The organism is Leisingera sp. ANG-M1 (assembly GCF_000813745.1).
Taxonomy (GTDB): Bacteria; Pseudomonadota; Alphaproteobacteria; order Rhodobacterales; family Rhodobacteraceae; genus Leisingera.
Genome location: NZ_JWLC01000011.1, coordinates 87418 through 145088, shown reverse-complemented (window position 1 = coordinate 145088; position 57671 = coordinate 87418). Strand labels below are relative to the sequence as shown.

General features: G+C 64.0%; 47 protein-coding genes, 1 tRNA gene and 1 pseudogene. 23 read left to right on the top strand and 26 right to left on the bottom strand.

Features of this window, described 5'->3' with window-relative positions:
* Nucleotides 1–16 precede the first annotated feature (16 nt).
* Nucleotides 17–1516: a primase-helicase family protein gene (locus RA19_RS10350; RefSeq protein ID WP_039162216.1), complete on the top strand. Its 1500-nt coding sequence runs from the start codon at nucleotides 17–19 to the stop codon at nucleotides 1514–1516.
* Here the strand turns inward: RA19_RS10350 and RA19_RS26550 are convergent.
* The 7 genes from RA19_RS26550 to RA19_RS10315 form a co-directional block, all read right to left on the bottom strand.
* On the bottom strand, nucleotides 1506–1778 hold the full coding sequence (locus tag RA19_RS26550; RefSeq protein ID WP_152615733.1) for a hypothetical protein: 273 nt from the start codon (nucleotides 1776–1778) through the stop codon (nucleotides 1506–1508). The genes RA19_RS10350 and RA19_RS26550 overlap by 11 nt on opposite strands.
* A 305-nt stretch (nucleotides 1779–2083) precedes the next feature.
* A tRNA-Gln gene (locus tag RA19_RS10340) sits at nucleotides 2084–2158 on the bottom strand.
* Between the two features lie 288 nt (nucleotides 2159–2446).
* Complete coding sequence (locus RA19_RS10335; RefSeq protein ID WP_039162214.1) at nucleotides 2447–4378, bottom strand: acyl CoA:acetate/3-ketoacid CoA transferase; 1932 nt, start codon at nucleotides 4376–4378, stop codon at nucleotides 2447–2449.
* Nucleotides 4379–4609: 231 nt separating this feature from the next.
* The gene (locus tag RA19_RS10330; RefSeq protein WP_039162212.1) at nucleotides 4610–6697 is read right to left on the bottom strand and encodes a peroxidase family protein; all 2088 of its coding nucleotides are present in this window, start codon (nucleotides 6695–6697) and stop codon (nucleotides 4610–4612) included.
* A gap of 233 nt (nucleotides 6698–6930) precedes the next feature.
* A complete protein-coding gene (locus tag RA19_RS10325; RefSeq protein ID WP_039162211.1) occupies nucleotides 6931–9318 on the bottom strand; it encodes a hybrid sensor histidine kinase/response regulator in 2388 nt (795 codons plus the stop codon).
* Nucleotides 9319–9343: 25 nt separating this feature from the next.
* On the bottom strand, nucleotides 9344–10345 hold the full coding sequence (locus RA19_RS10320; RefSeq protein WP_039162210.1) for a cytochrome-c peroxidase: 1002 nt from the start codon (nucleotides 10343–10345) through the stop codon (nucleotides 9344–9346).
* Between the two features lie 74 nt (nucleotides 10346–10419).
* Nucleotides 10420–11655 (bottom strand): NnrS family protein, encoded by a 1236-nt coding sequence (locus tag RA19_RS10315; RefSeq protein WP_039162209.1) that lies wholly within the window; start codon nucleotides 11653–11655, stop codon nucleotides 10420–10422.
* Between the two features lie 215 nt (nucleotides 11656–11870).
* Between RA19_RS10315 and RA19_RS10310 the strand changes: the two genes are divergently transcribed.
* The gene (locus RA19_RS10310; protein WP_039162207.1) at nucleotides 11871–12566 is read left to right on the top strand and encodes a Crp/Fnr family transcriptional regulator; all 696 of its coding nucleotides are present in this window, start codon (nucleotides 11871–11873) and stop codon (nucleotides 12564–12566) included.
* A gap of 56 nt (nucleotides 12567–12622) precedes the next feature.
* Here the strand turns inward: RA19_RS10310 and RA19_RS10305 are convergent, their stop codons facing one another.
* On the bottom strand, nucleotides 12623–13057 hold the full coding sequence (locus RA19_RS10305) for a hypothetical protein (RefSeq protein ID WP_039162206.1): 435 nt from the start codon (nucleotides 13055–13057) through the stop codon (nucleotides 12623–12625).
* 426 nt (nucleotides 13058–13483) lie between these two features.
* Here RA19_RS10305 and RA19_RS10300 point away from each other — a divergent pair, with 426 nt between their 5' ends.
* From RA19_RS10300 to RA19_RS10280, 6 genes are read left to right on the top strand one after another with little or no spacing between them, the layout of a single operon-like run.
* Entirely contained in the window at nucleotides 13484–13936 is a 453-nt protein-coding gene (locus tag RA19_RS10300; RefSeq protein ID WP_039162205.1) for a c-type cytochrome, read from the top strand.
* 12 nt (nucleotides 13937–13948) lie between these two features.
* Nucleotides 13949–15292, top strand: coding sequence for a cbb3-type cytochrome c oxidase subunit I (locus tag RA19_RS10295; RefSeq protein ID WP_039162204.1), 1344 nt, complete (start codon nucleotides 13949–13951; stop codon nucleotides 15290–15292).
* Between the two features lie 3 nt (nucleotides 15293–15295).
* Complete coding sequence (locus RA19_RS10290; protein WP_039162203.1) at nucleotides 15296–16090, top strand: CbbQ/NirQ/NorQ/GpvN family protein; 795 nt, start codon at nucleotides 15296–15298, stop codon at nucleotides 16088–16090.
* Nucleotides 16091–16094: 4 nt separating this feature from the next.
* Complete coding sequence (locus RA19_RS10285; RefSeq protein WP_039162201.1) at nucleotides 16095–17975, top strand: nitric oxide reductase activation protein NorD; 1881 nt, start codon at nucleotides 16095–16097, stop codon at nucleotides 17973–17975.
* 1 nt (nucleotide 17976) lies between these two features.
* Entirely contained in the window at nucleotides 17977–18150 is a 174-nt protein-coding gene (locus tag RA19_RS26980) for a hypothetical protein (RefSeq protein WP_193748254.1), read from the top strand.
* Entirely contained in the window at nucleotides 18147–18371 is a 225-nt protein-coding gene (locus tag RA19_RS10280) for a hypothetical protein (RefSeq protein ID WP_039162199.1), read from the top strand. The genes RA19_RS26980 and RA19_RS10280 overlap by 4 nt, the downstream gene beginning before the upstream one ends.
* Nucleotides 18372–18492: 121 nt before the next feature.
* Here the strand turns inward: RA19_RS10280 and RA19_RS10275 are convergent, their stop codons facing one another.
* On the bottom strand, nucleotides 18493–18741 hold the full coding sequence (locus RA19_RS10275; RefSeq protein ID WP_039162198.1) for a calcium-binding protein: 249 nt from the start codon (nucleotides 18739–18741) through the stop codon (nucleotides 18493–18495).
* A gap of 384 nt (nucleotides 18742–19125) precedes the next feature.
* Between RA19_RS10275 and RA19_RS25765 the strand changes: the two genes are divergently transcribed.
* Nucleotides 19126–20256, top strand: coding sequence for a GNAT family N-acetyltransferase (locus tag RA19_RS25765; protein ID WP_152615732.1), 1131 nt, complete (start codon nucleotides 19126–19128; stop codon nucleotides 20254–20256).
* 21 nt (nucleotides 20257–20277) lie between these two features.
* Complete coding sequence (locus RA19_RS10260; protein ID WP_082020513.1) at nucleotides 20278–21507, top strand: polysaccharide biosynthesis/export family protein; 1230 nt, start codon at nucleotides 20278–20280, stop codon at nucleotides 21505–21507.
* Between the two features lie 52 nt (nucleotides 21508–21559).
* Here the strand turns inward: RA19_RS10260 and RA19_RS10255 are convergent, their stop codons facing one another.
* A complete protein-coding gene (locus RA19_RS10255; protein ID WP_039162192.1) occupies nucleotides 21560–22711 on the bottom strand; it encodes a glycosyltransferase in 1152 nt (383 codons plus the stop codon).
* 108 nt (nucleotides 22712–22819) lie between these two features.
* Here RA19_RS10255 and RA19_RS10250 point away from each other — a divergent pair, with 108 nt between their 5' ends.
* Nucleotides 22820–23593 carry a hypothetical protein gene (locus RA19_RS10250; RefSeq protein ID WP_039162191.1) on the top strand — a complete coding sequence of 258 codons (774 nt, stop codon included), beginning with the start codon at nucleotides 22820–22822 and terminating at the stop codon, nucleotides 23591–23593.
* Between the two features lie 12 nt (nucleotides 23594–23605).
* On the opposite strand, the gene RA19_RS10245 is transcribed toward RA19_RS10250, so the two are convergent.
* Both RA19_RS10245 and murJ read right to left on the bottom strand, forming a co-directional pair.
* Complete coding sequence (locus tag RA19_RS10245) at nucleotides 23606–24703, bottom strand: DegT/DnrJ/EryC1/StrS family aminotransferase (protein ID WP_039162190.1); 1098 nt, start codon at nucleotides 24701–24703, stop codon at nucleotides 23606–23608.
* Entirely contained in the window at nucleotides 24700–26274 is a 1575-nt protein-coding gene (gene murJ, locus RA19_RS10240; protein ID WP_082020512.1) for a murein biosynthesis integral membrane protein MurJ, read from the bottom strand. Before murJ ends, RA19_RS10245 begins: the two co-directional genes overlap by 4 nt.
* Nucleotides 26275–26754: 480 nt before the next feature.
* Here murJ and RA19_RS25760 point away from each other — a divergent pair, with 480 nt between their 5' ends.
* The 10 genes from RA19_RS25760 to RA19_RS10190 all read left to right on the top strand — a co-directional run bounded on the left by RA19_RS25760 (nucleotide 26755) and on the right by RA19_RS10190 (nucleotide 38825).
* A complete protein-coding gene (locus RA19_RS25760; protein ID WP_052261745.1) occupies nucleotides 26755–27810 on the top strand; it encodes a sugar transferase in 1056 nt (351 codons plus the stop codon).
* Between the two features lie 112 nt (nucleotides 27811–27922).
* Entirely contained in the window at nucleotides 27923–29368 is a 1446-nt protein-coding gene (locus RA19_RS10230) for a hypothetical protein (RefSeq protein WP_193748253.1), read from the top strand.
* Between the two features lie 17 nt (nucleotides 29369–29385).
* Entirely contained in the window at nucleotides 29386–30687 is a 1302-nt protein-coding gene (locus tag RA19_RS25755; RefSeq protein WP_052261744.1) for a polysaccharide deacetylase family protein, read from the top strand.
* Nucleotides 30684–32132: an O-antigen ligase family protein gene (locus tag RA19_RS10220; RefSeq protein ID WP_039162187.1), complete on the top strand. Its 1449-nt coding sequence runs from the start codon at nucleotides 30684–30686 to the stop codon at nucleotides 32130–32132. The genes RA19_RS25755 and RA19_RS10220 overlap by 4 nt, the downstream gene beginning before the upstream one ends.
* Nucleotides 32119–33357, top strand: a complete 1239-nt coding sequence (locus tag RA19_RS10215; protein ID WP_241479051.1) for a glycosyltransferase — start codon at nucleotides 32119–32121, stop codon at nucleotides 33355–33357. The genes RA19_RS10220 and RA19_RS10215 overlap by 14 nt, the downstream gene beginning before the upstream one ends.
* Nucleotides 33354–34517, top strand: a complete 1164-nt coding sequence (locus tag RA19_RS10210) for a glycosyltransferase (protein WP_039162184.1) — start codon at nucleotides 33354–33356, stop codon at nucleotides 34515–34517. The genes RA19_RS10215 and RA19_RS10210 overlap by 4 nt, the downstream gene beginning before the upstream one ends.
* A complete protein-coding gene (locus RA19_RS10205) occupies nucleotides 34510–35688 on the top strand; it encodes a GNAT family N-acetyltransferase (protein ID WP_039162183.1) in 1179 nt (392 codons plus the stop codon). The genes RA19_RS10210 and RA19_RS10205 overlap by 8 nt, the downstream gene beginning before the upstream one ends.
* Complete coding sequence (locus RA19_RS10200; RefSeq protein WP_039162181.1) at nucleotides 35685–36785, top strand: lipid II:glycine glycyltransferase FemX; 1101 nt, start codon at nucleotides 35685–35687, stop codon at nucleotides 36783–36785. The genes RA19_RS10205 and RA19_RS10200 overlap by 4 nt, the downstream gene beginning before the upstream one ends.
* Nucleotides 36782–37714, top strand: coding sequence for a sulfotransferase (locus tag RA19_RS10195; RefSeq protein ID WP_039162180.1), 933 nt, complete (start codon nucleotides 36782–36784; stop codon nucleotides 37712–37714). The genes RA19_RS10200 and RA19_RS10195 overlap by 4 nt, the downstream gene beginning before the upstream one ends.
* 10 nt (nucleotides 37715–37724) lie before the next feature.
* Complete coding sequence (locus tag RA19_RS10190; protein ID WP_082020509.1) at nucleotides 37725–38825, top strand: GNAT family N-acetyltransferase; 1101 nt, start codon at nucleotides 37725–37727, stop codon at nucleotides 38823–38825.
* 42 nt (nucleotides 38826–38867) lie between these two features.
* On the opposite strand, the gene RA19_RS25750 is transcribed toward RA19_RS10190, so the two are convergent.
* The 9 genes from RA19_RS25750 to RA19_RS10145 all read right to left on the bottom strand — a co-directional run bounded on the left by RA19_RS25750 (nucleotide 38868) and on the right by RA19_RS10145 (nucleotide 48547).
* Complete coding sequence (locus RA19_RS25750; RefSeq protein ID WP_052261743.1) at nucleotides 38868–40238, bottom strand: heparin lyase I family protein; 1371 nt, start codon at nucleotides 40236–40238, stop codon at nucleotides 38868–38870.
* A 390-nt stretch (nucleotides 40239–40628) separates the two neighbouring features.
* Nucleotides 40629–41771 (bottom strand): M56 family metallopeptidase, encoded by a 1143-nt coding sequence (locus RA19_RS10180; RefSeq protein WP_039162178.1) that lies wholly within the window; start codon nucleotides 41769–41771, stop codon nucleotides 40629–40631.
* Complete coding sequence (locus RA19_RS10175; RefSeq protein WP_039162177.1) at nucleotides 41761–42156, bottom strand: BlaI/MecI/CopY family transcriptional regulator; 396 nt, start codon at nucleotides 42154–42156, stop codon at nucleotides 41761–41763. The genes RA19_RS10180 and RA19_RS10175 overlap by 11 nt, the downstream gene beginning before the upstream one ends.
* A 340-nt stretch (nucleotides 42157–42496) precedes the next feature.
* Nucleotides 42497–42775: a DUF2160 domain-containing protein gene (locus RA19_RS10170; RefSeq protein WP_039162176.1), complete on the bottom strand. Its 279-nt coding sequence runs from the start codon at nucleotides 42773–42775 to the stop codon at nucleotides 42497–42499.
* Entirely contained in the window at nucleotides 42776–43573 is a 798-nt protein-coding gene (locus tag RA19_RS10165) for a carbohydrate ABC transporter permease (protein ID WP_039162175.1), read from the bottom strand. It abuts the gene before it with no gap.
* 12 nt (nucleotides 43574–43585) lie between these two features.
* Nucleotides 43586–44449, bottom strand: a complete 864-nt coding sequence (locus RA19_RS10160; RefSeq protein WP_039162173.1) for a carbohydrate ABC transporter permease — start codon at nucleotides 44447–44449, stop codon at nucleotides 43586–43588.
* Nucleotides 44449–45585, bottom strand: coding sequence for an ABC transporter ATP-binding protein (locus RA19_RS10155; RefSeq protein ID WP_052261742.1), 1137 nt, complete (start codon nucleotides 45583–45585; stop codon nucleotides 44449–44451). Before RA19_RS10155 ends, RA19_RS10160 begins: the two co-directional genes overlap by 1 nt.
* Nucleotides 45586–45592: 7 nt before the next feature.
* On the bottom strand, nucleotides 45593–46657 hold the full coding sequence (locus tag RA19_RS10150; RefSeq protein ID WP_039162172.1) for an ABC transporter ATP-binding protein: 1065 nt from the start codon (nucleotides 46655–46657) through the stop codon (nucleotides 45593–45595).
* A 156-nt stretch (nucleotides 46658–46813) separates the two neighbouring features.
* Nucleotides 46814–48547, bottom strand: a complete 1734-nt coding sequence (locus RA19_RS10145) for an ABC transporter substrate-binding protein (protein WP_039162171.1) — start codon at nucleotides 48545–48547, stop codon at nucleotides 46814–46816.
* Between the two features lie 265 nt (nucleotides 48548–48812).
* On the opposite strand from RA19_RS10145, the gene RA19_RS10140 reads away from it, so the two are divergent.
* Nucleotides 48813–49931, top strand: a complete 1119-nt coding sequence (locus RA19_RS10140; protein ID WP_039162170.1) for a THUMP domain-containing class I SAM-dependent RNA methyltransferase — start codon at nucleotides 48813–48815, stop codon at nucleotides 49929–49931.
* Nucleotides 49932–49947: 16 nt separating this feature from the next.
* Here the strand turns inward: RA19_RS10140 and RA19_RS10135 are convergent, their stop codons facing one another.
* The 4 genes from RA19_RS10135 to RA19_RS10120 form a co-directional block, all read right to left on the bottom strand.
* Nucleotides 49948–51981, bottom strand: coding sequence for a dipeptide ABC transporter ATP-binding protein (locus RA19_RS10135; RefSeq protein WP_039162169.1), 2034 nt, complete (start codon nucleotides 51979–51981; stop codon nucleotides 49948–49950).
* Between the two features lie 22 nt (nucleotides 51982–52003).
* A complete protein-coding gene (locus RA19_RS10130; protein WP_039162168.1) occupies nucleotides 52004–52846 on the bottom strand; it encodes an ABC transporter permease in 843 nt (280 codons plus the stop codon).
* A gap of 1 nt (nucleotide 52847) precedes the next feature.
* A complete protein-coding gene (locus tag RA19_RS10125; protein WP_039162167.1) occupies nucleotides 52848–53798 on the bottom strand; it encodes an ABC transporter permease in 951 nt (316 codons plus the stop codon).
* Nucleotides 53799–53896: 98 nt separating this feature from the next.
* Complete coding sequence (locus tag RA19_RS10120; RefSeq protein WP_039162166.1) at nucleotides 53897–55393, bottom strand: ABC transporter substrate-binding protein; 1497 nt, start codon at nucleotides 55391–55393, stop codon at nucleotides 53897–53899.
* A gap of 268 nt (nucleotides 55394–55661) precedes the next feature.
* Here RA19_RS10120 and RA19_RS10115 point away from each other — a divergent pair, with 268 nt between their 5' ends.
* Nucleotides 55662–56576: a LysR family transcriptional regulator gene (locus RA19_RS10115; protein ID WP_039162165.1), complete on the top strand. Its 915-nt coding sequence runs from the start codon at nucleotides 55662–55664 to the stop codon at nucleotides 56574–56576.
* Between the two features lie 53 nt (nucleotides 56577–56629).
* Here the strand turns inward: RA19_RS10115 and RA19_RS26975 are convergent.
* Nucleotides 56630–57671, bottom strand: a pseudogene (locus RA19_RS26975) (hypothetical protein); the annotation flags it as partial.

Here is a 57671-nt window from a genome sequence, read left to right as displayed (position 1 = left end):
CTTGTGAGGAGACTATATGATAAGAAATACAGAACTGATCATGCATGGCGCAGAATACGTACCAGAAATGCTATCGGCGGAGTGGCTGGAAGCGCGCACCAGACGCCAGGGTAAGAACAAGGAAGAAGCAGAGAGTGCGAACGAGGTAGTTGAGGAGGCAACACCAAAGGTAGAGCCTGATAACGTGGCGGCTCTGTGCGAGTACCTGTCAAAGTGCTTCGTGCGAAACCGCAACCAACTCCATGACGTTGATGACCTCAATGTCCCGCTTAGCCAGGCGGACCTGAAGAAGCTTGCTCTTCAGAAGTTCAAACGGGCGTTCCCGGAGATTGAGCTGACCTCGGAGCTTCTGAGAGATGTCTTTCAGCGGGCCATGATCGAAACCCATGACGATGTGAGCCAGCAAATTCCACTCTGGAATGGAACCACCCAATGCGCACCGGGCAATGATGACCGGGTTTTCCCTGTACGGGACATGGTCGCTATCAACACTTGGCGCAAGCCTGCCTATCGCAATCTGACCTCTGCTCAGCCAAACATGGCAATGCTTGAAGCACTCCTTCAGCGGATCTTCCAGCATGCGGTAGATCGTCGTGTATTCATCGATTGGCTTGCTTGGTGCTTGAAGAATGAAGCGGATAAGCCAAACTGGGCTATCTTCTTGTATTCGCGTCAGAAAGGAACGGGTAAAAGCACACTCTGCCAGCTAGCCACCCGTCTGTTTGGCGAAGAAAACTCAGTTGCCCAGAACAGCATCGCCAAGCTGACCGGCAAGTTCAACAAGCCGCTGTTGGATAGCAAGCTGATCGTATCTGAGGAGCTCCAACTCAAGCCTGACTCCCCTCACGGCAATACGCTCAAGACGTACATTACGGAAAGAGTGACCGTGTCAGAAGCTAAGGGGAAGGAGGTCGAGAAGGTACAACAGTCTTGCTGTTTTCTGTTCACTTCCAACCACTTGCCGCTTTGGATCGAGGCGGATGAGCGCAGATACTATGTTATCAACGTGGATCACTCCGGTCATGCCTCTGGCCCGGATGCTGAGGAGTTCGGCAGTTTCATCGCTGAGTTCAATGCATGGATGGAGCGTGATGAGAACATAGCAGGTCTGTATCGCGGGCTGCTGGAGCATCAGCTATCGAATGACTTCAATCCTCGTTCGCTGAACCTCTCCCTGATCGAAACACCGGTTATGCAACAGATCATGGGGGCATCCCGTGAGGTACTGCTTGTTCGCCTGGAGGAGATTCTAGCTGGTCTCGGTGTGTTTGCTGTTCCGTTGGAAGTCATTGCCAAGCTGTTCATTGAGAAGCTGAAGACCAACCAGAACCGGATCCGCCACATGATGCCCGAGCTGGGCTGGCGTTCTGAGACTGCCAAATGGGGCGGTGTTGATCATAGCCGAGCAATCTGGGTTCACCGGGACTATCAGGTGTCTGGTGGACGGGTTCGCGGGCCAAACGGCTACGATGAGCCAATCTGGCCGGATGACGGGGAGGTGGAAATCATTGAGTAAGGACGAGCTGTTCGTCGCCATGGACCGTAGCCAGGAATGGTACAGCGACATATTTGCCTATCACTACGAAGAAGCCCACCAGCGAGTAGAGGAATTGCTGAATGAAACAGAAGAAGACGAGAATGGCTGCATGGTCACGCCAACATCCGGCCCGCGGAAAGTTCGCTTTCAAGGCCATCAGGATCGTGCGTACAGGTTTATTTACTGCATTCTCCACCAGCTTGCCGCCACCCGCGACCAAGTGATCCGTCATCGGTGTCATAACCGGCGCTGCGTGAATCCTCGGCATCTCGATATCGGTGATCGGGGAGATAACTTCAGAGATGAGCTTGAGAGACGGGGCAACGGGGTGGACTTCAATCTGCTATAGCCCTGAGGCCATGCCAAAATCTCGAAGCTAGAATTGCTAACCCGCCTCTCCCGTAATTCGGGAGGGGCAACCCGCACCACCCGCATAACGAGCTAACGGGTGCTTCGGGGGTGCTCAAACCAACTGGGGCAGAAAGTGGGGCACTTTAGAGCCTCTGAGGCATCCAAGCTTCTTGTTTTGCTATGTCAGGAGGCCGATGGCTGGGGTGGTAGGATTCGAACCTACGGTACACGGTACCAAAAACCGCTGCCTTACCACTTGGCTACACCCCATCGGTGAGGCGCTGTCTAAAGTTTGTTGCGGGGGGGTGCAAGAGGGTTTCTGCAAAAAAGAAGAACTTTTTTGGCCATCCAGAAAAAAAGCGGCAAAGGCAGGGAAGCGCCTCGGCGGATGGCATGTTGTCGGCTGGGAAATGGCCGAAATTCTATAGGGTTAGATGGGAGACCAAGCGAGAGCCGGTGTCATCTCAAAGAGGGAGTCACTTGCGGCGCAGCCGGTTTGAACTGGCTGCGCCGCTTGCACAATCTGCTCCCTGGAAGCCAGGGCCGGGGACTGCCGGATCAGGAGCCCCAGATGGCCTGATGCGCTTCCTCGCCGCTTTCGAAGATATGAGGCTGGACGCTGCGGCTGGACAGCTCTCCCTGCATCTTCAGGCGCATGAAGGCACTGGTGGTGTAATGCGCGATCGACTCGCTGCTGGCCTCCAGAAGCTGCCCGGCGGTGGCCGCGTAGTCGTCCTGCAGATCCTCGGCAATGCGGAAGCCGTTCTGGTTCACCACCGTGTTCACGCCTGTGCCGCTCTTGGCAAAGGCCTCCTTCAGCACCCGGGTCAGATCCTCGATGTCGCGCTTCTTCTTGACGCTCCAGCCTTCCAGGTTGAGGAACATGGTATGGCGGGCGGCGTCATAGGTGACGCGTTCCGACAGGTTCAGGTTCAGCAGGTCATCGAGCAGCCCCATTGGCTCGTCGCGGAAGATGCGCGGGTCCATCTGGGTGACGTTTTCGATGATCGGCTTGAACTCCATCTGGTCGAGAATATCACGCTGCAGGTCGATACCCGGGGCAATCTCGATCAGCTCCAAACCTTTGGGGGTCAGCTGCAGCACGCAGCGCTCGGTCACGTAAAGCACCGGCTGCGAGCGTTTTGAGGCATAGGGCCCGGAAAAAGTGATCTGTTCGATCAGGCGCACGAATTTCTTGTTGCGGCCCTCTTGCACAATGCGCAGCTGGCCGTCTTCGACAGCAACCTTCAGCCCGCCCGCGGTGAAGGTGCCGGCAAAGACCACAGCACGGGAGTTTTGCGAAATGTTGATGAAGCCGCCGCAGCCGTTCAAACGGCCGCCGAAGCGGGAGGCGTTGACACTGCCTTCAGCATCGCACTCGGCCATACCAAGACAGGTGAGGTCGAGGCCGCCGCCGTCGTAGAAGTCGAACATCTGGTTCTGGTCGATCACCGCGTCGGCATTGGCCGACGAGCCGAAGCTGGAGCCGCCCGCCAGAACGCCGCCCACCGCGCCGGCCTCGGTAGTGAGGGTGATATAGGGGGTGGCCTTCTCTTCGTTGGCCACGGCTGCAACGCCGTCCGGTGCACCGACGCCAAGATTCACGGCGCCGTTGGGCGGCAGCTCAAAAGCGGCGCGGCGGGCAATGATCTTGCGCTGGTCCAGCGGCATCTTGGCGATGCCTTCGACCGGCACCCGGATTTCGCCCGAGAGCGCTGGGTTGTGCTGCACGCCGTAGTTCATCCGGTGCATCTCCGGATCGTCGGCGACACAGACACAGTCCACCAGCAGGCCGGGGATTTTCACATCCTTGGGCTTGATCGAGCCGTCTTCGACGATGCGTTCTACCTGGGCGATCACGATGCCGCCATTGTTGTGCGCGGCCATCGCCTGGGCCAGGCAGTCCAGCGTCAGCGCCTCGCGCTCCATGCTGATGTTGCCCGAGCGATCGGCGCTGGTGCCGCGGATCAGGGCGACGTCGATCTTGGTGGCCTTGTAGAACAGCCATTCCTCGCCCTCGACCTCGTGGAAGCGGACGATGTCCTCCTGCGTTTTCTTGTTGACCTTGCCGCCGCCGTGGCGCGGGTCGACATAGGTGTGCAGGCCGACCTTGGAGAACAGGCCAGGCTGGCCCGCGGCACAGGCGCGGTAAAGCTGCGAAATCACGCCCTGGGGCAGGTTGTAGCCGCAGATTTTTTCCTCCTGCGCCGCCTGCGCCACCTTGGGCATGCGGCCGAAGTTGCCAGCGATCACCCGGCGCAGCAGCCCGTCGTGATGCAGCCGCCCGGTGCCCAGGCCTTTGCTGTCGCCTGCGCCTGCGCACATGATCAGGGTCAGATCGCGCGGGGAGCCTTCCTCCAGGAACCGTTTTTCCAGCGCTGCATGCAGCAGCTCCGGAATGCAGCTCTGCACAAAGCCGGTGGTTGTTACGACATCCCCGTCGCGGATCAGGGCCATCGCCTGCTCTGTGGTGGTGGTTTTGTCTTTCATGGCGGCGCGTCCTCCCCGATGCCTGTCGCCTTCCGTCCCGGCCCTGCTGCCTCACGGAAATCTGATCGGGCATTCTAGGGTGCGTCCGCGCAGCAGCCGCTCCCGGATTGCGTCAACGGAAGGAGGAGTTACGACATCCGGTCCAGGCAGAGGCGGCGAAGTTTCCGATCGGCGCCTGCGTGTGGCCAATGGTGCGAGGGACGGCAGCCCGGCCACCTGCCGGGCATGCGGTCAGAGCACCTGATCGCCGGAAAGCTCCCAATCTTCCAAACTGATGTTCTCCAGCAATACTGACCAGTCATCGCCGTCGGAGATCCTGAGACCGCCTTCCAAGTCTTCGAATTGAAGGGAGTGGCGCATTGGGCCTGTCACCTTGATCCAATCCGCGCCAAGTTCGAAATCTGTGATCGTATCGTCCCCTTGGTGGCGGGACTTGAACTTGAAGCAATCGCTTCCTGCGCCGCCGGTCAGCACGTCATCTCCGGTGCCGCCCGTAAGGGTGTCGTAGTTCGCTCCGCCGTCCAAAGTGTCATTGCCGCTGTTGCCGCTGAGGTAGTCCTGGCCCATGCCGCCATAAAGCTCATCATTGCCGTGCCGGCCGGTCAGATGGTCCCGGTTGGCGCCACCAAAAATAAAGTCGTCCTCCATGCCGCCATTCAGGTAGTCATTGCCGGCACCGCCGTAGAGGCAATCGCTGCCGCGGTTTCCTTCCAGGGTATCGTTGCCATCACCGCCTTGCAGGTCGTCGCAGGCCGCGCGGCCCTTCAGCACGTCGTCGCCTGCACGCCCATGCAGGAAATCACGCATCGCACCGCCTGTAAGAACATCGTCTGCAGTAGTGCCGATGATCCGGTCCATTCCGGCAAACACATCCTTCTGAAGCAGATTGATATCGGTGTTTCTCTTGATGATCTCGGATAGTTTCGTGTCCCAGAGCTCTTGCAGGTCCTCGGCAGGCAGGCCCTCCCGTGCTTCGCTCCAGAACGGATCGCCATCGCGCAAGCGGGTGAACTGGTCCACCATCACGGTGGTGAAGGTTTCCCCCAGCATCCCGTGGCCATAGGCGTCTTCGGCCAGGCCGCCGATCCAAGCGTCGACCAAATCGGTCTCGCCGTAAACCTCTGCCAGCTTGTCCGCCAGCCCGGTGTCGGAGGTGATGTCGGCAAAGGTTTCAGCCCGCTCCAGCCCCAGCGCTTCGCGCAGATCGTTATAGCTGGCAACGCCCAGATCGCGGCCGCGCTGAATGTTGATCGCCGCCAGATCGAACCCGCCGGCCCCTGGCGGACCGAACAGGAAGGAGCGCACATCTTCAACAACCTTGGTGTCGATCGCCTCGGCGGTTTGGCTGGCAGCGCCGCGGATGACGTCCTCCATCAGCCCTGGCTTCTCAAGCAGTTCGGGTTTGAAAAAGGCATCCCGCAGTGCCAGCGGATCGTAACTGGTCCCGTCTTCGGCAACCAGCTGCAGATTTGCCGACAGTAGTGTGTGGCCCAGCCGGAAGACCACCGTCGAAAACTCGATAGCGATCCCCGGGTTCACTTGCGCGTCATAGCCCTGGTATGCCTCCAGCGCGTCTTCGCAGATCAAATACGGCAGAAACTCTTTGTACGTCACCGCCTGCACGAGCGCCTCGACCCGGGCGCGGGCGGCTTCAAACAGCTGGTCATCCGTGAGCGAGGGATCCCGTTCTGCCAGTTCATCCACCAGCCGGTTGTGCTCGCGGGTGAAAATCGTGTGCATCGAGGTGAGCGCGACATTCTCCGCAGCCCGCACATCGCCGGTCAGCAGTTCTTTGCCATAGCGGTACAGATAGCCGTCTTCAGTCAATTGCAGCTTGCCGCCCTCGGCACGCAAGTCTTCCAAGGTCTTCGCATCCGAGCCGTAAATCATCGAAGCGTCGATAAAGGCGGTGATCTCGTTGATGTATTTGCCGTCCTGCTGATCGACCCGAGTAAAGGGGATGACTTCTTCACCGGTGCCATAGGGGTCGAAATAGGGATCGCCTTCCGGGACCGGAATGTCCGCGCTGGTGTATTCCCCGGCGCTGGTCAGCGACAGATCGTGGTCCAGGAACTGGCCCCAGATCCACAGGAAATCCGAAGCGCATTCCGCGTTGTGGGTTTTTCCGTCCTGAACAGACAGGGCGTTGGAAATTTCGCGCGTGCCGGGGCGGTCGTCACCTGACATTCCGCCGCCGGGCCCCAGATCGCTTGGCGCCAGGTTCAGCAGCCCGGTGCCGGTTGCGCCCCAGTCAGGATTTTCAGGGTTTGTGGAATAGCCATCGGCGGGGCGCGCGGCCCCGATCTGCAAATTGGACATGTGATCCCCCAATCACTCATTACTTTCACCGAAAATGCCAACGTGCACGGTCTGCAGGTCCCTTCTGCGGGCGTGCCCGGCAAACGCCTGCAGCTTCCCGAAAATGCAATCCTGCCGGGACTCAGGCATGCTGCCAGTATATCACGTTTTTGTGTCGGATTGTGTTGTTTCGTGAGAAAATGCGGCTTTGCGGCCGACTGGCCGCCGCCTCAGAGCCGCCCGCCTGCGACTGATCAGGCCTGGCGCGCCTGCGCGCCGGTGCTTGGTGCAGGTACGCTGCCGGTCCATTTCGCGATCTGTTCCAGCAACTGCTGCTTGCGCACTGGTTTGGACAGGAAACCGACCATGCCCGCAGCGCGGCAGGCGGCCTCATCAGTGCTTAGCACATTGGCGGTCAGCGCCAGGATCGGGCAGGGGGGGCAGCCGGTTTCCTGCTCCCGGATGCGCAGCTGCCGCGTGGCTTCCAGCCCGTCCATCACCGGCATCGACATATCCATCAGCACCAGGTCGAACGGCTGGGCAGAAAAGGCCTCGACTGCTTCCTGACCATTGCTGCAAAAAGTGATCTGGATGCCCGATGGAGCCAGCATTTTCTTCAGGACAAGCTGATTGGTGCGGTTGTCCTCGGCCACCAGCAGGCGCACATGGCTCAATTCTGGCTCTGCCTGTTCCGCGCCAGGCAGCGCTGCCGCAGGAGCAGCGGTCTGGGGTTCTGCGCTGGCGTTCAGAGCCTCCTGCAGCGTGCGCAGCAGAACCTTGTTGCGGGCGGGCTTCATCAGAACATGCACCGTTTCGCAGTCCTTGAGCCCCTGGTAGCGCGTGATCACCTGGCTGCCGGCACAGAACACGATCGGCAGCCTCCGGCAACTGGTCAGGCTGTGAATGCAGCGGCACAGGTCGCTGGCCTGCTGCGGTGGCAGGCTGTCCTCGATCAGAACCAGATCGGGCTGACCGCCGACGGCGGCCATTGCCTCCAGTTGTTCCAGCAGCTGCGCCGGGGTAGACACGTACGCGGTATCCGCGCCCCAGTATGCCAGCTGGCGCTGCCGGACGGCACGGGAAAAGGCCAGATCGGCCATCACGGCCACCCGTTTTCCGGCCAGCGGCCGGGTCGCGGGCGGCGCAGGGGCGGCCACCGGCAGTGTCAGGCAGATTGTGAAGCAAGAGCCCTTTCCGGGTTCGGACACCGCATCGATCCGCCCGCCCATGGCTTCGGCCAGCCTGGACGAAATGGCAAGCCCCAGCCCGGTGCCCTCGAACCGCCGGGCGGTGCTGCTTTCAACCTGTTCGAAAGCGTGGAAAATCTGGCCGATGCTGTCCTCGGGGATGCCGACGCCGGTGTCGCGCACATCGATGCACAACGGGATCTTGTGACTGGCATCGTAATTCAGCGTGATGCTGACATGGCCCTGCAGGGTGAATTTGACTGCGTTGCCAACCAGATTCATCAGAACCTGCCGCACCCGGCCGCTATCGCCGGTGTAAACAGCCGGAGTTCCTTCGGGGATGTCGATGCAGATCTCCACCCCTTTGGCGGTGGCGCTGGGCGACATCAGCGTCGCGACGTCATAGATCACGTCGCGCAGGTTAAAGGGCTGCTCCAGCATCTGCGCCTTGCCGGCCTCCAGCTTGGAGAAGTCGAGAATGTCGTTGACGATCCGCAGCAGCGCCTCGGAAGAGGCCAGGATGGTGCCGGTGCAGGCTTGCTGCTCCGCCGTGAGGCCGCTTTCGCTCAGCACCTCTGCCATCCCAAGCACCCCGTTGATCGGCGTGCGGATTTCATGGCTCATGGTGGCCAGGAAGCGGGACTTGGTTTCGGTGGCAGCCTCAGCCCTTGTTTTTTCCTGCTGCAGCCGCTCTGCGATGCGCTTCTTCTCCTTGAGGCTTGCCTCCAGCGTGTCAAGCGCGGCAAACACCGCGGCAATCTCGCTGCCGTCCTGGGCCGCGCCATCCTGCTCCTGGCTGGCCAGCCGCCGCAGCTTGGAAGCGGCGGACTGCATTGCGGCCGAAATCCCATGCGCCTTGCGCATGGCAAAGATCAGTGCGGCCGCCATGATCAGCGCAGTGCCGCTGAGCCCCAGCACAAAAATCCGGGACAATGTCTGGTTTGCAGCCTCGACAGCCTGTCCGGCATACACGGCAGCCAAAGAGCTCACCATGGAGGCCTGTTTGGTGACCGCCTCGCTGCTCATGATCAGTGCGCTGAGAGTGGGGATGTCCTGCGCCGGCTTAATGCCCAGCAACACAACGGCCATCGCGCACCATTCCGCCAGCGCATCGTTCAACGCCTCGGCCTCGGCCCGCAACGGTTCCGGCAGCGGCAGCGCGAGCAGGGCACCCAGGTCGCGGTTAATGTCGCGCAGATAGGCTTGAAACTGGCTGGCGACCTCCTCCTGCGGGATCAGCCGGGTCATGGCGATCACGTCCTGGGCATAGGTTTCCGCGGCGGTGATGCCGGTGGCGACGCTGCTGGTGCGGCGGGTGACCTCCAGCGAGGCTTCCAGCACCGCATCTTTCCGGCTGGAGGCGTACATTGCCATGCTGCCCACCAGAAGCGTTGCAAACAGCGCAGCAACCGCGATGACCAGAACCGGCAGGACGATGGAGCGTTTGATGTTCATGAGGGGAAGCTTTCACACACACGCATCAGTTGGCCGGAAGAATAGGAGTGGGCACATTGGATTCATTGTCCGTCAGCGTATCGAGAAAGGCAATCAGATCCGATATTTCGGCCTCGGTGACAGAGAACCCTTCGATATCCGCCTGCCGCGCGGCGCCTTCTACGCCGCCCTGAGCGTAGTGGCGGATGACCGCGCGAAGCGACTGCTGGGATCCATCGTGCATGTACGGCGCCCGCAAGGCGATATTGCGCAGCCCCGGCGTTTTGAAGCGGAAGTTTTGCGCCGGGTCCTGCGGCGCCACACCGCCGCGTCCCAGATCGCTTGTCAGAAGCCCGATGTCGTGCAGCTCATTGTCTGTGAACATCCATCCGGAGTGGCAGGCCGCACAGGCTGCCCGCCCGGTAAACAGCGCAAACCCGCGCTTGGCGGCTTCCGGCACGGCGTCGGCATCACCCGCGACCCAGCGGTCAAAGGCCGCCACGCCGCTGACGATTGTGCGCTGGTATGTGGCCAGCGCGGTCAGGATGGTTTCCTTGCTGATGCCGCGATCGGGGAACAGCCGCTCGAACCAGGTTTTGTATTCGCTGACGGCCGACAGCCGCGCCACAATGCCGTCAAAGGTAGCATTCATCTCGTCCGGAGCGGTGATCGGACCGATTGCCTGCTCCTCCAGGCTGGCGGCGCGCCCGTCCCAGAAAAGCGGCGTGATCCAGGCCGCGTTGATGATCGTCGGCGCATGGCGGCGCACAGGCGCATTGCCGGCGCCGATCGCCTTGGGGACCGGGGTCTCCCAGCCGAAAGAAGGGTTGTGGCAGCTGGAACAGCTGATGTTCTGGCCACCCGACAGGCGGGGGTCGAAGAACAGCATTTTGCCCAGCGTCGCAATCTCGCGGTTGTAGGGGGCCGAGGCCGGGAAAGGGATGGTTGCCGGGCGGCGGAACGAGTCAAGCCCGGCGGTTTCCGCCAGGCTCTGGACGGCCCACAGCAGCAGTGCCGCAAATGCGGCAGCAGCAGCTCTCCACTGCATCCAGGACCTCCTTTTACCATCCAGTCTCTAGTTACCTGGAATGGCATTCTCTGAGAAGGCCGTTAAGATTTCGACTACGCGGGCGGAGCTTCCTGTGCGGCTGGTCCGTTCTTGGTTTCGGGCCGCCCGGATACCTTCTTGGGGCCAAGGCGCGGCGCGGCCAGCCAAGGGCCGAGCTTTGCCGCTGCAAGGGCAAATCCCGCGGTCCACAAGGCCGCTGACAGGGTGATGCCGTCCCAGCCCGCAAGTGCCGCTCCGGCCCCGGCCATGCGCAATACTGCAGCGCCCAGAACCAGTGCAAAGGCTGCCGTCAGCGCTCTGCCGGCTATCAGCGGCCGGCCGCTGTGGCCCATGGCGGCGCGCATCATCACCGCAAGGGTCATGCCGCCAATGGCACCGATGCCCAGAAGGTGGGCCGCCGCGGCAGGCTCCAGCAGTCCAAAGGGTACCGCGGCAGCTGCGGCCAGCCCCGCTGGCACCATCGCATATGCGGCATGCAGCATGAACAGGAGCGGGTCTGCCAGGCAGGCAAGCCCGCGCCAGCGCGCCAGCCGCATAACATGCAGCAGCCCGGCCGCCAGCAGGAGAGCACCGCTGATTTCCGACCAGGGTGCCAGCACCCAAGCCGACAGCGCTGCCAAGCCGCCGGCCAGGCACACTGCATCGAACCTGCCAAAGGGCACCGGCATCGCCGCACCGCCTTTCCTGGCCAGCCAGTTGCGGGTGAAACTGGGCACGATCCGCCCGCCGATCAGCATGATCAGAAAAATCAGCACCGCAATGCCAAGGCGGCGCGAGACATCCGCCGACCCAGCGGTAATCGCCTCGAAATGAAACAGCCCGTTGGCCAGCCCCAGCAGGGTAACCGGCACCAGCACTTTCAGGTTGCGCCAGTTTTCACCGGCAATGATCTCCCGCGCGATCAAGGCAATGACGGCAGCCAGAAAAGCGCAATCCGCGGCCATGACGCCAAGCGCGGGCAGCCCCAGCCATCCCGCCGCCGCCGCCCGGCCCAGGATCCACAGGCCAAACAGCAGCGCCAACGGCCGGCCGCGAACCGGCATCCGGCCGGTCCAGTTGGGCACTGCGGTGAACAGGAACCCGGCGACCACCGCGGCACCATAGCCGAAAACCATCTCGTGAATATGCCAGTCCGAGGGCAGGAACGGGCCGCCAAGCGTCAGCTCGCCCTGCCAGATCAGAAGCCACAGCGGCACAGCCAGCACGGCAAACAGGCAGGCTGCCAGGAAAAACGGCCGGAATCCGAATGAGAAAAGGGCAGGGCCGGTGTATTCTGTTCGCGCACTCATTTCAGTCTCCGTCAGGCACGGGTTTGCGGGCGGCCCGTATCCGGTGCCGCCCGTAGGCGAGGGGCAGGGACGCGGTCTGCCGCCGCACCCGTTATGATCGCCGCGCCGGGCTTGCTGCTGCTCCTTCCGGGACCGGTGCGGTTGTTTCCATGAGCCCCAATATGCGATAACCGCAGCGACCGGACTTTGTCCTTCCTCAAACTTGCGGTGCCTTTTTGCCAAAGCTCGATGAAAGCCTCCTGACCGGCTTGCCCCCCTTCAGCCTGCTGTCCCGCGTGCAGATCCGCGAAATCCTCGATCAGGCGCTGCCCAAACGCTACGACGAGGGCAGCGAGATCTTCCGTGAAGGTCACGACGCAGATCGGTTCCACCTGCTGCTGGACGGCCATATCCGGGTGGTGAAAACGACGCTTGAAGGAGAGCAGATCATCGCGCTGCATATCTCTCCTGGTCAGCTGTTCGGCATTGCACCGGCCCTGAACCGGGACACCTACCCGGCCACTGCGGTGGCGGCATCGGAAGTGCTGGCACTGTCATGGCCGGTACGGCTGTGGGCGGAGTTCACCGCCAAATACCAGGGCTTTGCCACCGAAAGCTATAAGACCCTGGGAGCCCGGCTGGGCGAGATGCAGACCCGTATCGCCGAGCTTGCCACCCAAGCAGTGGAGCAGCGGGTGGCAGCGGCGCTGCTGCGGATGACGCAGCAGTCGGGCCGCCCGGTGGCAGAGGGGATCGAGATCGCCTTCCCGGTTACCCGCCGCAATATTTCTGAGATGACCGGCACCACGCTGCACACAGTCAGCCGCCTGCTGTCGGCGTGGGAGAAAGACGGCATCGTGCACTCCACCCGTAAGCACATCGTTGTCACGGACGTGCAGAGGCTGGAGGCCTTGACCGGGGCGCAGGCGTAACCAGGCTTTTAAAGCAGTTCGCCGCGCATGCAGGCTGGAACCTCTAAAGAGTCTGCTTAGGTTTTTGGCAAGTCGTACACTCCGCCACCGACGGACATTTGCGGATCGTCCCGAAAGTCGTCCAAATAGAATTCGTGATCACGAAGCATGTCTAGAAGAACCTCATCGCGTTCAGCAACTTCTGCTTGGGTCGTCACCGATGACACTGACATGTGTCGCACAAGTGTACTGACGGGTTCCCAATCGAATTCATCTTCGATCTTGCCCGCCTGAATCGCAGCTGCCATGAGGGATTCATCCAGTTTCTCATCGGAAACCCTCAAATTCTCGATTGCCATTTCTTGGCTCTGCGCAACCACAGCTTCGAAGACTCTAAACGATGTTTTCGAGGCGAGGTTAAACCGCTCGCTTTCGATGACCCACCATTTCAAGTGACCCTCAAGGGCGGGCATAGCCTTTGAACGCCGGCTAAATCCAAACATGTCAATCATCACCTCGTGTCATTGCTGCGGTCTGAAAGCAGACATTGAGAGTATGTGCAGAATTTGTCACTTGGGCTCGCAGCGGTCATTCCTGCCAGCAAGCGGTCTGCACGCAGCTGCACCCGCTCGGCTGCACCCGAAGCTCCTTCTCTTCCAGCCTGAGTCCCGGCAAGCATTGATAAGCCTGTGGAGCAGGGCGGCCGGGCAGGCGCTGTAAAGTATCTGACGCCGCAGGCCCCACCCGCGCAGCTGGCAAATGGTGGATCAACTCAGAGCGCGGCAGGCCGGAGCTGTCGGAACCGGCGCGCGCAGGGATATCGGCTTTTCCAGCATTTTGCGTGCAGCAGAAACGTGCGCTCTTTGCGTTCAAACAACATCCGCGGCCCGGTGCGGGGGTAGGCATAGCACATCCGCAACTGCTTTCAGGATGGCGATATGTCAGAGATCCTTACCAAGTCGCGGGCCAGAAACGTGTTTTACGGGGGCTCCCTGTTCTTCGTCGTCGTGTTTCTGGCCATGACCGTTCACAGCCACCGCTACATCGTGAACACCTCCACAGCCGGCATGGAGCTGACCAATGCGGTGCGCCAGGGCAAGCACGTGTGGGAGCGGCACTCCTGCATCAACTGCCACACGCTGCATGGCGAGGGCGCCTATTTCGCCCCCGAGGTTGGCAACGTGATGACCCGCTGGGGCGTGCTGGACGACCCCGAAGGCGCCTATGAGATGCTCGACGGCTGGATGAAGTCGCAGCCCTCCGGCGTCGAGGGCCGCCGCCAGATGCCGTTCTTTGAACTCACCGAGGAAGAGACCAAGGCCTTGTCCGAATTCCTGCGCTGGGCAGATCAGACCGATACCCAGAACTGGCCGCCGAATGACGCGGGCTGAGGGAGAAAAGCTATGAAATACCAATCACAAAAAGTGGCCTACGCCTATTTCATGGTGGCGATGGCCCTGTTTGCCGTTCAGGTTCTGGGCGGGCTGCTGGCCGGCTGGATCTATGTCTGGCCCAACACGCTGAGCGAGCTTCTGCCATTCAACATTGTGCGGATGCTGCACACCAACGCGCTGGTAGTCTGGCTGCTGCTGGGCTTCTTCGGCGCTGCCTACTATCTAATCCCCGAGGAATCCGAGCGTGAGATCTTTTCGGTCAAGCTGGCCTATATCCAGCTGGCTATTCTGGTCGTCGGCACGCTGGGCGCGGTGGTCTCCTACCTGGCCGGCATCCACGGCGGGCGGGAGTTCCTGGAGCAGCCCCTGTGGGTCAAGTTCGGCATCCTGGTTGCGGCGGTGATCTTCCTCGTGAACATCTCGCTCACCGTGCTGGCGGGCCGCAAGACCGCGATCACCAACATCTTGCTGATGGGCCTGTGGCTGCTGTCGCTCCTGTGGATCTTTGCCTTTATCAACCCCGACAACCTGTCGCTCGACAAGATGTACTGGTGGTTCGTCGTCCACCTGTGGGTGGAAGCGACCTGGGAGCTGGTGATGGCCGCGATCCTCGGCTACCTGATGCTGAAACTGACCGGCGTCGACCGCGAAGTTGTGGAGAAATGGCTCTATGTCATCGTTGCCCTGGCGCTGTTCTCCGGCATCCTCGGCACCGGCCACCACTTCTTCTGGATCGGCACCCCTGGCTACTGGCAGTGGATCGGCTCGATCTTCTCGACCCTTGAGGTGATACCGTTCTTCGCAATGATGAGCTTTGCCTTCGTCATGGTGTGGAAAGGCCGCAAGAATCACCCGAACAAGGCCGCATTGCTGTGGTCGCTCGGCGCCTCCACCGTGGCCTTCTTCGGGGCCGGCGTCTGGGGTTTCCTGCACACGCTGCACGGGGTGAACTATTATACCCACGGCACCCAGATCACCGCCGCCCACGGCCACCTGGCCTTCTATGGCGCCTATGTGGCGATGAACCTGGCGATGTTCACCTATGCGATGCCGCAACTGCGCAACCGCGACCCCTATAACCAGGTGCTGAACATGGCCTCCTTCTGGCTGATGACCGGCGGCATGGCCTTCATGACCTTCGTGCTGACCTTTGCCGGCACCATCCAGACCCACATGCAGCGCATCATCGGCGACTACTACATGGATGTGCAGGACCAGCTCGGCATCTTCTACCTGATGCGTCTCGGCTCTGGCGTTGCCGTGGTCCTCGGCGCATTGCTGTTCATCTATGCAACCGTCGTGGTCCGCCGCGAGATAATCAAACCCGGCCCCGCGGCCGTACCGGGAGAGTAAGCCATGAACGCGATGAACATGCCCTCCGTCCCCTTCTACCGTCCCGCAGGCGATGAATTCACCGTCTTCGAGATGGCCCAAGCCAACGGTCTGCCCCTTCTTCTGAAGGGGCCCACCGGCTGCGGCAAAACCCGGTTCGTGGAACATATGGCAGCCCGGCTCGGGCTGCCCCTCCACACCGTTGCCTGCCACGACGACCTGTCGGCCGCTGACCTGATCGGGCGTTACCTCTTGAAGGGCGGCGAGACGGTCTGGACCGACGGCCCGCTGACCCGTGCGGTGCGCGAGGGCGGCATCTGCTACCTCGATGAGGTGGTCGAGGCCAGGAAGGACGTGGCGGTGGTGCTGCACCCGCTGACCGACGACCGCCGCCGCCTGGTCATCGACCGCACCGGCGAGGAACTGGCCGCGCCCAAACCCTTCATGCTGGTCGCGAGCTACAACCCCGGCTACCAGAACATCCTGAAAAAGCTGAAGCCCTCGACCCGGCAGCGGTTCCTGTCGGTCAGCTTCGGCTTCCCGGAAGCCTCTGCCGAGACCGCGGTGGTTGCCTCTGAGAGCGGGCTGGACGAGGACCGCTCCGCCGCGCTGGTACGGCTGGCAGGCCATATCCGCAGGCTCTCAGGCATGGACCTGGAGGAAGGTGTCTCCACCCGCTTGCTGATCTACGCCGCGACGCTGATCGCCAAGGGCATGCGCGTCGAGCGTGCGGTCGAAGCCGCCATCATCGAACCTCTCAGCGACGAGGAGGACGTCTGCCAAGCGCTGCGCGATCTCGCCGCCAGCGTCTACGGGTGATGCCATGATCCATGCGCGCGACCTGCTGGAACCCGAGGAGACGGTTGGCAATCTGTGGCACGGCATGGCCACACGGATCGGCGCCGCTGATGACGGGGCCGGACACACTATCCGGTTCGAGGACATGCGCGCCAGCGTGGCGGCGTTGTTCCGGGCAGTGGGCGGCGGCGGAGGCGTGGAGATCCAAGCGGCGCCGGCGGTGCTGTCGGACCACCGTCCGGACCGGCTGCGCCGCATCGGAACCCCGCGGGAAATGGTACATGTGGCCAGCTTCGACGGTGAACGTCTGCGCCTGCCGCCGGAGATTGCAGCCTTTCCCAGCCGGGAACTGAACCGCCAGGCCTATCTGTGGCTGGCTGCAATGGCCGCCTCGGTCGAATTGCCTGAGCGGAATGAAGACCGCTATCAGGCTGATCAGCTCGAAGTCGCAGCCAATGCCCGTGCCGCGGACAAGGTATTTGCCGCCTGTCCAGGGCTGCGGTCTGCCCATGCTGGGTTCTGTGCCCATATCGCCGAAACCCGCAAACGCAGCGGCCTGCCGAGGTTCGAAGCCCGGATCGAGCGGATGGTGCTGGATCAGATCGGTTCTGACTGCCGGATCGCCGAGCCCTGCACCTGCACCGCGCCGCGCGGCTACCGGACTTATCAGCCGGTGCCCTTCTGGCTGCGTTTGACCGCACCGCAGGCGGGCAGGGGGGCGGCCCCCGCAGCGGATGAGGAGATGAAAACCCCTGGCCTCGCCATCTCCAGCCGCAAAACGGCCAAGCGCCAGGATCAGGACCAGACCCGGCGCAAGGACAGCTTTATCGTCCACCGGTTTGAATCCATCCTGTCCTGGGCCGAAAGTCTGAACATCAACCGCATGGTCGATGACGACGACAACGAGAATGCGCAGAAAGCGGCGGAGGATCAGGACAACCTTACCCTCTCGCAGCATATGAAGCGGGCGGCCTCGCGGCTGCGCGTCTCGCTGGACCTGTCGCCGCTGGATGCTGAGCATGAGCGGCTGGCGGGGCAGTTCACCTATCCCGAATGGAACCACCGGCTGGGCAAGCACATGCCCGCGCACACTTGCGTCCTGGAAGCCGAAGGCAAATCCGCCGACAGCTTCCATCCCGATCCGCGGCTGGTGTCCCGCGTGCGCCGTCAGTTTGCGCCGCTGCACCCGCGCCGGGTGATGCTGCCTCGGCAGCTGGACGGCGACGAGCTGGATCTGGAAGCGGTGGTGAAATCCCATGTCGATCTGGCCTGCGGCCAGCAGGGCAGCGACCGGGTCTGGCAGGCCAGCCGCCCGATGGCCCGCGATTTGAGCGTGGCGGTGCTGATGGATTGCTCCCGCTCCACCGAGGCCACGGTTGGCGACCGCCCGGTCATCGAAACTGCCCGCGAATCTCTTGCGGCTCTGGCAGGCGGCATCGCCACCGCGGGCGACCGGCTGGGCATCTGGGGGTTCTCTTCCCTGCGCCGCGACCGCGTGTTCCTGACCCGCGCCAAGGCGTTCGCGGAACCGATGTCTGACATCGTCACCGCCCGGATCGGCGGCTTCAAACCCGGCCATTACACCAGGCTTGGGGCTGCTATCCGCCATGCCTCCGCCCAGCTGGCCGAGGAAGGTGCCGAACGCCGCCTTCTCTTGGTGCTGACTGACGGCAAACCCAACGATCTGGATCACTATGAGGGCGTGCACGGCATCGAGGACAGCCGTATGGCGGTGCGCGAAGCCCGCGCTTTGGGGCAATCCGTGCATGGCGTGGTGATTGACGCCGACGGACAGGACTGGTTTGCCCGCATCTTCGGGCGCGCCGGGTTCACGCTGCTGCCTGATCCGGCCCGGCTGCCGCGCGCGCTGCCGGAGATCTATCAATCCCTAACCATGGAGCACTGAGATGAAACATTTCCTCGCTCTGGCCCTGCTGGCCCCCTACAGCGCCTTTGCCGCCACCTTTGAACGCCCCATCCCGCAGCCGCAGACCGAAACCGCAGAGATCTGGTTCCTGGCAGCCTCGATTGCCCTGATCATCAGCCTTGGCCTGGTGCAATACCTGGTGAGCCGGCGATGACCCCGCAGCCCTCCTGGCGGCTGCTGGCGGCGCTCTACCCGTTCGGGGCGGGTGCGGCAGCGGTCAACATCTTCTTTGCTTCGCTGATCGCCAGCTGGATCGGGGGGCGGGTGCTGACGCCGCATGAATCTGTTGCCTGGGGGCTGCTGCTGGGCGTGCCGGTCACCTCCGCCTTTGCCCGCCACATCGAGCTTCTGAAGCAGCAGGCCGGCGGCAGCTGAACACGGCTGAAACGGAAAAAAGGCCCTGCAAAAAGCAGAGCCTGGACACCATTTACCATCGGGCGGGACAAGAGGTGGCAAGGCGGCCCGGGGTATTGGGGGGAGCCGCCTTGCCGCGGCATCAGCCGGCAGTTGCCAGAAGGCCGGCTTCTGCCGCTGCCTGAACCTCGGCCAGGTCGGCTTCGCCATCAGCATTGGCGTCGATGGTGGCAAAGGTTTCTGCGGTCAGATCCGGAAAGGCCGCCTGCAGCTCTTCCAGCGAATAGGTGCCGTTGCCATCAGCATCGGCTTCGGTGATGGCTTCCATCGCTGCCAGCGGCGAGGCGGCGAGAACAGCAAGGGCGGCGGCGGTCAGCGCGAATTTTTTCATGTGAGACACTCCATTCATGTTTTAGTTTTCTTCCTGAGGCCGCGGTGTTCCGCGTGCCGTGGCCTAGAGCTAGGGCCTGCCTGCTGCCACCGCTATCCCCTTGTGCCCAATCGGCAAATTCCGGCGCTGCCCTGCCGGAACCAGGGTTTGGCTTCGGCATTTTGCCGCTCCGCCTGAACGCTGGTCCTTTCTCCGCTCAAGCGCCAGACCCGGTTTCGCAAGTTTCTGCCTGCGCCCGGCAAATGAGCTGCAGCAGCCCTTGCAAACTGTGCCCTGACTGCGGTGCGCAGCAGCGGCGGCTGCGTTTTCTGGCGCCTGCGCGTGGACAAGGGGCAATTGCCCTCTAGGTTGCTAAGGGGTGTGTATAGGTGTGCGGCGGGTGTTGTGGCTGCGAGGACGGAAATCATAACGGATCTTGGCGCGCTGGAGGCGCTGCAGCCTGCATGGGATGAGCTGCACCAGGCGTCAGGCGGGGGACCGTTTTCTTCGATGGACTGGATCCTGGCCTGGAGCACCGCCTTCGGCAGGGGCGCACAGCCGAGGTTCGGCTGCAGCTGGCGGGACGGGCAGCTTACGGCTGCACTGCCGCTGGGGATAAAGCGCGCGCCGTTGTGGAACGGCGGCCCCCACCTGCGCAGACTGTCAATGCTCTGCAGCGACCGGGCCGGATTTCACGACGTGCTGGCCGCGCCGGGTCAGGAGGCGGATGCCGCTGCGCTGATGGAGGACCTCCTCGCCGCCCGCGACTGGGACGTCTCCGATCTGACGCCGATGCGGACGGCGGGCGGTTACGGGTGGATCCGGGCCAGCCTTTCCGGTGGCCGGCTCCGCAGCCGCCAGCGCGGCGAGATCCGCGCGGGTGTCTGCCGTCACGACGATGGCTGGGAAGCCTGCCTTGCCCGCCGCAGCCGGGATTTCCGCAAATCTCTGCGCGCCTGCAAGCGCGCTCTGCAGAAACAGGAGCACAGCATTCTGATGGCTGCCGCTCCGGGCGCCGAACAGAAACGCATCTTGGAGGCCGCGCTGGATTTGTCGGCGCGGACCTGGAAGGCCAGGATGGGCACCGACATAGGCACCGACGCCCGCACCCGGCAGTTTTTTCAAGAGCTTTGGCGGCGGATGTCGCCCCGCGGCACGATGGTTGTGCAGCTGCTGGTGATAGATGGCCAGGAAGCGGGGAGCTGCATCTGCCTGGATGCGGGCAACACTACCTATGGGCTGATCCTCGATTTCGACGAGCGTTTCCGCAAATTGTCGCCGGGGCGGATCATGTCCTGGCAGGGTGTGACGGCCGCGGCTGACCGGGGCATTCACTATTCCAACCTGCTGCGTTCGACGCCGTTCCTGGACCGGCTGGCGGATGAGTTTGAAAGCTTTCAGCGCCTGCGCATCTGCCGCCGCTACGGTTATGCCGATCTGCTGCTCGCCGCGCAGGAACTGTTGCGCCCGGTAGGGGCCAAAGCACGCAAACTGAAACAGCTGCGCACGCGCAAGCGGTCGGCCTTTGTCAACTGACCAGCGCGAAAAGGGGGTACCATGATCCGGACAAGGAACTGGCCACGCAAAGCCGCCGGGCTAAGCGCCGTTGCCGCTATTCTGTGGAGCGCTGCTTTGCCGGTGAATGGGAGCGAACTGCTCCTCGGGCCAGGCGATGAGATCAGCGTTTCGGTGCTGAACCGCGAAGACCTGACCCAGACCTACAAGCTGCGCCAGGACGGCCATGTATCGCTTCATCTGGCGGGCAGCGTCCGTGCCGAGGGCCTGACTGCGGCGGAGCTGGAGCTCTGGCTGGAGCAGCAGCTGACGGAGCGCACCGGCCTGCCGGCCTCGGTGGCGATCAGCGTTGCCTCCTGGCGACCGGTCTATGCACTGGGCGATGTTGTCATCCCGGGTGAGATCGCCTTTCGTGACGGGCTGACCGTTGGCCGCATCCTGGCGGTTTCCGGCGGTCTCTATCCCCGGGAAAGCGAAAGCGCTTCCAGCCAGCTGGATATCCGTATCGCCGACGAGCAGGCCCGTATCACTGTCCGACGCTCTACCCTGGTGGAACTGCATTCTCAGCGCTTGCGGCTGCTGGCAGAATCTTCCGGCGCGCTTGATATTGCGCCTGACGCGCAGTTCTCGGCCCTGGCTGGTCCGGAAGCCGATCAGCTGATGGCCGAGCAACTGGAGATCCTGCACAGCCGCCATGACCGGGCCCGTGTCCGCGCAGCCGCTGCCCAGGCACAGGCGGAGCTGGCCGATCAGGAGGCCCAGGCGCTGGCCCGGCAGCAGCAGATCCTGCGTGAGCAGATCGAAACCAGCGCCAAGGCACTGGCCGATCTCGAAGGGCTGCTGGACCGCGGGCTGACCAGCACCGAGCGGGTGCGGCAGCTGCGCACTATCTACAACGACGAGAACATCGAAATGATGCTGGCCGCCAGCTATGAAGCCCGCGCCCGCCAAAGCGAGGTCAATCTGCTGTCCTCGATTGAAGATGCCTACCGGGTCCGCCGCGAGGAAATCGCTTCGGAGCTTTCCTCGGTCATGTCCGGCATCCGGGCCGAAGAGGCCGAGATCGAAGCCTCCCGCGAGCTGATCCGGGCACTGTCAGCAGCACTGGGGGCGGTGCCGGCCACCGGGCCGCTGCTGCCCGCCGAATACCGCATCCGCCGCAACACCCGCTCAGGCGAGGTGATCCTGCCGGCCGCATTGGAGACACGGGTGCTGCCCGGCGATCTAGTGGAGGTCCGCCGCGGCGGCTTTGCCGAGCTGGAACCCGGCTAGACCGCAGCGCTTCCGTCGGGGTCTCAGCTTAATTAGGGAAGACAGGTGCGCACTAACGGGCGGCTTCGGGTGTCAGGCGCGATGCGCGGACCGGGGCCAGCATCCCGCTGGCAAAGCTGTCGAAACACTGTACAGCAGTTTGGGCAAGATAGTGCTGCGCTGCGACCTGGGCTTCTTCCAAAACACGCGCGTCTTTCGGCTGTGTAAGCGCACGGGTTACTGCGGCGGCCAGCGCCGGCGCATCGCCCGGAGGCACCAGAATGCCGAGCTTGCCGCCCTGCAGGATTGCCTCCGGCCCCAGGCAGCGGCTGGCAACCAGCGGTGTTCCTGCCGCCAAAGCCTCCACTGCCACATTGCCGAATCCTTCGCGCAACGAAGGCAGCACCGCCAGCTCGGCCCGGGCAAAGTCCCGCAGCAGATCCTTGGAGTAGCCCATCAGATGCACCCGGTCCGCGATCCCCAGCGCTTGCGCCTGCGCTTCCAGTGCGGCTTGCCCGGACCCTGAGCCGTAGATCAGCAGCTCCGCATGCCGGTGTGCCTTCAGAACTTCGGCAAAGGCGCTTATCAGCACACCGTGCCCCTTGTCCTCAATCAGCCGCCCGGCGGCTACGATGCGGCCCGGCACCCGCTTTGGCGGCTCTGCCTGCAGGCGGGCCAGGGCGGCTTCCTCCAGCACCGGGTTTGGCAGGCAGGCCAGAGGCGGCCCCGGCAGGCGCAGCGCTTGCTGCCAGCCTTTGCCGATGCCTTCCAGCGGCACCGCCAGGCAGTCCGCCTGCGGGTACAGCATCCGGATCAGCAGCCGCCGCAAGCGCGGCTGCCGTGCCTTGGCCAGATAGCTCTCCGCCGTGGTATGCTCCGAGATCACCAGCCGCGGCCGGAACCGCCGCCGCATGAGCGCAACCGCCAGCACCGCCGACAGGTTTATTGCATTGGTGCCGGAATAGAGCAGCTCGACCCGCTGCCGGCGCAGCAGTCCAGCGAGCGCCCGGGCCCGCGGTAGCATCCCCTGGCCGCCGCAGCTCAGAACCGGGACATCCGCCGGGACACTGTCCAGCAACTCCCCTTCGCAGCGGTTCAGGATCAGCATCGGCGCCCAGCGGCTGCGCTCCAGACCGCCCAGCAGCGACCGAACCACCACCTCGATCCCGCCGGCTTTCAGATGCGGCAAGGCAAAGGCAATCCGGCGGGGGTGATTTGATGTCATCTTTGCCGTCCTCGGTTCCTTCAAGTTGCGCGCCGGCTGCAAAATCCCGGGCCGGGCGCCAATCGGGCGCTATATCGTTCAGAGTGTTGAGTTGAGAGTAGGTCTGCCATGAACATGCTCAAGGGCATCCCGCCGCTGCCGGGGATTTTCACACTTGCCGCGCTGGCCGGCCTGGTGCTGACGCCTGCTGCTGCGGATGCAGAAGAGGCCTGCGGCCAGGATAACCGCCACTGGCTGTTCGAGGAAGCGCAAGAAAACGCGGGCTTTGCCTTTGTGCAGCTGCAGCGGGGCGAAGCGGACCAGGTGCAGGACCCGGCCGGGCCCGGCAACCGGGTGGCGCATCTTACGGCAGGCCCCAAGAAACGGGGCAAGGTGGGCAAGGCTGACTATGTGCACCGGTTCGAGCCATTGCAGGCGGGCACAGTGATCTCGATGCAGGCGCGGTTTTTCTTCCCGCCGGACACGCCGCTCAACAGCATTATTCTGATGGATCTGGAATGCGCCTCCTGCGGCATGGACACCAATCCGGGAATCCGCCTCTACCTGCGCAAGGGGCTTCTAAGGGTGGACCGCTCCAAGATCGGTATCCGCCAGCCGTTCCTCTCCACCGTGCCGCGGCTGCTGCAGCCGGGCATCTGGCACCATATCACCTGGCAGGTGACCCTCGGCAAAGGCACTGAAGGCCATTCTCTGGTAACGCTGGACGGAGAAGTGGTCAGCGACGCCCGCGGCACCACGATCCTGTCGCAGGAGATTGTGTCGCAGCACGCAGATATCAGGGTGCAGGAGCAAGTCGACCGGTTTCAGGTCGGGCTTACAGCCAACTCCAACAAGCAGGCCGTGGGGATGTTCCTGGACGATGTCCGTTTCTGCCGGCTGTGATCTGGAGCGGGATCAGTTCAGAGCCCGGCCAAGCGCATCGCAGATCCGCCGCATTTCGGCAGGTTGCAGACCGGCATGCACGGGCAGCCGCAATACGCAGCGTTTGAGCTTCTGGGCTTCGAGGTGGGCAGACAGATCCACCGCCGGGTGGAACTGCCGCCAGAAGCGCACCGTCTGAATGCCCGCCGCCTGCAGGTGCTGATGCACATGGTCCGCATCCGGTGTGAACAGCGGAAAGAAAGCAGGGCAGGCGCCGGCGGGCAGATCCGGCAATAGCGGCCGCATTCCCGCCCGCCGCGGCACATTTGCCTGCAGCAACTGGTAATTCCGCCGGTGCGCGGCGGCTACGGCCCCTGCGTCTGCCGTACGCAGCAGCAGCCGGGTCACCGCGGACATCCGCCCTTTCATGTCGCCGGGCGCAATGCCGGCGCGGTCCTGCCAGGCCTCCAACTGTCTGTTATCCAAGGCGGCGGCCTGGGTTGGGCGGCCGGCCCCAAAACTGCGCCGCAGCATACCCTTGACCCCGGCCAGCACCGGCCGCAGCGGGGGCGGCCCGAGCCGGGACAAGGCACTGGGCTGCGGCTCACGCAGCCACAGGGCGCCGCCGTCAGGCAGCGGCAGAGTCTTGACCAGGCTGAACACCGACATATCGCCCCGGCTGCCCAGCGGCCTGCCGTCCTGGGAAACGGAAAACAGCCCCAGTGCCACATCCTCAATAAGTGCAGCCCCTTGTGCGCGGGCAAGCTCCCGAAGCGCTGCAACCGGCTGGCCGTATCCGAAGTAATGGATGGCGTAGACAGCGCTGACACCGCCCGCTGCCAATTGCCGCTCGACGTCTTCCAGATCAGCGCTCAGGTCCGGGCGCAGCCGGTAGAGGGCGACCTGAAGCCCGGCTGCCAGCACCGCATCGGCTTCGGAGCCACAGTGCCAGGCGGGCAGCAGCACCTTGCTCGCTTTTGCCAGTCCCAGCGCCCGCAGCCCCTCGCGGATAGCAAAACGGCCGTTGCTGGTCAGATGGGTGGCGGAACTGCCAAACGGAAAGGGCAAAGCGGTCCGCGGCAGCCGCAGTTGCAGTGGCGGTGATTTCTGGATCAAGGCTGCGGCGCTCATGCGGTGCCCCGGCCGACGGCCTTGCGCAAAACGCCGCGGACCCGCGCCATCTCGGGCACTTTCAGCGCAGTGGCTACAGCCGCAAAGGCCAGCCCGCCGCATAGCGCCGACAGCGCCGCAACCGACAGCATCTCGAGCCGCCCGGCCAACTCGCGGGCAGCTGCGGCCTGTACCAGCCATATGGCTGCTGCGGCAGCCGCAGACGCCAGGGCCATGGCCGCAAAGGGCCCGGCTTCGCGCAGCCGTACCGGCGTGCCAAAGGCTTGGACCAGCCGCAGGTAGAAGATCAGCAGCATCACCGTCAGCGCGCTCAGCGATGCAATCGGCACCGCCAGCACGCCGTAGACCGGCAGCAGCAGCCAGTTCAGCCCGATCCGCACGATCAGCGCCGCTGCGATGCTGGTGGTGACGATCTTCAGATGCGGCACGCCCGGGTCGGCAAACAGAGCCGAAGCCAGGGTGCCGACCAGGGCATTCACCACCAGCAGCGGCGCCAGCAGCGCGATGATGCTGGCGGTCTGCTGCACCGCCCAGGGTTCAAACGCGCCATGGCCCAGCAATACCGAGACCGCTGGCCGGTTCAGCATGAACAGCACGACGGCCGCTGGCATGACAAACAGCAGCGTGGCCCGCATCGCGTCCTGGACGCTCTTCCGGAAGGCTTCCTGGCGGCCGCGGGCCAAGTGGCTGGAAAACTCGGTGTAGTAGACAGTGATGACGCTGCTGGTCACAACCCCCGGCGCCATATTGGTCATCCGCTGGGCAAACTCGAGCGTTGCGACACTGCCAGCCCCGGTCAGCGAGGCCATCGCCATGTCGATCCAGCCGGCGCCGAACAAGTGGAACTGCGCCAGCAGCATTGCCCAGATCCGGCTGCGGGAGTAGGGCAGCCGGCTGCTGCTGACTGTGCCGCCTGGCTCCGGCTGCCAGTCCTGCGCCAGCGCACGGCGGATACAGATCCCGAAAAACACCGCCATCACCACGGTGCCGGCGGCAATTGCGAGTGCCACCGCGCCCAGCCCGTAGGCAAAGACCGGCACCAGGGCCAGCGCCACGGCTGCGCAGGCCCGCGGCAGCAGCCGCGCGATCACTGGCAGGCGGAACATCCGCAGCGCATTCAGCACCGCCCCTGACAGCGCAGTGGCCGCTGACAGCGGCAGCACCGCCAGCAGGATCCGCAGATAGACTGTGGCACTGGCCTGCTGTTCCGGGCTGAACCCCGGCGCCAAAAACCGGGCAAGGGCGGGTGCAAAAACAAAAGCGGCGGCGCAGAGCACCGCCGCTGCCAGCAGGATCTGCCAGCTGCGTTTGCGCAAGTGCCGGGACAGAACCTCCAGCCCCTGGGTCTCGGCCATCCGGACCAGCGGCGGCACCTGCAGAAACTGGAAAGTGCGCTCCACCCCGGCGGCGATGTTGGACACCACCCGCCGGGCAAGGAAGAACGCATCCGAGGCCGCACCCGCACCAAAAAGATTGGCAATTGCCAGCGCAATGGCCAGGCTCAGCCCCATTCCGACTGATTTCCAGAACGTCACCGAAATGATATTGCGCAATGTCCCGTTTTGTTTCATGCGCAGCGCTTTCCGGACGTCCCCAAATTTCCGTACCAGCGATTCAAATTAGCGCCCTTCAAGGGCTTGGCCATTAAAATAATTCTTTTTGCCCGTCGGGGCAGGAGATGCGGCGGACCTTCCGAGGGAAAACTTTTTGTTTTGTTATATTTCAATACCTTGTGTGGGGGTAAGTCCTTTGGCGTATGCCGCTTGGCCAATTGACACGAATCACCCCGTTTCGTTCCATTGAGGGTGGGGGATTGCGCAAGCCGCACCGCGCCGAATTAATCGCGCGGCGCAGCTAATTGCGTGAAATTACCGAAAATACTGGGAATTGTACAGGGGGATGCAATGAACCGGGTTATTGTGCGCGGTTCGGCCGGGGGGGCTGGCGGCGCGAAATCAATCAATGGCGAACAATCAATGCCAGCCGGGCCAGTCAGATCAGGGGACAGGCCGACAGACACATCCGGGCGCAGCCGCAGGCCGGGCGGCCGGATGCAGGGCGGGCCTTTCAAAACCAGGCCCGTTGCGGCTGCACCCAGAGGGCTGCTGAGCGGCGCCGAACTGCGCACCGGCTATGCCCCGGCGAACCCCTGGCTGGATGCCTGCGTCAACCGCGGCCTGGCTTTGCTCCTGCTGCCGCTGGTCAGCCCGCTGCTGCTGCTGATCGTCCTGCTGCAAAAGATGCTGGTGCGTGGCCCGGTGTTCTATGCCGGCCGGCGCCTCGGCAAAGACCGCAAGGAGTTCAACATTCTCAAGTTCCGCACGCTCAGCTTCAAGGCCGGCACTGTGACCCGCGACCAGACTTTGCCGCGCCGCTCAATGACGGAAACCCGTATCGGCATCTACCTGCGCCGCTCGCGCCTCGACGAGCTGCCGCAGCTTTTCAATATCCTGCGCGGCGACATGGTGTTTTTCGGACCGCGCCCGATCCGGCCGGAAATCGAGGACCTCTACCGCAAGGAAGTGCCCGGCTACGAAGAGCGGTTCCGCATCCGTCCCGGGCTGGTCGGCTTTGCCCAGGCGCTGATGACCCATGAAACACCCAAGGCCTTGCGCGCCCGTTTCAACCGGATGTGCTGCCGCACTCCGATCCGCTATGGCGCTGCCTTCGGCTTCCTCGCCTATGTCGGGATCTGCGTGCTCAGCAAATCCATCCGGCTTGCCGTCTCCGGTCTGGCGGGCCAGTTCCGGCCATTGGCCGAGCACAGGTGGCTGCGCACCGGTTTCAATTGCCCGCCCGACAGCCGGGTGGAGCTTGACGAGGGCAACAGCACCCATGTCGGCGCAATCTGCGGCATTTCGGACGAAGTGCTGCAGTTTGTCTCGACCCGCCCGTTTCCGCAGGGCGAGCATTTCGTGATGCTGACCCGCAAGCGCAAATCGGGCCGGGTCTGCCGCCTGAAAGTGCGGGCCAAAATCGAGCACAGCGAACCGGTCGGCATCGGCCAGAGCGGCTTTGCCAATTTTGCCACCTATTCCACAACCTCCATGGCCGCGAGGCATTTCATCGAGAGGTACCTGCTGCAGTCTTCGGTGATTTCCTCATGACCTGGCGCGGGCGGCAGCGGGGGGCAGCCGCCCGCAGTGATCCAGCAAGGCAAAGCCCCGCATGTCAAACGCCGCCGGGCGGGCAGGGCCGCAACTTGGGGAGGGCCCGGCCATGACAGCGCATTACCGGCAGTTGCTGATCTACTACCGCGGGCTTATCGCCTTCACCTTCCTGGTCCTGGTCGGCGGCACCGCCGCGCTCAGCACCTTTTTCTTGTTTGTTTCGCCGCTTTACACCAGCGCGGCCAAAGTCTCGCTGCTGCCGACCCAGACCGAGCTCGCCTACAGCCAGACCTTTGTGCGCTCGACTACCATCAATCCGGCAAACCTGCTGACCCAGACCCATGTGGAATACCTGCTAAGCCGGGAAATTGCTGCAAAAACAGTGGACCGGCTGAGTCGAGAACTGCCGCCCAGCCAGCCGCCGGCCGACCCGGCTGGGCCATCTGAGGCGCCTGGGCTGAAAGATCAGGTCGCCCAGTATTTCACCAGCTTCCGGCGCAACTTCCGGCGCATCTACAACACGCTGAATTCCGGCAAGCACGTGATCCGGGACCCGCTCACAGATGCGGTTCTGACGCTGCAGGATGCCATTGGCGTCGAGATGATCGAAGGCACCTATATCATGGAGATCAAGGTGACCTGGGACCGGCCGGAGGTGGCGGCGCTGGCAGCCAATCTGCTGGCCGAGGAATATGTCGCCCATCTGCGCGCCCAGGCGGATGCCGCCTCGCTCCGGCTTGAGGCCGTGTTGCGCCAGGAAATCGCCAAGGGGGATGGGAATTTCACCGAGCTTGAGGACCAGATCAACACACTCCGGCTGGCGCGGGCCAACAACTTTGCCATGCTGCGGGTGATCGATCCGGCGGTGGAGCCGGTTTATCCCAGCTTTCCGAAAGTGATCGTCTTTACAGTTTTTGCAATTGCCGGCTGGATCATGGCCTCGGCCTTCCTGGTGATCAGCGCCGATACCTTTTCCAGCACCATAAAGACGGAAAGCGATCTGCAAAGGCTGTTTGGGCCGCGGACGCTGGGCACGATGCCGCTGCGGCGGCCCAAACGGGCCAAGCTGGCTGAGATGGCCAAGACAATGAACCTGCAATGCAATGCCATGCCCTGCCAGGGCGCGGTGACCGTTGTCGGCAGTGACGAGGAAAGCCGTCGCCTCACCGCGGTGGTCGAAGTTGCCTTGCGGCGCCTGAAAGGCTGGCAGCGGGTCAATGTCCGGCGCTTGCAGGACGCGGCAGCCGAGGCCGCCGGGCAGGCGCAGGAGCAAGCTGCCGCCACCGGGCTGCAGGCGGTGCCAGGCAACCGCCCGGTCATTCCGCTCAGCCGTCCGCTGGCCGGGCGCCGCGGCCCTGTGCCGACCAACGGTGTCAAGGTGGCCGACCTCGGCGGCTCGGATGAGAGCTTTTCCATGACCAAGGCGGAAGGCTTCAACTGGGTGGTGATCGGCATCCGCCCCGGCACCGTGTCCGAAGAGACGCTGCAGGGCACTGCTGCCCGGCTGCACGCGCAGGGCGTGGAGAATATTTTTGGCGTATTTCTGAAAGGCTGACAGGAGGGGAGCGGGGCGTGCAGCAGCACTACACATCGTTTGCCGCCAGCCGGCCGGGCCTGCGCGGACGCAAGGCGGAGCGGCGCTGGGCGCTGATGCTGTGGGCGGCGGGGCTGGCGGTTATTATGCTGTTTTGGGGGCTGGCGGAATGGTACGCGGTGCCGGCGGCGGTCGCACCCGGCTGGTGCGTGCTTCCGGCTCTGGCAGGCTGGCTGTGGATTGCCGACGGCTGGATGCGGCGGCCTGGCGGGGTGCCCTGCCTGACATGGCACAGCGTCAGCGAGGATGCCTCCTGGCTGCCCTGGGCCGCCGAGACTTCGGTGCGCCCGGCAACCCTGGACCGCCAGCTGACGCTGCTGCGGCAGATGGGCTGCCAGGTGATGGACACCGCCGAATTCATCCGCCGCCGCTGCGCCTGCCAGCCGGTGCCTGAAGGCACCGTGCTGCTGCATTTCGACGATGGCTACCTGGATAACTGGGTGGCGGCAGCACCAATCCTGCGCCGCCATGGCATGCGCGCTACGCTGTTTGTGTCACTGGAATTCGCCGCGCCCGAGCGTCCCGCCCCGCAAAGCCTGGACGACACCAGCCGACCCTCGCGCTGGGACGGCTACCTCAGCTGGGGCGAGATCCGGGCATTGGACCAGGCCGGCGCAGAAAAGGTCTTTGACGTGCAGCCGCATGGCGTGGACCACATCCGGGTGGCGGCCGGCCCGCGCTCGGCCGGGCGGCTGACGCGCGAGAACTGGAAGCGTCACGCCTGGATGCAATGGGCCGCGATGCGCGGCAGCAAGCATGATTGGTACCTGGCGGAACACCCGCCTGCTGTGCCTGCGGGGACAAGCATCCCGGAAAGCGAGGCCGCCCTGGCCGCACCGGCCTATGCTGGCGGCCGCTACGAAACCGAAGCGGAGTACAGCACCCGCGTCCGCGCCGAACTCGCCCGCTGCCGGACCGAGTTCAAGGCCCGTCTGGGCAAGGCGCCGGCCTTGTTCTGCTGGCCGCAGAACCGGACCTCGGCCCTGGCCCGCAGTATTGCCGCCGAGGAAGGCTATTTAGCCACAACAGCCGGGCCGGGCAGCAACCGCGCGGGCGAGGACCCGGCGGTGGTGAGCCGGGTGCACGCCGGCGAAAACGCCGCCGGTTTCCAAAGCGCCCGGATAGACTCCTGGCACTTCCGCGCCACCGTGCGCTGCTTCCAGGGCAATTACTACTGGTACCTCCTGATCCTTGCTGCCGGCCTGTGCAAGGCCATTTGCAAACGCCTGAAGCCGCGCCGGCAGCAGGCGCAGCAGCGCCAGGGGGCGCGGGTGGCATGATTTTGCGGCTGGCCGGATATCTGCTCCTGGCCGGTGTTCTTGGCTTTCTGGCGCTGATGCTGATTGCCTTTTCTTCGGTCTCGCCGAAGATGGGGGCCGTGCTGGTGCCGGGACTGGCAGCCGGAGGTCTGGTCACCCTCAACCCGTTTGCAGCGCTGCTGCTGCTGGTCGCCTTCTCGCATCTCGATGCGCTTGCCAGCATCCTGTCCAAGGCGCTGCCGCTTTCGGCCTTCAAACTGCTCTCAGTGGCAGCTGTCGGCGGCATGATGCTGAAAAGCTACCGCAAGCCGCGGCGTTTGCGGCTGGGCCCTCCCAGCCGGACCAAATCGCTGGTGCTGCTGTTCCTGATCTGGCTGGGGATCTCCTTCCTCACCTGCAAGTATCCAGGCGCGGGCAAGGATCACGTGATCGGCTTTGCCAGTGTCATCGTGCTGTTCTTCCTGATCGTGGCGCTGGCCGACACGCCGCGCCGGCTGCGCTGCCTGGTCTGGATCCTGGTTGGCACCGGGCTGGTCTCGGGCTTGTTTGTGCTGGCTGAAAGCGTCCTTGGCGTCCGGCTGGTTGCGACCGAAGCCGCGGCTACGACCGCCCAATTCGAGGGCCAGGCCCGCAGCGCCGGCGCCTCCAATTACAACCCGACGACAGCGGCGCATATGCTGCTGTGCACGGTGGTGGTTGCCGCCGTTTTGTTCTTTGAGCATAAATCTCTGCGCTGGTTCAGCGGCGCCGTGGTGCTGATTGGCATGGCCGGGCTGGTGCTGACCCTGGCGCGCTCGGCGGCAATTGCTCTGATGCTGACTGCGCTGATCTACATGTGGCAGCACCGCCAGCACCGCCTGTTCCCGCTGATGCTCTTCGGTCTGGCCGCCGCCGCTGCGGCCGCGCTGCCCTTCGTGCCCGAAGTCTACTGGGAGCGGATGGGCACGATGTTCGAACAGGGGTCGGACCGGACGCTGCTGCGGCGGTTTTCCTACAATCTGATCGGGCTCCAGCTGCTGTGGGAAAACCCGGTGTTCGGCGTTGGCCCCGGCAATTACCCGAATTTCTATGCCGGTGATGAATTCCGCTGGTACCCGGGCCGCGAGCCGGCGCCGCGGCAGCTGCACAACAGCTATCTGGAGGTTGCCGCCGAGCTGGGACTGATCGGCCTGGCATTGTTTCTGGGTGTGATGTTCAGCGCCATGAAAGCCGCAGTCCAGGCCGCCCGCGCAGAGGTTGCCGGGCTGTCGGTCTTTGCCAGGGCGCTGGCCTACGGCTTTGGCGCTTTTTTGATCGCGTCGCTGTTCATGCCTAACGAGGACACTAAATTTATGTGGATCCTGCCCGCGCTGTGCGTGGCGGCACGGCATCTCAGCCTTGGGAAAGGCTCCGGCACCGGCGCTGGCACAGCGGACACAGGCCCAAAGGGACTGGGCCAAGCGGGCAGCGGGGATGGGGGGATCTGACATGCGGCTGGCGGTCATCGTCACAGAATATCCGAAATTCACCGAAACCTTCATCCTGCGGGATGTGATGAAGTTTCTCGAGTTCGGCGCCGAAGTGAGGCTGTACCACTTGTCGCCCTACAACACCGGGGAAGTGCTGCATGACTTCGCCAAGCCGACCCGCGCCATTGCGCGTCATGTCGGGCTGGTCAGCCCGCGCACCCTGGCCAGTTTCGGTGCCCGCCTCGGCAGGATGGCCGGGCCTTTGGCATTGATCGGCGCGCAGCAGGGCGGCAAGCCGGTGCTGGCAGGCAAGTCCGCGGTGGTCTCGGTTGCGGCCAGCGCCATCGCCCGCGAATTGGCGGCCTGGGGTGCCGATCACGTGCATGCGGAATTTGCCGGCCACCCGGCCACCGCGGCCTGGGTGATCCACCGGCTCACCGGCATCCCCTATTCGGTGAGCTGCCGGGCGCATGACATTTTCCGCACCCAGCGCCTCTTGGCCGAAAAGCTGGGTGAGGCGTCCTTTGTGCGCACCATCAGCAACTACGGCCGGGAGTTCCTGGCCAATCACGTCCGCGGCCTGCGTTCTGAAGAAATCCAGGTGATCCACTCCAGCGTCGATGTGGAGGCCATCCCGCAGCTGGGTCCGCCGCCGCAGAAAGGCCCGTTCCATGTGGTCTATGTGGGTTCCCTGCAGGTGCGCAAAGGCGTTGATCTGCTCTTGCGGGCGCTGGCGGCTTTGGAGATCCCGGACTGGCGCTGCTCGCTGGCAGGCGACGGGCCCGAACGCGAAACGCTGGAGGGCCTGGCAGCCGATCTGGGCCTGGGCGGCCGGGTGTCCTTCCTGGGCAAGCAGGATTTTGCCGCGGTCAGCAAGCTTTACGAAAGCGCCAATGTGATTGCGGCGCCCTCGGTGATCGGCCCGTCCGGGCGCACGGAAGGCATTCCCAATGTGGCTATTGAGGGCCTGGCGTTTCAGCGGCCGGTTATCTCGACAAATGTGTCGGGCATCCCCGAGCTGATCCGCCCCGGCCAGACTGGTTTCCTGATCGAGCCGGGCTCGGTGGCCGAGCTGCTCTATGCGCTGGAGGGGGTGCATGCGGACCCGGGCGGCGCTTATGCCATTGCCCGGCAGGGGCGGGCGCTGGTCGAGCAGGAGTTCTCGCTGTCGGTCAATGCGCAGCGGCAGTTCAACCTGTTCCGCGCTCACTCGGCTGCGGCGATGGGGAGGGCGGCGGAATGATCCTGTTGTTCTGGATATGCGCCGGGCTGATCCTGTTTTCGCTGGCCGGATACGGGCTGCTGTGGTGCCTGCTGGCCGCTGTTGCCGGGCGCCGGGCGCCGCTGCCGCCCGAGCAGCCGGTGCGGGCAACGGTGCTGATTGCTGCCCGCAACGAGGAAGCGGCCATCCGCGCCAAGCTGGAAACCATCCTGGCGCAGGACTGCGGCCCGCATTGGGTCGACGTGCTGGTGGTCTCGGACGGGTCCGAGGACGCAACGCTGGAGCAGGCGCTGTCGCTGAACAGCCCGCGCATCCGCGCCTTCCAGACACCGGAGCACGGTGGCAAGGCGCAGGCGCTGACAGCCGGGCTGGCGCGGATCGAGGCGGACACGGTGATTTTTTCGGACGCCAACAGCATGCTGGCGCCGGGCGCTTTGCGGTATCTTCTGGCGCCGTTTGCCGTCGAGGATACCGGGGGCGTGTGCGGGCGGCTGCAGCCGCAGCAGCGCAAGGGCCGCGGCGGCTGGCTTGCGCGGGCAGAGCGTATGTTCTGGGCCTATGACTCGGGCCTCAAGGCGGCTGAAAACCGTCTCGGCGGCGCGGTTTCGGCGCAGGGCACGCTGTACGCGATGCGGCGGCAGCTGGTTCCGGACCGGGTGCCCGGCGATGTGGCGGATGATTTCTACATCTCGGTGCAGGCGCCGGCGCATCACTGCCGCCTGGTGTTCGAGCCGCGCGCGGTGGCTCAAGAGGCGGTCACCAGCCGCACGGGCGACGAATTCATGCGCCGGGTGCGCTCCACCGAACGCGGCTGGCGCGGCCTGATGCGGATGCGGCAGCTGATGAACCCCGGCCGCCACGGGCTCTATGCGCTGCAGCTGCTGTGCCACAAAGGGCTGCGGCGGCTGGTGGCTTTTTTGCTGCCGGTGCTTTTGCTGCTCAGCCTGGCGGCAGCCGCAGAACAGGGCGGCATCTATACCGCAGTGCTGCTGGCGCAAGTGCTGGTCTACAGCATCGGCGCGGGCTCCTTGCTGCTGGCGCCTTTGGCGCGGCTGCCGGGATCCGGGCTCTGCCGCTTTTTTGTGATCGGCCATGCCGCAATGGGAATTGGCATTCTGCGGGCAATGGCCGGGGTGCGCAGCGTGCGCTGGTCCCCGGCACGGAGGATGGCGGATGAATGACTGTGCGGCCATCTGCGGCGCGTCAGGCACCGCGCTGGAGTCCCGGGTGCTGAGCAGCTGGGAGGCTGTCGCCGGGCTCGAAGCCGAATGGCGGAGCATGCACAGACGCTGCCGCGGCCGGCTCTATTCTTCTTTCGATTGGCTGGCTGCGCAGCACGCGGGGTTCGGCGTGCCAGGGGAATTGCGGTTTGTCACCATCTGGCAAGGTGCCGACATGGTGGCGGCGGCGCCAATGTGCCTGGTCCGCAGACGGATCAGCAAGCTGCTGCCCTTCTACTGCCCGCGGGTTTTGGCCGGATGGACCTGCAACTACACAGGATTCTTCGAATTCCTGGCCACCAGCCGGGACACCCTGCGGGCGCTTTTGAAGGCTGTTGCGGCGGCGGCGCCGCAGGCAGGGTTGGAGCTGGAAATCTTCCGCATCTGCACCCGAGACGCCTTTATCACCCGCAGCCTGCGGATGGAGGGCTTCCGCCTGTGGCAGGACAGGACTTTGGGCTGCGCCATTGCCGAGAATGTCAGCTGCTGGGACGGCTATCTCGAAACCCGCAGCACGTCCTTCCGCAGGAAGCTGCGCCGGGGCCGCAGCCGGGCGGAGCACGCCGGTGCCGGGCTGTCCGTGCTGGACAGCTCCAGCCAGGAAGACGCACCGCGCCGCATGCTTGCACTGGCACGCCGGTCCTGGAAGCAGCGGACAGGCACCGGTCTGGCGGCTTTGCCCGGAGCCGGGCCGTTCCTTGAGGGCCTTTGGGCACGTTATTCCGCCCGCGGCGACGCCTGCATTGTGATGCTGCAATGCCGCGCGCAGGATATCGCTTCATTCTTTGCCTTGCGCCAGGACAGCACCTGGTACTGCCTGTTTTCCGATTTCGACGAAGCCTTTGCCACGCTGTCACCGGGGCGGCTGACTGTTTGCGGCGGCTTGCAGACGCTGGTTGCGAAAGGGACGCAGGAGCGGATCGAACTGATGCGCTGGACGCATTTTCTCAAAGATTTCGCCACGAGTGCATATCAGGTGCGCCGCCTGCGGGCGGTGCCGCGGGGCAGCTTCGCCCATTGGCTGCTGAAGGCAACGGCGGTCCTGCACAAGGCTTCCGGCGGCCGCAGCCTGCCGGGACGCCGGAAGCTGCGCCGCGCCGATGTGCTTGGGGCCGGAGGCGGGGAGGCATGACCATGCTGCACAGGCTGCATTGCAATTCCTCGGGCCTGCGTGTCCGGATGGAGCGCAGCCTGACGCCCAAGGCAAAGCGGCGGCTGCAGGAATTTCTGGCGGCCTGCCCGCCGGCCAGCTGGCTGCAATGCCCCGAGTTCACCCGCCGCTGCCCGCCGTCGGCGCGCCACCGCTATGTGATGCTGAGCGCGCTGGAACGGCACGGCCAGCTGGCCGGATTTGGTCTGGCCCGGCTGTCGAGGCTGGTTCCTGGCCGCTACCTGGCCAGCTTCCGCCGCGGCCCGGTGACACGCTCGCCTGAGGATTTGGCCCGTATCCTGCCCGGGTTCGCGGCCCGGCTGCGCCAGATGGGCTGCTGCTCGATGCAGCTGAATCCGCGCTGGAGCGGCGCCGGAGAAGTGGCGAAGGTTGCCCGGATCCTGCGCCAGGCCGGGGCTATCGAACTGCCGGCGCCCGCGCAATCTTTGCATGCGGCCACCGCGCTGGTGGATCTCAGCGGCCGCCCCGAGGATCTGATGGGGCGCCTGAAACAGCGTTGCCGGCGGCAGATCCGCAAGGCGGCCAAGGCTGGGCTGGATGTACGCCCGGCGCAAACGGAGGCGCAGGCGCAGGCCTTTGGCGCCTTGATGCAGAGCTTCTTTCAGGCCCGCGGGCTGGGGCTGGACTCGGTGCCGCCAGTGGAACGGCAATGGGCGATGACCCGGGAGCGCGGCGCCTTTCTGCTGGCCTGGCAGCAGGACCGCCTGATCGGCGGCCATGTGATGATCAGTGACGGCGACCGGGCGTTCTGGCTGGTTCTGGCCCGGGCCGAGGGAGACAAGGCAGCAGCAGCGGCAGGTTACCCGCTGATCTGGGAAGCGCTGAAGCTGGCCCAGGCGCAGGGTTTTGCCGCCTACGATATGGCTGGCGTGCCGTCCGTTTCCGGTGTTGCGGATACCGCCGCCCGCAATCGGGATCAGTTCAAATCGGCCTTCAACCCGGATGTGACACCGCTGGTGCCCGCCCATGTGCTGCCGCTGCGCCAGCCGGATCATGCGCTGCTATTCGGCTTGCGGCAGCAAGTCCGCGGCCTGCGCGCAGCCTGGAGGCACCAATGAGCGGGCAACGGGCGATCCCGGTGTTTGTGCTGGGCCTGCAGCGCAGCGGCACCACGCTGGCGGCCAATCTTCTGGCTGCTCAGCCGGGCATCGCCGCGGTGACCGCGAAACAGCACCAGGGCGTGCATGAGAGCGTCTTCTTCTCGCATTTTGCCAGGTCCATGGAGCCCTGGCCCGCCGCGGGCCGCCGCGCGGCTGCCGCCCGCGGCTTTCTGGCCAGCGAGTACTACCGGCTGAGCGGCCTTGCAGCAGGCTGGGGGCAAGCTGCAGCCGAGGCCAGCGTCAGCCCGGCGGAGCTGTTCAGCCGGGTGATGGAGGAACTGGCCTGGCGACGGGGGGCGTCTGCCTGGGTCGAAAAATCACCGCATCACACTTTGCTGGCCGCTGAAATCGCCGCCAGCCTGCCTGAGGCGCGTTTTCTCTGCGTTATGCGCGAAACACCAGGCTTCCTGCGCTCCCGGCTGTGGTCCTACGGGCGGCAGCCGCCGGCTTATCCGCGCCGGGCGGCACTGATTGCCCGGGCCTGTGCCTCAAATGTCTTCCACCGCCGCTACATGCGCTGCCTGCCCGGGATCCTGGGCCGCCACCGGGTGTTTCTGACAAGTTTCGAAACTCTGCGCACGGCACCGGGCACAGCGCTTGCACCGCTGCTCGCAGAGATCGGCCTGAAACCGGGCCGGTTGCAGCCGCCGCAATTCGCCGCGAATTCCAGCTTCGCGAGCCCGGGCCAGCGGCGGCGGGCCCTGGCCCGGGCCGATGTGCCGCTGGCCCGGGCCGCAGAAAGACTGGCCGAGGCGGTACCGCAGGCGGTGTTGGAAATGCTGCAGCGCCATTTGTCCCGCCGCCGCCCGCGCGCCTTTCCGCAGTGGGTCTGGGCAGAAGGCGCGGCGCCGGCCGGCGTCCGGCGCCAGTTGAACCAGCAGGAGTGAGAAACCGCAGATGAAACCCGCGTTGAGACTGGAGATAATCGAAAGCCCTGCAAAGCTGGACGGGCTGCACCGGCAATTGGAGCTGCTTGCCAAATCCTGCGGTGCCGGCGTGTTCGACCGGCCCGGGTTCTTTCTGCCCTGGATGCGGGCCGCTGTCGCAAGCGGCCAGCTGCCCGCCTGCCTGTGCCTGTTCCGCGGCACGGACCTGAAAGGTTTCCTGCCGCTGTTCTTCCGGCGCGACCGCAAAGCGTTGCTGGCACGCAGAGGCGGGTTTCCGGTGTTCGGCTCTTCCCCGGCCTTTGACTTGCTCTTGTCGCCCTCGGAAGAGGAAACAGAAGCCTGCGTGCTGCTGGCCCAAGCGCTTGAGCGGAGGCGGTGGCTTGATCTGACCTTTGCCAACTTGCCGGATCACAACCGGCTGGGACACTGCCTGGGCCGGGTGTTCCGGCGGCAGGGCTGCCAGATAAGCCGCCCTCCCGGACTAAGCTACATGATGGTTGAAGGCTTCAAGGACAATGCCGAGTACCTGGCGCATCTGAAGGGCCGCCACCGGCGCAATTGGAAGCGGAAGGAACGCCACGTGCGGGAAAGCTGCCGGATCGACCTGTTCACGCATCAGGACGATTACGAGGCTTGCCTGCCAATGATGCGGGACGTGCTGAAGCATAGCTGGAAGTTTGATTCCCGCATGCAGCACATCGGCATGCGGCTTTATGAGGAGCAGGTGCTGGGCACGGCCCGGGACGGAACCTTGGGAGTCTGGTTCGCCAGCAGGGAGGGCAGGCCGCTGGCGTTCACCATTGAGCTTGCTGACGAAACCGGCCACCACCACGGTTATTTTACCGCCTACCGGCCGGAGCATTTACGGCTTGGCGCCGGGGCGGCCCTGGTCTTCATGGCGGTGCAGAATGCTCTGGAGAGGGGGAACTGCGTCTATGATCTGTGGGCAACTCGCGGTCATCTGAACCAATTGGCAACCGGCACCCGTGAAACAGCTTCTCTCTCGATTTGCCGCAAGGGGGCCGTGCCACGGCTGCGCCTGGCAATGGCAGAGCGGCTGAAGGGCATCCGGCAGGTGCTGCGCACGGCAAAACCCCGCCCGCGGACCTGAACCGCGGACGGGGCATTTTCTGCAGCCTGACAGGCGTAGGGATCAGGCCAGGATGAAGTCGCTGGACGACAGTTCGTTGTAGTTGACCCCTTGCAGCAGCAGCGAGTCGTCGCCGTAGGAGATCAGCACACCGCCTTCTTCGCCGCTCTGCTGCTGAACCCGCACCGAGTTCAGCTCGTTCGCGTCGAAGTCCATGAACACCTTGTCGTCGCCAACGGTGAAATCAAGCACCACATCATCGCCGCTGCCGGCGCCGAACACAAAGGTGTCGTTGCCCTTGCCGCCCTTCAGAGTGTCATTGCCGGAGCCGCCGTCCAGATTGTCATTGCCGTTGCCGCCCCAAAGCTTGTCGTCGCCGGACCGGCCAAAAAGCTCGTCGCCGCGGTTGCCTCCATAGACTTTGTCGTCGCCGGCACCGCCATAGACGGTATCGTGGCCGCCGCCGCCGCGGACAATGTCGTTGCCGTTCAGGCCGCGCAGCACGTCGCTGCCCTTATAGCCCTGGATGGCGTCGTTTTGGGACGTGCCGCTCAGAACATCCGCCTGACGGGTGCCAGCGATGTCATTGTATTCGGTCTCACCCGCAGGCGGAGTGGGATCCACCGGCTCGGGATCCACCGGAGCAGGGTCGACCGGGGCGGGATCAACCGGCTCGGGCTCGATCGGGTCCGGGTTGGCCGGCGGCTGGTTCGGGTTGATCTCGTTGACGTAAACCGGGTTGGCCTCGGTGCCGGTGCGGTAGATCTCCTCGGCAAACTGCAGCGAGTCCATTGGATCCACGCGGTAAAAGCTGTCGTTGGCAGTGCCCGGCTCGTCAGTGCTGATTTCGATGTTGCGCACGGCCAGGGCGGCGTCATAGTCGTTGACGTTGGCGGTCAGGCCAACCTGAACGCGGTCGATCCAGGAGTTCGACGAAGTGGTGTCGACGGTCTGGCCATTCTCGTCAACAACCTTCTCGCCGTCCAGATACAGCCGGACTTCGCCGTCGTCGCCGCGGCCCGGGCGCAGTTCCACTTTCAGCGAATACCAGCGGCCGGTCTCCAGTTCCTCCATGTCGGCCGGCCAAAGTTCCTTGATGCCGATCTTGCCGCGCTCGACGCGGATGATGCCGTCACGGACCTGGATACGGACGCCGGGGTTGTAGCCGCTGCTGGCGGAGGCGCTTTCGATGTCGGCCAGGTAGATGTGGCTGGTAGGCATCCCGTCGGGGATCATGAAATCGAACTCGGCCGTGATCAGGCCGGAATTGTCGGTGGAGTCGATGGCGGTGCTGTAGGTCGATTTGCCAACCTTGGAGCCCGCGGAACCCGCCCGCATCAGGGTGACGTTGCCGTCGTCGGAGATGTCGATCCGGCCGTCCTGCAGCTGGATGATGGTCTCTGCGTCGATGCGTTTGTAGTCCGTCTGGTACATGCCTGTTACCTCATACTTTGCACATTGCACTGTTGCGCTTCTTGTGGCCTTGAGGGCTATCAGATTGGAAGCCGCCGAAGCGGGCGGTTCCGGCGCCACAGCGGGAACCCGCCAAGCGGCACAGGCAGAGTTGGTGAAAACTTGCTGAAAATTCCCCGCAAACCAGGAGTTGAAGCCAATTAGCGTCAGGTTTCTGGCGGTCAGGGTTGAGTTGCGGCGTGTTGCGCACTGCTTTTACGTGCGTACTGGCTCGGCGGTTTCCGGCCTGCTGCAAAACGCCCCCCTGCAGAGGGTGGGAACAAAACAGGAAAAGAAGCTTCTACTGTTCCCGACTCAGTGTTTCGGGCGGAAGAAGCGCGCGGGAATCGCAGCTGCGGATGCAGGGCCGGGTTATTGGCTGGGGACTGTAAAGCCGCCGCTCAGGGCGCTCACGGCCAGCTCTGAGGCGCTGTTGCGGCTGGCCATCCGTTCCAGGTTGACGATGGTCGACAGCATGATGCGGTCATGGCTCCAGTCGCCAGGCCGCTGCAGCAGCATCGCCATGGACAGCACCAGCCCGGCCATGCCGGTGGCGACCAATGTCCAGCCCAGCGGGTTCTGCGCGCCCGGCTGCGGTGCGGTCACGGCCAGGATGCGCCGCTGCAGTGCGGCGCCGCGGCGGGTCTCACGGCGGTCGACCAGTGCCACCGCGGGGCTGCGGCGCATGAACAGGGCGGGCCCGCGCGCCGCATGGGCGCAGGCGCGGATCAGGCATTCGCAATAGGCCCGCACATCGAACTGCGGCCGCGCCATCAGCGCCTGATCGCAGGCAAACTCGCGCAGCAGCCGCACTTCGCGGCGCCACAGGTAAAAAGCGGGGTTCCAGAACAGGAGAGGGCGCAGCATCTCCAGCAGGAACTCGCATTCGATGTCGCGCTGGCGGAAGTGCTGCAATTCATGGGCCACGGTCAGGCGCAGGTCGCGCGGATCATTCAGAAGGGCGGCAGGCAGCACCACATAGCGGCGGAACAGCCCGCGGGTGGAATAGGCGACACGGATGGTGTCGGAAACCATCAACTGAACCCGGCCAATCCGTTTCCAGGTGAAAGCGGTTGCCAGGTTCTGGCGCAGCCGGAAAACGGAGACCGCCACATGCAGGCAGCAGGCCGCGGCGCCTGCAGCAAATCCAGCGGCAAGGACCTGCGCCCAAAGCGGCTGCAGGGTGGTGAGGTCCCGCACCGCGTCCTCGCGCAGGCCAAGCAGGGCTTCGAATTCCCCCGCACTCATTCGGACATTGCCCTGCAGGTACTGCGAGACCAGCAGGTCGGAGAAGTTCGGCGGATGAGCGGCAACAAAATGGGTAAAGGCGAGGATCAGTGCCGGGCAGAGGGCCAAAAGCACTGTCATCCCATTGAGCAGCCGCAGCTGCGGCTGGTAGGCGCGGCCAAGTTTGCTGCGGGCCAGCAGCTTGCGCGCCCCGATCCACAAGGTGGCACCTGCCAAGAGCAGGATATTCAGATCGATATAGGCATTCAGCAGAACATCAGTTGGCATTGTCCCCCAGCCTTTCCTCCAAGAGCGCCCGCATCTCCTCGAGCATCTCGTCGGTCACATCCTCATCATCGACCAGCCGCGCCACCAGGGCGGCGGGTGCGCCGTTGAAAAGCTTGCTCGAAAGGTTTTTCAGAGATGTTTTCTGATACTCTGCCTTGGGAACGGCGGGGCGGTAAACCAGGGAGCGGTCTTTGCGCTCGCTGGTGAGGAAGCCCTTCTGCTCCATGATCTTGAGAACCGTGGCCACCGAGGTATAGGCACGTTCCTGAGCCTTGTTCAGCTCGGCCAGGATATCGCGCACGGTGCCGCCGCCGAGGTCCCAGACCACGGTCATGAATTCCAGCTCCACTTCGGTCAGCAGGGAATTGTCCTGTTTCTTGCGCATGAGGTCGGCGGTCCGGTCCGTTTCAGGTTTCAGGCCATGCTAGGGGATGGGGGCCTATGTGAAAACTATTTTTTTAAGAGACAAGCGGCAGCGAGGCTGCTGTTGCCAAAATGCGCGCTTCCGCGCGAGTCTGTTCAGCAAGACGGGAGGTGCTATGCCGCCCTGAGGCAGGTGCTTTGGGGTAAGTCTGATATTCTGCTGAGAAGGCCTTGAAGGGCAGGTTTGCCTTCAAGGCCTATCTCGATTGTGTGTTTTTCTTGCGCGTCAAGGACAAGCCGCTGCGCGGGGCCTGCGGCCTCCTTGACCCGCAGGGTCAGCGCCAAAGATGGGCCCGCAGGCGTCAGACCTTCCAGAAACAGAAGACAGCCCAGGCGAGTGACAGGCCCAAAGGCCACCAGAGAGGCATGCCGACGAGGCCGAGCCAGGCCAGGAAGATATAGGCGGTGCCCAGCAGGCTGATGAACAAACGGTCGCCGCGGGTGGTGGTGAGGCCAAGCGCGCCTTTGCGGGCGTTGCCGCCGGGGGTGCGGATCTCGGCCAGGATCAGCACGCCGATGGCGCTGAAGATACCGATGAAGAGCAGGGCAGTGGGCCAAGTCCAGGCCATCCATGAAAACATTTAAACCCTCCCCATCGCGAAGCCCTTCGCGATGTAGTTGCGGACAAACCAGATCACGATGGCGCCCGGAATGATGGTCAAAGTGCCGGCCGCTGCCAACAGACCCAATTCATAGCCCGCGCTGGAGGCGGTCTTGGTCATGGTGGCGGCAATCGGTTTGGCGGCGACGGCGGTCAGGGTCTTGGCCAGCAAAAGCTCGACCCAGGAGAACATGAAGCAGAAGAAGGCGGCGACGCCGACGCCTGCCTTGATCGACGGCACAAAGATCGTCGCAAAGAAGCGCGGGAAGGAGTAGCCGTCGACAAAGGCGGTTTCATCCAGCTCCTTGGGCACGCCGCCCATGAAGCCTTCGAGGATCCAGACCGCAAGGGGGATGTTGAACAGGCAGTGGGCCAGCGCCACGGCGAGGTGGGTGTCGAACAGCTCCACCGCCGAGTAGAGCTGGAAGAACGGCAGGGCGAAGACCGCAGCCGGCGCCATCCGGTTGGTCAAGAGCCAGAAGAACAGCTGCTTGTCGCCGAGGAAGCGGTAGCGGCTGAAGGCATAGGCCGCGGGCAGCGCCACCGCCACCGAGACCACGGTGTTGATCGACACATAGAGGATCGAGTTGATGTAGCCCCAGTACCAGCTGGGATCGGTGAAGATGGTCTTGTAGTTGTCCAGCGTGAAGGTCTGCGGAAACAGCGAGAAGCCCGCGAGGATTTCATTGGTCGTCTTGAAGCTCATCGCCACCAGCCAGTAGATCGGCAGCATCAGGAACAGGATATAGACGACGGGGACAATAGATCGTTTCTGCACGTGATCCCTCCCTTAGTTCAGGTCGTCCTTGGTCATCAGCGTGTAGAACAGCCAGGAGACCAGGAGTGTGATTGCGAAATAGATGAGCGACATGGCGGCGGCGGGGCCGAGGTCGAACTGGCCAAGCGCGATTTTCACCAGGTCGATCGACAGTAGCGTCGTCGAGTTGCCGGGGCCGCCGCCGGTGAGCACGAAGGGCTCAGTGTAGATGTTGAAGCTGTCCATGAAGCGAAGCAGGATGGCGATGGTCAGCACCGTTTTCATCTTCGGCAGCTGGATGAACCGGAATACCGCCCAGTTGGAGGCGCCGTCGATCTTGGCCGCCTGGTAATAGGCGTCGGGGATCGACACCAGGCCGGCATAGGCCAGCAGCACCACCAGCGAGGTCCAGTGCCAGACGTCCATGGTGACAATGGTCACCCAAGCCGCAACCGGGTCCTGGGTCATGTCATAGGAGATGCCCAGCACGTGGTTCAGGAAATACCCCAGCAGCCCGATGTCGGGCAGGGTGAAGATGTTCCACATGGCGCCGACCACATTCCAGGGGATCAGCATCGGCAGCGCCATGGTGACCAGGCAGACCGGCACCCAGGGCCCCTTGCGCGGCATCGACAGCGCAATGGCGATGCCCAAAGGCACTTCGATGATCAGGATCAGGAAGGTGAACAGGAACTGGCGTCCAAGCGCGGCATGGAAGCGGTCGGAGCGCAGGATCTGCTGGAACCAGTCCAGCCCCTGCCAGAAGAACACGTTATCGCCAAAGGTCTCCTGCACCGAGTAATTGACCACCGTCATCATCGGAATGAGCGCGTTGAAGGCGACCAGCGCCAGCACCGGCAGCACAAACAGCCAGGCTTTCTGGTTTTCGGTTTTCATCAGGCCGCTCCCTGTGCTTGACTCTGAGGGTCCGCCTGGCGGAGGTTTTCGGGATGGTTTGCCGTGGCAGGGACTGTCGCCAGCCAGCCGTCCACGTAAAGCCGGGTCATGTCCTGGCGGAAGCCGAGATGCACGGCCGCGCCTTTTTCAGGCGCAGCGCCTTCGGCAACTGCATTGATGCGGCAGCCGCCGGCCTCGCATTCCACCACTATGTGGCGGCCCACGTCAGAGACTTTGGTGACCGTGGCGGGCAGGCCCTGATCCGACAGCGAGACAAACTCGGGACGAACGCCGATTTCTGTATGGCCTTCGGCGGTGCCTTGAATGGGGCCTTCCAGCGGAATGGCCTGGCCTGCAAAGACCGCGGCGCCGTGCTGCAGCTCGCAAGGCAGGATGTTCATACCGGGGGAGCCGATGAAATGGCCGACAAAGGTGTGGGCGGGGCGTTCGAACAGTTCAACTGGCGTGCCGATCTGCACCACTTCGCCCAGCTGCATCACCACCACCTGATCGGCGAATGTCAGTGCTTCGGTCTGGTCATGGGTGACGTAGATCATCGTCGCCTTCACCCGCTGGTGCAGCTCCTTCAGCTTGCTCCGCAGCTTCCACTTCAAATGCGGGTCGATCACGGTGAGCGGTTCATCGAACATCACCACGTTGACGTCCTCGCGCACCAGGCCGCGGCCCATGGAGATCTTCTGCTTGTTGTCAGGCGACAGGCCCGCCGCCTTCTGGTCCAGCATCTCTGTGACTTCGAGCATTTCGGCAATCGCCATCACCCGCTCGCGCACGGTGGCCTCGTCCCGGCCGCGGTTCCTCAGCGGGAAGGCCAGATTGTCGTAGACCGTCATGGTGTCGTAGATCACCGGGAACTGGAACACCTGGGCGATGTTGCGCTGGTCCGGGGGCAGGGCGGTCACGTCCCGGCCGTCAAACAGGATCCGGCCTTCGGAGGGGATCAGCAGCCCCGAGATGATGTTGAGCAAGGTGGATTTGCCGCAGCCGGAGGGACCGAGCAGTGCATAGGCGCCGCCGTCGGTCCAGTCGAGGTCGATTTCCTTCAACGCGTAGTCCGAGGCGGACTTCGGCGTTGAAAGATAGCTGTGGCGTAGTTTGGAGAGAGTTATTTTAGCCATTGATGCCTCACGCCGCGCGGCTGCCGTCGGGGGCAAAGAAGTATGCCTGCGCAGGGTCCATGTAGAAGTCGTGCAACTCACCCACCTGGTAGGGGTGAACGCCAGGGGCCAGCGATACCCAGCTTCCCGAGCCCATGTCGAAATGGGCAGAGCTTTCAGAGCCGGAAAGCTCGGTCACCTGCACCTGGCCCGACAGCTGCACATGGGTGCCGTTCCTGGAGAGCGGCAGCACGTGGTGCGGGCGGATGGCGATGGTGTAAGTGCCGTCGCTGAGGTTTGCGGCATCGCCGCTCAGCTCCCAGGTGACGCCTGCGCCAAGACGCGCCATGCTGCCCTGCTTGGTGATCTCGGCGGTATTAATCGGCGGGTCGGAGAACACCCGTGCCGCATCGACATTGCCGGGGTTTCGGTAGATTTCGGCGGTGGGGCCGAACTGGGTCACGCGGCCGTCGCGCATCAGCGCGGTCTTGCCGCCCAGAAGCAGCGCCTCTTCCGGTTCCGAGGTGGCGTAGACCACCACTGCGCCGCGGCCGGCAAACAGTTCGGGCAGCTGGTCGCGCAGCTCCTCGCGCAGTTTGTAGTCGAGGTTGGCGAGCGGCTCATCCAGGAACACCGCGCGGCTTTCCTTGGCAATAGCGCGGGCCAGGGCGCAGCGCTGCTGCTGGCCGCCCGACAGCTCATGCGGGCGGCGGTGCAGCATCGGCTTCAGCTGCAGAATCTCCGCAGCTTCCTCAACGCGGCCCGCGATTTCCGATTTCGCCATCCCGGCCACTTTCAGGGGTGACGCGATGTTCTCAAACACCGTCATGTGCGGGTAGTTAATGAAGAACTGATGCACCAGGCTGATGTTGCGCTTCTGGGTGCTGAGACGGCTGACATCCTCGCCATCCATCAGCACCTGGCCGCTGGCCATCGGGTCCAGTCCCGCCATCAGTTTGATCAGAGAGGTCTTTCCGGAGCCGGTGGCACCCAGGAGGACGTTGAAGTGACCGGGTTCCAGCAGCAGCGAGGTTTCCTTGATGTGCTGAATGGCGCCGACGCGCTTGGTCACGTCTATAAGTTCGAGTGCCATCTTGCTTTGACTTTCCGGCAGGCGGCCTGTTTGCGCCCTGGGTCACGGGCACGCAATCTTAGGGGGAAGAAGGCCCCGGAAGACGGGAAAGAGTCTCCGGGGCCTGTTTCAGCCCGGCCGGGCGATGGGGCAGCCTGGCCGGACCGGGAGGAGTCCTTACTGAGTTGCCCAGCGGGTCACCAGCTCGTCATAGTTGACGGTCTGGCCCTGCGGCTTCTCGTTCTCCAGTTTCGGCTTGGCGCCGCCATTGGCGAACCACCAATCTGCGTCCTTCTCCTCGTTCAGGCGCGGGCCGCAGCCGCCATAGACATTCGCCTGCTCGTCTGCACGCTGCATCCGGGCCATGGTGATGTCCATTTCCTCGGCCAGACGGTCCATCGCTTCCTGCGGGGTGAAGGCGCCCGAGTTCACGTCGCCGATCTGCTGCCACCAGATCTGCGCCAGCTTCGGGTAGTCCGGCACGTTCACACCGGTCGGCGACCATGCCACACGGTCAGGCGAGCGGTAGAACTCGACCAGGCCGCCCAGCTTGGGTGCGCGCTCGGTAAAGCTTGCGTGGTTGATCGAGCTGTCGCGGATGAAGGTCAGGCCCACGTGCGACTTCTTCACGTCGACGGTCTTGGAGACCACGAACTGGGCATAAAGCCAGGCCGCTTGCGCACGGTCCACCGGAGTGGATTTCAGGAAGGTCCAGGAGCCCACGTCCTGATAGCCGACCTTCTGGCCTTTTTCCCAGTAGGGGCCATGCGGGCTCGGCGCCATCCGCCACAGCGGAGTGCCGGTCTCGTCGACAGTGTTGTTGCCTTCGGACTGCGGCTTCACCATGTCGGCGGTAAACGCAGTGTACCAGAAAATCTGCTGCGCCACGTTGCCTTGCGCCAGTGCCGGCAGCGACTGGTAGAAGTCATAAGACGCGGCACCCGGAGGCGCGTATTTGCGCAGCCATTCGTCCCACTTGCGGATCGCATAAACCGCCGCCGGGCCGTTGGCGGCACCGCCGCGGGTCACGCTGGCGCCCTGCGGGTTGCAGGTGCCGGCTTCCATGCGGATGCCCCATTCGTCGATCGGCAGGCCGTTCGGCTCACCCTTGGAGCCGGCACCGGCCATCGACAGCCAGGCATCGGTCATCCGCCAGCCCAGGTCCGGCGCCCGCTTGCCGTAATCCATATGGCCATAGATCGCGGTGCCGTCGATTTCCTTCACCTGCTCGCTGAAGAACTCGGCGATGTCCTCATATGCGGACCAGTTGACCGGCACACCCAGGTCATAGCCATACTTTTCCTTGAACGCCGCCTGCAGGTCTTCACGGTCGAACCAGTCCTTGCGGAACCAGTAGAGGTTGGCGAACTGCTGGTCGGGCAGCTGGTACAGGTCGCCATCCGGACCGGTGGTGAACTGGGTGCCCATGAAGTCGTCCAGGTCGAGGCCCGGGTTGGTCACGTCCTTGAACTCACCTGCCATCATGTCGGTCAGGTTATAGGCCAGCTGCAGACGGGAATGGGTGCCGATCAGGTCGGAGTCATTGACATAGCCGTCATAGAGGTTCCGCTTGGTCTGCATCTGGGTCTGCACGGCCTGAACCACTTCGCCTTCGCCAAGGATCTGGTGGTTCACCTTGATGCCGGTGATTTCCTCAAACGCCTTGGTCAGCACTTCGGATTCATAACTATGCGTCGGGATGCCTTCCGACAGCACGTTGATCTCCATGCCCTTGTAGGGCTGCGCGGCCTTGATGAACCACTGCATCTCGGCCAGCTGTTCATCCTTGGTCAGCACCGACGGCTGGAATTCTTCGTCAATCCATTTCCTGGCGGCCGTCTCATCGGCATACGCCATTGATCCCGCAACCACGGCGCAAACGGCGGCTGCGGACAAAAGATACTTGCGCATCTTTCCCTCCCTGAAAGTCAATAAAGGCCAGTTGTGCATTGGCTGCATCTGACTGCCCTAGAGCTTTCATAGGTTGGAAGTTGTTGTCAAACTAATTTTTTAGTAACTGTTAATATATTGATTTTGAACATTTAATTGTTTCGTTTGCGCGTGAGGCAGGTGGTGCTGCTGCATTGCCCGGCCTTGTGACGCAGCGGAATTTTTACGGTTTCAGGGCGCAAGAAAGCGGTCGCCGCGCTTGCGCTTTGCAGCTAAGGAGGCGGGCATGACAGCTGAAAACACATTCGAGATCTTCCTGACCGCGCCGCCGGGGCTGGAGCCGGCGCTGCTGGCTGAAGCCAAAGAACTGGGTTTTGCCGCCCCCAAGGCGGTGCCTGGCGGGGTCACGGTGCAGGGCAATTGGTCCGAGGTCTGGCGCGCCAATCTCTCCTTGCGCGGTGCAGCCCGGGTGCTGGCCCGGATCGGCGAGTTCCGCGCCTTCCATCTGGCGCAGCTCGACAAGCGGTCGCGCAAGTTCCCCTGGGGTGATGTGCTGCGCCCGGATGTGCCGGTGAAGGTCGAGGTTGCCACCAACAAGAAGTCCAAGATCTACCACGCCGGCGCTGCCGCTCAGCGGGTGGAAAAGGCGATCGCCGAGACCCTCGGCGCGCCGGTCACCAAGGACGCGGAGCTGACGGTGAAGCTGCGCATCGAGGACAACCTCTGCGTCTTCAGCGTCGATACCTCCGGCGAGGGTCTGCACAAGCGCGGCCACAAATCCGCCGTCGGCAAGGCGCCGATGCGCGAGAACCTGACAGCCCTGTTCCTGCGCGAATGCGGCTTTGACGGGACTGAGCCGGTGGTGGACCCTATGTGCGGCTCCGGCACTTTTGTGATCGAGGCCGCCGAGATCGCCAAAGGTCTGCTGCCCGGCCGCAGCCGCAGCTTTGCCTTTGAAAAGCTGGCCACTTTTGACGCCGCTGCTTGGGAAGGCATGAAACAGCAGGGGGAACCACGCGAAACGGATCTGCTGTTCCACGGCTCCGACCGCAACGCAGGCGCGGCGGAGATGTCCGCCGCCAACGCAGACCGCGCTGGCGTGGCGGAGAACACCCGCTTTGCCCAGGCCGCGGTCAGTGATCTGCAGAGCCCGGACGGCCGGCCGGGCCTGGTGATCGTCAACCCGCCCTACGGCGCCCGGATCGGCAACAAGAAACTGCTCTACGCCCTCTACGGCGCCTTGGGGCAGGTGCTGATGGAGCGGTTCTCCGGCTGGCGCGTGGGGATCGTCACTTCGGAAACCTCCCTGGCCAAGGCCACCAACCTGCCGTTTCTGCCCTTTGGCGCCCCGGTCGCCCATGGCGGCCTGAAAATCCGCATGTTCAAAACGGATCCGCTGCCCTGAGGCAGCGGACCAGCGGTCACTCGGCAGGCATCAATTCGGGCACCGCGGCCGCTTCTTGACACCCGGCAGCGCTCATCCGGATATGGCAGTGGATGACATGCCCGTCCGCCAATTCCTGCGCGGGCGGCACCATTGTATCACAGATAGACCCGATCCGTTTGGCGCAGCGGCGCTGGAACGGGCAGCCGGTGGCCGGCGGGGCTTTTTCGCTCATGTCATTGGCCAGGAGGGTAGGGGCGGTATCCGGATCGGGCTCCAGCACCGCGCCCATCAGCGTCTGAGTGTAGGGGTGATAGGGCGGCGCATAGACCTGCTCCGCCGGGCCGCTCTCGCAAATCCGCCCCTGGTACAGGACCGCCACCCGGTCCGAGACAGCGCGCACCACCGCCAGATCGTGGCTGACGAAGATATAGGAGGACCCGTTCTCCCTTTGCAGCCGCGTCAGCAGCGCCAGTGCCGCTGCTTGAACCGAAACATCCAGCGCGCTGGTCACCTCATCGCAGAGCGTGACCTCGGGATTGGCGGCAAAGGCCCGGGCCACCCCGACCCGCTGCTTCTCGCCCCCTGACAACTGTCCAGGAAAGTGCGACATATAGCGCGCAGGCAAGCGCACGGCCTCCAAGAGCGCCTCGGCCCGCGCCTGCGCCTCCGCGCCTTTGAGGCCGAAGTACAGCTTTAGCGGCGCCATCAGGATCTCGCCGATGCTCTGGCGCGGATTGAGTGAGGCGTCGGCGTTCTGAAAGATCATCTGCACCCGGCGCAGCGTCTCGCGGTTGCGGCCCGCCACCGGCGCATTCAGGCTCTCTCCATCGCCCAAGGTCACCGAACCCTTGCGGGTGCCCGCGAGGCCGGCAATGGCGCGCAGGATGGTGGATTTGCCCGAACCCGATTCACCGACCAGCCCCAGCGTCTCGCCTTTCTTCAGCACGAAGCCAGCACGATCCACGGTGGGGGCGGGCTCCGGCTTCTTCAGCCAGCGGTTCATGAAGCCGGGCTTGTGATAGCTGATGGCGACATCCTGCAGCTCCAGCGCGCGCGCCTCCCGCACTTGCGGTTCGCGCAGGGTGCTGAGATGATCCGGCGCCGGTTCACCTGCAAAGGGGCAGCGCACCTGACATTCGCCGCGGGGCTCCAGCACTGGCACACCGTCCTTGCAATGCGGCCGCACCTGCGGGCAGCGGTCCGCAAAGGCGCAGGCGGTCAGCTCTGAACCGACGGCAGGCGGCACGCCGGGCATCGAGGCGGGAATGCCCGGCTCGCCCAGCCGCGGGATCGAGGCCAGAAGCCCCCGGGTATAGGGATGGTTCGGCGCCCGCAGCACGTCCCGCGTCGGGCCTTCCTCGACCAGCATGCCGGCATACATCACCGCCACCCGGTCGGCGACGCGGGCAATCACGCCCAGGTCGTGGCTCACATAGATCATCGCCACCCCCAGTTCCTTGGCAAGGCTGCGCAGGAACTCCAGGATATGGGCCTGGGTGGTCACATCCAGGCCGGTGGTCGGCTCATCCAGCAGCAGCGCCTTGGCGTTGCCTGCCAACGCCATGGCGACAGCAGCGCGCTGCTGCTGGCCGCCCGATAGCTCATGCGGATAGCGTTCGGCGATGTCCTCAGGGCTGGGCAGGCGTACCCGGTTCAACAGCTCCAGCACTTTGATCTTGCGCTCATCGGCGTTCAGCGCCGTGTGCAGCCGCAGCGCCTCGTCGATCTGCTGGCCGATCTTCAGCGTCGGCGTCAGCGCCTGGCCCGCGTTCTGCGGGATCAGCGCAATGGACGAGCCGCGCAAGCTTGTCCGCTCTTTCTCAGGCAGGGCAAACATGTCGTTGCCGTCAAACACCGCCCGCCCGCGGAACACCGAGAGGCCGGGTTTCAGGTAGCCCATCATCGCCAGCGCCACGGTGGATTTGCCGGAGCCGCTCTCGCCGACGATGCCCAGGGTTTCGCCCGGCGCCAGCTCCAGCGAAAGGCCGCGCAGGATCGGCGCCTGGCGGCCGTCCTTGGCGGTGAACCCCAGGGACAGGTCTTCGATCTTGATCAATGGTTCGGTCATGGTGTTTCCTCCACACGGCCCCTCAGACGGCGACAGCGGTTGCGCGGTCCAGGCCCAGGGCTTTGCCCACGGCGTCCGCCAGCAGGTTGATCCCGATAATCAGCGAGCTCAGCGCGACGCAGGGCCAGAACACGCCCCAGGGTGCGGTGCTCAGCAGCCCGCGCTCCTGCGCCACCATCAGGCCCCAGTCGGGCGTCGGCGGGGTTGCCCCGAAGCCAAGGAACGACAGCGAGGAGAAGGCCAGCAGCATCCAGCTCCAGCGCATCGCACCCTCAACCAGTAGGATGTCCGAGAGGTTCGGGAACATCTCACGCGTCAGGATTGGCCACAGGGCCTCGCCCCGTGCCTTGGCGGCGGTGACAAAGTCGCGGGCGGATACCTGCATCGCCGCACCGCGCACCACCCGCAGCACGGCGACGCCATAGAAAAAGCCCAAATTCGGGATGATGGTCAGCGGCCCGGCACCGCCGATCGAGATGATCAGCAAGAGGAACAGCAGCCACGGCATCGACAGGAAGGCATCGACGATACGCATGGAGTATTCATCCACCCGGCCGCCCACGGTGCCAAAGAAGATGCCGGCAAAACCGCCCCAGAGGGTGGCGATCACAGCGGCAGTGAAGGTCACCGCAATCGCCAACCGCCCGCCATGGACCACGCGCGAAAACACGTCGCGGCCCAGCGTGTCGGTGCCCATGAGGTGGGTGGCATTGGGCGCTAGCAGGATCGCGTCGGCGTTCTGTGCGGTCGGGTCGAACGGCGCAATCCAGGGCGCCAGCACCGCCAGCGCCAGGTGAAACAGGGTGAGGCCGAGGCCAAGCGCGCCGGAAGGTTTCGAGGCGATGGTTGCAAGCAGTTTCAGCATATCAGTGCCCTTTCCGGCGCAGCCGCGGGTCCAGGGCGAGTGCGGTAAGGTCTGCCAGCAGATTCACCCCCACATAAATGACGGAAAAGATCAGCGCGATGGCCTGCACCATCGGCAGGTCGCGGTCATAGATCGCCTGGATCATCAGCGTGCCAAGCCCCGGGTAGTTGAAGACTTTCTCGACCACCACCACACCGGCCAGCAGCCAGGCGATGGTCAGCGCGATCACATTCAGCGCCGGGATCATCGCGTTCGGCACCACGTGCTTCCAGATGATCTGGCGCTCCGGCACGCCCTTGAGCCGCGCCATCTGCACATAGTCGGACGCCATCACGTCAATCACCGAGGCCCGCATCATCCGCATGATATGGGCGATCAGCACCGCGCTCAGCACAATGACCGGCAGCACGATGTTGGGCAGCATCTGCAGGAAACCGGCGCCAGGGGAGACGATCGTCACAGCCGGGAACCACTGCAGCGAGATGGCGAAAACATAGATCAGCGCGGTGGCGGTCACGAACTCAGGGACTGTCATCGCAAGCATTGCGGCGCCGGACAGCGACAGGTCCAAAGGCCTGTCCCGCCTGACCCCGGCAGCGATGCCCAGGAAGATAGCGAAGGGAATGGCCAGCAGTGCCGCCAGCCCGCCCAGCAGGGCGGTGTTGCGGAAGCGTTCCCAGATCAGTTCGTTGATCGGTTTGCGCTTCTTCAGTGAATAGCCGAAATCGCCTTGCGCAGCCCCGGCGACCCAATCGCCGTAACGGGCCAGGGCGGAACGGTCCAGCCCCTGCTGCTCAATGCAGCGCTCCAGCCGAGGGCCCTGGGCAAACCGCTGCAGGAAGGAGGTGCAGACATTGCCGGGCAGCGCCTCGACAGCGGCGAACATGACAATCGACACAAAACCGATGGTGAAGGCCGCAAAGCCGAAGCGGCGCAGGATCAGGGATGGCATTGGCTGGCCCTTTCCGGAAAAGAAAGCGGCGCGGCCTGCAGATCGTGGGGGGCAGGCCGCGCCAGTTTGAAAGGGGGAGACGCCCCTTTGATTATCGCTTAGGAGCCGGAGCCGGCCTTAACCACGTCCTCATAGCGGATCGAGAAGTCCTCGACTGCTTCGATGCCCGACAGCTTGGAGCTGAAGGCGCGGACAGTGTTCAGGTGGACCGGAATGAAGGAGCCGCCGGTTTCCCACAGTTCTTTCTGCAGCTCACCGTAGAGGGCCTTGCGCTTGTCAAAGTCCAGCTCGGCGCGGGCCGCGTCCAGCTTGGCGTCGAAGTCGCCGCTGTTCCAGGCGGTCTCGTTCCAGGCCGCGGTGGAGCGGTAGGCCTCATTGAGGATCTGATCCGCCGGGCGCTGCGACCAGCCGGTGGCAAAGAAGGCTTCCTTCATCCACACGTCGCCCCAGTAGCCGTCGGAGGGCGCCGGAACCAGCTCGATCTTGATGCCTGCGTCCTTGGCTTGGTTCTGCAGAACCTCGGCCATCTTCACCGCACCTTCGGAAATGTCGGAGACGAACAGCTCAACGGTCAGGCCTTCAGCGTAACCGGCCTCGGCCAGCAGCGCCTTAGCGCCTTCGATGTCGCGGGCACAGTCGATCTCGGTACGGTACTGGTCGCCGGACCAGACCGGGTGGTCGCAGGAGGTAATATAGCCGTCCTTGCCATAGACCAGCTTGCCCAGGGCGTCGCGGTCAGCCGACATGCGGATCGCTTTGCGCACGCGCGGGTCGTTGAAAGGCTCGGTTTGGGTGTTCATCACCAGGCCAACCCAGCGGCCGGTGGGAACCGACTGCACGGTGAAGTTGGGGTTGCCCTCAAACAGCGGAACCTGCTCGGCCGACAGCGCATAGATAAAGTCGATCTGACCGGCCTGCAGCGCCGCCACACGGGCGTCCTGATCCGCAATCGCGATCAGCTCCATGTTTTCGGTGCCAACTGTGCCGCCATAGTAGTTGCCGAAACGCTTGAGCGTCGTGGTGCCCAGCGGGTCGTAATCCACCAGCTGGAACGGGCCGGTGCCTATGCCGCTTTCGCACAGCGCGTCCAGGTCGCCATTGCAGGTCTCGGCGTCGAGCATCTTGATGCGGTAGTCCATCACCAGCAGCGGGAAGTCGGCGTGGGTCTGTTTCAGCACCACCTTGGCGGTCAGCTCATCCACCACTTCGACGTGGTCGATCACTTCCATCACGCCTTTGGTCGGGCTGTCGATGGTCTCGGACTGGGTGCGCATCAGCGAAAACGCAACATCCTCGGCGGTGAAAGCATTGCCGTTGTGGAAGGTCACGCCCGGGCGCAGCTTGAAGGTCCACTCCTTGGCGTCCGGGGTGGCCGACCATTCCAGCGCCAGATCGGCGGAGGGGCGGCCGTCCTCGCCCTGGCGGACCAGGCGGGAATAGACGTTCTGGATCGCTTCATAGAAGCGCTGCGGCGAGATCGGGTCGATCGATTCCGAGCCGCCATAGCCCAGCTCATGCGGGATGCGCAGGGTTTCGGCGGTGGCGGCAGAGCTGGCCATGGCGATGGCAGCGGTAAGCAAAAGCGGCTTTTTCATGGGTCTACCTTGGGGCGTGGCCCGCTGGAATAAGTGGTGGCGTGATTGCCTGCCGCAGGGGATTGCCGGAAGCGGTGACAGATTTGTGACGGGGCAGGGGGGCTTCAGGTGCGCCGGCAGCAGGCAGCGCCTCAAGCCCCTTGTTTTCAAGGCGTTGCGCAGTTCGGCGCTGCTAAGGCCTTCAATAAATTCACAAAAGCTTCACACTCACCCCCTGTCAAAACGGGGTTTGGCGCGGGTATTTTCATCGCTAGATGCGAAATTATTAATGGGACGGCCCGCGGTGTGGAGTGACTCGAATCTCAATCTATCGTGGCTGGCTGCCTTTGACGCTGCCGCCCGGCACCGGAACTTCACCAAGGCGGCCGAGGAACTGCAGCTGACCCAAGGCGCGATCTCGATCCAGATCCGCAAGCTGGAGCAGGCGCTGGATGCGGCGCTGTTCGAACGCCGCGGCCGCCATGTGGTGCTGACCGACGAAGGCCTGGCCTATCACCCGCATGTGGCCGACGCCTTGCAGGCGCTGTCGGTCTCCACCTCGCGGCTGTTCACCGGCTCGCGCCGCAATGTGGTCAGCATCGGCTGCTATTCTCCCACCTTCGCCAGCCTTTGGGTAATGCCGCGGCTGCGGCGGCTGATGGCGGATATCCCCGAGGCCGAGATCAGCCTCACCATCGACTACCAGGCCAGCGGCAGCCGCAGCGGGCGGGATGATCTGGTGTTCACCTACGAGCAGGCCGCCAGCTCCGCCTTCCTGCCTTTTGTGCGCGAAAGCCTGCAGGCTGTCTGCGCGCCAGCCTACCTTGCCGAATACGGTGAAAACTGGGGCCGCGGCGTGCTGATCGAGACTGCTGGGCCCCGCGGCACCTGGCCCGCCTGGCGCGCCGCCACCGGCGGCCAGATGCGGCTGGACGGGCGGGTACTGCAGGTGAACTCTATGGCCGCCGCCCTGGACTTGGCCCGCACCGGGGCCGGTGCCGCGCTGGTGGCGCATCCCTTTGCCAATGCAGCAATCAAGGCAGGCGAACTGCAGGAAATCCAGCCGGGAAAGCGGCTGCCGGGCAAGTTCCACGGGCTGCAAGCAAGTGCTCTGGAAGCCGCGCGGCCGCTTACCAAACGGGTGGCGGCCTGGCTGCTGCAGGAGGCGGGAAAGATCGTGCCGGACTACTTGCTGCGGAAATGAAAAGAGAGGGCACCCGCAGGCGCCCTCTTTGGTGTTCACAGAACCGCTTGAGCTCAGGCGAGGTCGTAGATCTCGCCGGTGCCGCCGCTGGCGCCGGTGCCGGGCATGGTGCCGCCCACCGGCTGGTTCATCAGCGCCATGATGTCCTCGGTGCCGGGCTCTGAGCTGCCGCTGAACTGGTCCGCCAGATTGGCGTCATACCAGTTGCTGAGCCCGTCTCCGGTCACCCCGCCATTGGCATAGCCTGTACCGGTGCTGGCCGCCGCCGCCGGATCATAGCCGCCCTCCAGAACCTCTTGCGAGCCGTCCGGATTGCTCACCACCAGCGACATGCTGCTGAGGTCGATATCCTCGAGCGACAGCCCGGCATCGGACCACAGAGTGAAGTTGGCAGCGTTGACGGTGCCGTCAGTGCTGTCCGGCACCTGGCCGAATTGCACCATCGCGTCAAAGTTTTCCGGCACTGTGGCGCCGTCGTCTAGCTGGTTGACTGCATTTGCATTGGCCTCATGGCCAGTGACCGGCAAAGCGTTCTCATCCGGGAAGAAGTTCAGCCCATCGAGCTTGGCTTCATTCGCGAAGTTGAAGAACACCCCGTCGATATCTGCGACCTCGCCGTCAAAGGAGGTGGGCTGCAGCTTGATGAACAGCTGGTTTTCCGGGGTCTGCAGGACTTCGACAGTGACGCTCGGATCGCCGTTGCCGCCGATCTCGAAGAAGACCGAAGTCTTGTCGCCGCCGGTATTGCCGCCGTCGCCGCCGGTCCCTTTGGTGCCGCCAGTGCCTTTGGTTCCACCGGAACCCTTTGTGCCGCCGGAGCCCTTGGTGCCGCCGCTGCCTTTGGTGCCGCCGGTCCCGGAACCGCCAGTGCCGGAGCCCCGGGTGCCGGTGCCGCAGCCATGGGTTCCGCCGGAGCCGCCAGACCCGCGGGTGCCTCCGGAACCGCCAGAACCGCGCGTGCCGCCAGAGCCGTCGTTCCAGTCATCCTCTTCGCGGTACCACCAATGCTTCTTGCCGTGATGGCCCTTGGTTCCGCAGCCCTTGGTTCCACCCGAACCCCTGGTGCCGCCGGAGCCCTTGGTGCCGCCGGATCCC

Coding starts and splice junctions, on each gene's coding strand:
- RA19_RS10350 (WP_039162216.1), top strand. CDS start 17: ATGATAAGAAATACAGAACTGATCATGCATGGCGCAGAATACGTACCA.
- RA19_RS26550 (WP_152615733.1), bottom strand. CDS start 1,778: ATGACACCGATGACGGATCACTTGGTCGCGGGTGGCGGCAAGCTGGTG.
- RA19_RS10335 (WP_039162214.1), bottom strand. CDS start 4,378: ATGAAAGACAAAACCACCACCACAGAGCAGGCGATGGCCCTGATCCGC.
- RA19_RS10330 (WP_039162212.1), bottom strand. CDS start 6,697: ATGTCCAATTTGCAGATCGGGGCCGCGCGCCCCGCCGATGGCTATTCC.
- RA19_RS10325 (WP_039162211.1), bottom strand. CDS start 9,318: ATGAACATCAAACGCTCCATCGTCCTGCCGGTTCTGGTCATCGCGGTT.
- RA19_RS10320 (WP_039162210.1), bottom strand. CDS start 10,345: ATGCAGTGGAGAGCTGCTGCTGCCGCATTTGCGGCACTGCTGCTGTGG.
- RA19_RS10315 (WP_039162209.1), bottom strand. CDS start 11,655: ATGAGTGCGCGAACAGAATACACCGGCCCTGCCCTTTTCTCATTCGGA.
- RA19_RS10305 (WP_039162206.1), bottom strand. CDS start 13,057: ATGATTGACATGTTTGGATTTAGCCGGCGTTCAAAGGCTATGCCCGCC.
- RA19_RS10300 (WP_039162205.1), top strand. CDS start 13,484: ATGTCAGAGATCCTTACCAAGTCGCGGGCCAGAAACGTGTTTTACGGG.
- RA19_RS10295 (WP_039162204.1), top strand. CDS start 13,949: ATGAAATACCAATCACAAAAAGTGGCCTACGCCTATTTCATGGTGGCG.
- RA19_RS10290 (WP_039162203.1), top strand. CDS start 15,296: ATGAACGCGATGAACATGCCCTCCGTCCCCTTCTACCGTCCCGCAGGC.
- RA19_RS10285 (WP_039162201.1), top strand. CDS start 16,095: ATGATCCATGCGCGCGACCTGCTGGAACCCGAGGAGACGGTTGGCAAT.
- RA19_RS26980 (WP_193748254.1), top strand. CDS start 17,977: ATGAAACATTTCCTCGCTCTGGCCCTGCTGGCCCCCTACAGCGCCTTT.
- RA19_RS10280 (WP_039162199.1), top strand. CDS start 18,147: ATGACCCCGCAGCCCTCCTGGCGGCTGCTGGCGGCGCTCTACCCGTTC.
- RA19_RS10275 (WP_039162198.1), bottom strand. CDS start 18,741: ATGAAAAAATTCGCGCTGACCGCCGCCGCCCTTGCTGTTCTCGCCGCC.
- RA19_RS10260 (WP_082020513.1), top strand. CDS start 20,278: ATGATCCGGACAAGGAACTGGCCACGCAAAGCCGCCGGGCTAAGCGCC.
- RA19_RS10255 (WP_039162192.1), bottom strand. CDS start 22,711: ATGACATCAAATCACCCCCGCCGGATTGCCTTTGCCTTGCCGCATCTG.
- RA19_RS10250 (WP_039162191.1), top strand. CDS start 22,820: ATGAACATGCTCAAGGGCATCCCGCCGCTGCCGGGGATTTTCACACTT.
- RA19_RS10245 (WP_039162190.1), bottom strand. CDS start 24,703: ATGAGCGCCGCAGCCTTGATCCAGAAATCACCGCCACTGCAACTGCGG.
- murJ (WP_082020512.1), bottom strand. CDS start 26,274: ATGAAACAAAACGGGACATTGCGCAATATCATTTCGGTGACGTTCTGG.
- RA19_RS25760 (WP_052261745.1), top strand. CDS start 26,755: ATGCAGGGCGGGCCTTTCAAAACCAGGCCCGTTGCGGCTGCACCCAGA.
- RA19_RS10230 (WP_193748253.1), top strand. CDS start 27,923: ATGACAGCGCATTACCGGCAGTTGCTGATCTACTACCGCGGGCTTATC.
- RA19_RS10220 (WP_039162187.1), top strand. CDS start 30,684: ATGATTTTGCGGCTGGCCGGATATCTGCTCCTGGCCGGTGTTCTTGGC.
- RA19_RS10215 (WP_241479051.1), top strand. CDS start 32,119: ATGGGGGGATCTGACATGCGGCTGGCGGTCATCGTCACAGAATATCCG.
- RA19_RS10210 (WP_039162184.1), top strand. CDS start 33,354: ATGATCCTGTTGTTCTGGATATGCGCCGGGCTGATCCTGTTTTCGCTG.
- RA19_RS10205 (WP_039162183.1), top strand. CDS start 34,510: ATGAATGACTGTGCGGCCATCTGCGGCGCGTCAGGCACCGCGCTGGAG.
- RA19_RS10200 (WP_039162181.1), top strand. CDS start 35,685: ATGACCATGCTGCACAGGCTGCATTGCAATTCCTCGGGCCTGCGTGTC.
- RA19_RS10195 (WP_039162180.1), top strand. CDS start 36,782: ATGAGCGGGCAACGGGCGATCCCGGTGTTTGTGCTGGGCCTGCAGCGC.
- RA19_RS10190 (WP_082020509.1), top strand. CDS start 37,725: ATGAAACCCGCGTTGAGACTGGAGATAATCGAAAGCCCTGCAAAGCTG.
- RA19_RS25750 (WP_052261743.1), bottom strand. CDS start 40,238: ATGTACCAGACGGACTACAAACGCATCGACGCAGAGACCATCATCCAG.
- RA19_RS10180 (WP_039162178.1), bottom strand. CDS start 41,771: ATGCCAACTGATGTTCTGCTGAATGCCTATATCGATCTGAATATCCTG.
- RA19_RS10175 (WP_039162177.1), bottom strand. CDS start 42,156: ATGCGCAAGAAACAGGACAATTCCCTGCTGACCGAAGTGGAGCTGGAA.
- RA19_RS10170 (WP_039162176.1), bottom strand. CDS start 42,775: ATGTTTTCATGGATGGCCTGGACTTGGCCCACTGCCCTGCTCTTCATC.
- RA19_RS10160 (WP_039162173.1), bottom strand. CDS start 44,449: ATGAAAACCGAAAACCAGAAAGCCTGGCTGTTTGTGCTGCCGGTGCTG.
- RA19_RS10155 (WP_052261742.1), bottom strand. CDS start 45,585: ATGGCTAAAATAACTCTCTCCAAACTACGCCACAGCTATCTTTCAACG.
- RA19_RS10150 (WP_039162172.1), bottom strand. CDS start 46,657: ATGGCACTCGAACTTATAGACGTGACCAAGCGCGTCGGCGCCATTCAG.
- RA19_RS10145 (WP_039162171.1), bottom strand. CDS start 48,547: ATGCGCAAGTATCTTTTGTCCGCAGCCGCCGTTTGCGCCGTGGTTGCG.
- RA19_RS10140 (WP_039162170.1), top strand. CDS start 48,813: ATGACAGCTGAAAACACATTCGAGATCTTCCTGACCGCGCCGCCGGGG.
- RA19_RS10135 (WP_039162169.1), bottom strand. CDS start 51,981: ATGACCGAACCATTGATCAAGATCGAAGACCTGTCCCTGGGGTTCACC.
- RA19_RS10130 (WP_039162168.1), bottom strand. CDS start 52,846: ATGCTGAAACTGCTTGCAACCATCGCCTCGAAACCTTCCGGCGCGCTT.
- RA19_RS10125 (WP_039162167.1), bottom strand. CDS start 53,798: ATGCCATCCCTGATCCTGCGCCGCTTCGGCTTTGCGGCCTTCACCATC.
- RA19_RS10120 (WP_039162166.1), bottom strand. CDS start 55,393: ATGAAAAAGCCGCTTTTGCTTACCGCTGCCATCGCCATGGCCAGCTCT.
- RA19_RS10115 (WP_039162165.1), top strand. CDS start 55,662: ATGGGACGGCCCGCGGTGTGGAGTGACTCGAATCTCAATCTATCGTGG.